The following is a 57,497-nucleotide window of genomic DNA, read 5'->3' on the forward strand; positions in this document are numbered from 1 at the left end:
TTTTGCGATCGGGCCGATCTCGGCGCGGACCCAGGCCTCCAGCTCGCGCTTCAGCTCGGGGGTCGGCGTCACCCCGTTCATCAGCGTGACATAGGCATAGATGCCCTGCCCCTTGAGGTCATGCGGATAGCCGACAACTGCCGCTTCGGCGACCTTCTCATGCGCGACAAGAGCGGATTCCACCTCTGCCGTGCCCATCCGGTGGCCGGAGACGTTAATGACATCATCGACACGGCCGGTAATCCAGTAATAGCCATCCGCATCGCGACGGCAGCCGTCGCCCGTAAAATAATACCCTTTATACTGGCTGAAATAAGCCTCTTCAAATCGCGCGTGATCCCCCCAGAGCGTCCGCATCTGCCCGGGCCAGCTGTCGCTGATGCACAGCACGCCCTCGCATTCGGTTTCGCTCAGCTCTGCCCCGGTCTGCGGGTCGAGCACCACCGGCTTCACCCCGAAAAACGGCACCGTCGCCGAGCCGGGCTTCGTCGCCACAGCCCCCGGCAAGGGCGTCAGCATATGGCCGCCGGTCTCGGTCTGCCAGAAAGTGTCGACGATCGGCAGTTTCCCTTTTCCAACATATTTGTCGTACCAGGCCCAGGCTTCGGGGTTGATAGGTTCACCAACCGAGCCAAGCAGCTTCAGAGACGACAGGTCGTGACGTTCGACAAATTCCGGCCCCATCCCCATCAGCGACCGGATCGCGGTCGGCGCGGTGTAGAACTGGTTGACCCGGTGTTTGGCGCAGACCTCCCAGAAACGGCCGGCATCGGGCCAGGTCGGCACGCCTTCGAACATCAGCGTGGTGCCGCCATTCGCCAGCGGCCCATAGACGATATAGCTGTGGCCGGTGACCCAGCCGACATCGGCCGTGCACCAGTAAATATCGCCGTCATGATAGTCGAACGTATATTGATGCGTCATCGCGGCATAGGTGAGATAGCCGCCCGATGTATGCACCACGCCCTTCGGCTTGCCGGTCGAGCCGGACGTATAGAGGATGAACAAAGGATCCTCGGCACCGACCTCGACATAGGGGCAATAGGGCTTCGCCTCGGCCATTTCCGCCAGCAGGTCGAAATCGCGGCCCGAGACCCAGGAGGTCTGCTCGCCCGTGCGTTTCACCACCAGGCATTTCACCCGGTCCGAACAATGCAAAAGCGCCTTATCGGTATTGTCCTTGAGCCCGGTCTTCTTGCCGGCGCGCGGTGCCCAGTCGGCGGTGATGACGAGCTTCGCCTCGGAATCATTGATCCGGTTCGCCAGGGCATCCGGGGAAAACCCCCCGAAAACAACGGAATGCACCGCGCCAAGCCGGGCGCAGGCCAGCATCGCATAGGCCGCCTCGGGGATCATCGGCAGATAAAGCACGACGCGGTCGCCCTTTTTCACGCCATGCGATTTCAGCACATTGGCCATGCGCGAGACCTGCTCGAGCAGCGCGCGATAGGTGATATGTTGCGCCGGTTCTTTCGGATCATCCGGCTCCCAGATGATCGCGGTCTGCTCCGCCCGGTCGATCAGATGGCGGTCGATGCAATTCGCCGCCACATTCAGCGAGCCGTCGCCAAACCAGCGGATCGAGATATTCCCCGGCGCGAAACTGGTCTCTTTCACCGTGCTATAGGGCTGGATCCAGTCCAGACGAAGCCCCTCACGCCCCCAGAACGCATCAGGAGACGCAACCGATTCGCCATAAAGACGCGCGTAACCCGCAGCATCAACATGCGCACCCGCCGAAAATTCCAATGATGGCGCGCGGCCCCCGCGCGGATCGGGCTGGTCTTTCATGGCATCCTCTCCCCCTGGTCTTCTGGCAAACACGGCCGCAACCATCTGCTTCACCACATCACGGGACCCGCCCGGCTCACGGTGAACCTCTCCCGATCGCAGCTTAACGCGAGGTGAATTTTTACGTAACCCCTGTTAGCACAATCATTTTTCTGTAAATTTTTTCACCATAATCATGTCAATAGTGTAAATCTACACAGGCACCGCCACAAGTTTGACATTTTCTTTCAACACCCTGGCCGTTCACAGCTTTGCGAGCGGGCGTGAAGAACCGGCCTTCTCCGGCTGAAAAACAGCGAAACAACCCGCCGCCCGGAAAGATCCTTTCCGGATTCAACATTGGCCACGCAAGAAAATGATTCGCACACCTGGCCTGCCAATCACCCGCCACGGCGCCCCGCCGCGCATGACAAAAGGGCGGCCCAAAGGCCGCCCTTTCCCGGCAGCAAAGCCCGCGCTCAGGTCGGCAGATCCATCCGCATCGTCACCACGGCACGGCCCTTCACGGCTTCGCCCCAGCGCAGCTGCACCTGATTGCCCCCCGGCCCCTGCCCCGGCACGGCGATGGGCGAAATATAGCGCTGCACATTCGCGGCATTGGACACGGAAGTCTCGGGCTGCGCCGCCTCGACCATACGGATACGGCCGCCAAAGGGGATAAAGGCCGAGGCATCCACCGTCCAGGTATCGGCATTGGTGTTCTGCACATGCTGCACCACCACCGGGTTCGAGATCGACTGCGCCACCTGGTTATAGGTATTGGCCGAGACCCGCACATCGCGTGAGCGGGTGAAATCCAGCGTGGAATGCGTGGTATCAACCCGGTCCACCCGGTCAATCGTGGCGTTGAACACCCGGAACATATTGTTTTCCATACAGAACCCGTTCAGGAAATGCCCGGGCCCATAGGGTTTCACCACCACCCAGCGAAAGGCCGAAGAGACATCCGAGGCAATGAAGATATTGCCGACGATGTTCAGCCCGCCGAATGAGAACTCATTGTTGAATTCGGGAGCCGCATCATGCTCATTGCCCCATTCGATAAAGCAGTTGTCGATGTAATTGCCGGTCACCACTGTCGCCACATTGGTCTGGGTAAAGACGATCCCGGCCAGCCTTACCCCCGCCGCCATGTCATCCCCCTGAAAGAAATGGTTCGACTGGATCATATGCGAGGTGCCGTTCATCACCGCGAAATGGCGGAAACGGACGACGCGGTTGTTCCTCAGCTTGACGTCATTGGCGTTGACGTTCATCGCGATGGTGGTGCGGTTTTGCGCCGGAAGCGATTGCTCGTCTGACAGGAACTGGCAGTAATCGACATGCATACCCTGGCAACCGGTCCCGGACGAGGAAATGCCGCGATCTTTCGGGCGGTTGAAAGTGCAATTCTCGAACCGGTTGACCGAACCTGCCGCTGGCATCATCACGCCCGAGGCAATCCCAAGGCAGTTGAATTCGATATCATGGATCTCGAAGCGATTCAGCAGCGAAAATCCCCCGAAATCAAGCATATACTTGAATCTCCGGAAGGAATAGGTGCGGGTCCCGGCAGCCGCGAATAACGGCTCAGACAGTTCGATCCAGCCCGCGCCCACGTTTTTCGAGCGCACATAGACCTCACGCCCGACGCCCGCCCCCTCGACCAGCGCGCCAATCGGGATATTGGCGACATTGGTCACCGAGGTCAGCCGGGTGTGATGTGTCGAAGGTGTATAGGTGCCAACCGAGGTGAAACTCTCGCTATTCCAGGCGGTGGAGCTTACCGCATTCAGCGATCCGTTCCTGAGCACCCGGCGATTGGCAAAGCTGGTCTGGCCTGACAAAAGCGAGACATCGACCGGCGCGGCGAGATCGACCCGACGCCCGGACAGGTCAAAGGTGACATGGTCATTGAAGTAGAACAGCGCCTGCAACGCGCGCCGGAATCCTTCGGTATCGTCACCAAAGGCGCGTGAATAGCTCTCCAGATCGAAATTCCGGGTCAATACCAGCCGGTTCGCCGCCGGCACCCTCACCGTGCCGACAAAGCGGATCGGAGAGCTGACCGTCAGATTGCCCTGGATCGGATAGACCCCGGTCGGCACCAGAATAGTACGGCCGCCCGCCGCCGCATCGGCGCGCTGAAACGCCGCCATGTCATTGGCAACGCCATCGCCCAGCGCGCCGTGATCCCTCACATCGACCACATCTGTCAGATCCCGCAGCCAGAACGAGGTGACATCCTCGATCACGATATCGTCGATCCGCACCGTGCCGCCATTCGGGCCGGTCAGATCGAGACCGAAATGCGCAAAGACCGGCAGATGCCCCCAGACAAGATCCACCCCGGGCCGGTTCCCCGCGCCGATAATCGCCTGGACCGTGACCACTTCACCATAAGAAGACAGACCCACCGCCGTGGCGGTCTGGGCCACCGATCCCACATTCGCCCCTGCGGCAGTTCCGGCCCAGGCCGCGATCCTGACCGCCGGCAGGTTCCCCGAGACCGCCTTGATCCGCACAGTCACCCGCAAATACATATCCGGGCGCAGGGGCGTCTGCGCGAAAGCCCGGATCCGCTGCGTGGCCGTGGTCTTCATCAATTCGAAACAGCCGCCGAAATCCTGGTCATTGCCAACCAGTGCCGCGCCAGCCACCCCGGTATAAGACGCATCCCCCGGCCGCCCGTTCGCTGATGACCAGTTCGCCAGCCCCGCAGCAAATGGCAATGGCATCAAAGCCAGCCCCTCGGTAATCGCCTTGTTCATTGTCGCACCCCGCCTGGATCATCACCGGCGCCGGACCAGTCCCGCGCCAGACCCCGAGTGAGTTACTAAGGAAGCGTTAACCCCGGCTCATACCGCCGCGCGCCGCGTCACCAGCCGCCGCAACAACAACCTGGCCAAAGCCCCCTCTTCCTCTTGTCTTGGCAGGGTGCTGATTTATCGCCTGCGCGGCGCGCGTCTTTTCTCAGATGCGGGATCTGTTTGTTCATCTGTTCTGGCTGAGGGCCCCGGACGGTTTCCGGAATCTTTTTCTGAATATGCCCGGAATCAGCTTTGGCAGTCTGGTGAGATTTCTGGCGGCCAGCGCCAGAATGACGCGGGCGCGTGCCCGCTCACTGCCGCGACAGGCATGGCTGGCTGGTCATCAGCGTGACATTAGAGGCGGGCGCTCACTCTTTGGCCGAAAGCTTGTCATCCACACCCGGGCTTTCACTTGTGTGGCATCTGCAGGGAAGAGGTCGTCCTACAAAAGCGGCCTCACCCGCGATGGGCCGGAATGGCAGCCATGACCTTGCGCGACATCCCTGTGCTCAGAAGCCGCCAGCGGTTCATGGAGCAAACAGCCCGCCCGGTCAGGGACATCAGCCCCGAGGGCCAGGAACCATCGAAACAGCAGGTTTTACTGCAACGAGCGACGCGCAGACGCCCGTTCCTTCAGAACAGCATCGCTGAACAGCGAACCGGGCGTCTCGTCCATGCCCCGCATCGCCACCCCCGCCATCGACTTGCGAGGGTGACACATGATCCAGATGCCGCGGCGAGACCCGACGAAATCAGCGCCCTGACAAATACTGCCGCCGGTGGCGCAGATCAGCCAACCAGCTCTCCGGCCAGCGCCCGGTCGATCAGCGCAATTGATTCCGACACCCCGTAAAGCGCGACAAAGCCGCCAAAACGCGGGCCCTCGGATGCGCCCAGCAGCACCTCGTAAAGCGCCCTGAACCAGTCACGCAGCGGATCGAAGCCATGATCCTTGCCGACCGCATAGACGATGGTCTGCAGCGCCTCATCCTCGGCCTGACCATCTTCCGGCCCGGCAAAAGCCGCCAGCCGTCCGCGCAGATCAAGGATCGCGGCGCGCTCCGTGTCAGATGGCAGGCGGAACACCCGGTTCGGCGCGATCTTGTCCTGGAAGTAGCGCAGCGCGAACCCCGCCGCCGCATCCAGATCCGGGTTGGTCTCAGGCGAGGCCTCGGGCGCATAGCGGCGGATAAAGCCCCAAAGCCCGGCCGCATCCTTGGCCCCTGCGACGGAGGCAAGGTTCAGAAGCATGGCAAACGGCACCACCATCGTCGATTTCGGCGGCTTGCCGTTATGGATATGCCAGACCGGATTATTGACCTGCTGCTCAACCGTCTGATCCGGGAAAGCTTTCAGCTGCTGGTGATATTCGTCAACAGCCTTGGGGATCACATCCCACCACAGCCGCTTGGCCGTTTTGGGCTTTTGATACATGAAGTAAGACAGGCTCTCGGCCGAGGCATAGGTCAGCCATTCGTCAATCGTCAGCCCGTTGCCCTTGGACTTCGAGATCTTCTGACCTTCGAAATCAAGGAACAGCTCATAGGTGAAATGGTTGGGCTTTTTGCCCCCCAGCACCTCACAGATGCCGTCATAGATCGGCGTATTGGTCGAATGGTCTTTGCCATACATCTCGAAATCGACGTCAAGCTCGGCCCAACGTGCACCGAAATCGGGCTTCCATTGCAGCTTCACATTGCCACCGGTCACCGGCAGCGTCCATTCGCGCCCATCCTCATCGTCAAAGGTGATCGTGTGGTTCACCTTGTCGATGGATTTCATCGGCACATACAGCACCCGACCCGTTTCCGGATGGATCGGCAGGAAGCAGCTATAGGTCTGCTGCCGCTCTTCGCGCAAAGAGGCCAGCATGATCGCCATGATCTCGTCATAGCGCTCGACACAAAGCTTCAGCGTCGCGTCGAACAGCCCCGCCCCGTAGAATTCCGTCGAGGAGATGAATTCATATTCGAACCCGAACGTGTCGAGAAACCGGCGCAGCATGGCGTTGTTATGAGCGCCAAAGCTCTCATACTCGCCAAACGGGTCCGGAACGCTCGTCAGCGGCTTCTGGATATTGGCCTTCAGCAGATCCTGCTGCGGCACATTTTCCGGCACTTTGCGCATCCCGTCGAGATCGTCGGAAAAACAGATCAGCCGCGTCGGGATGTCCGAGATCGCTTCAAAGGCGCGGCGGATCATCGTGGTGCGCGCAACCTCGCCGAAGGTGCCGATATGGGGCAGGCCCGACGGACCGTAGCCGGTCTCGAACAGCACATAGCCCTTTTCCGGCGCCTTCTTCTCATAACGTTTGAGCAGCGCGCGGGCCTCTTCGAAAGGCCAGGCTTTCGACTTCATCGCCGCATCGCGGAGCTCAGACATGAGAATTTCCTTATCTGTGACCATCGGCGCCAGTGCCGACGGGAAGCCCCGCTCTATTGCCGCAGGCAGTTTTCGTCAATGTGCCGGGCGGCACTGCGCGCATCTTTGCCCCGATATAAGGTGGCATCTCGACGCCTTTCCCCTGCAATCCCTGTCAGCTCAATCCCCGTCACCCGCGCGCGGCGCTTTGACCGGCAGCATGATCGCAGACCTGGATCTCCCAATCCTCTCGCGTGACGCGCCCCCTGAAGCCTTCAGGCTTGTCATTATCCAGGGCGATTTCAGATATGGTCCAGGCGGCGACCAGGTCAAAGTAGGAATAGCCAGGCTTGTGGCGCAGATCCTCAGACATCGGGCTGACGCCCCTGATCAGCTGCCTTCAGCGAATCTGAGTTTACCGGCCTGAACCGGGGTCGAAGTCCGGACAGTGCAGGCCGCCAGATCGGCACGGGCATCGGCCAGCGCATCGAGGACCCAATCAGGGCCGCATGTAACAGCAGCACCCGGATCTTTCCAGAAAGCCCCCAATCCCGACACATCATGACTGTCCTTCCAGACCACTGAATGAGTCTGATTTGCGGAACTGTTTTCTTTAAACAGGGTTCGATGTGGCCAGGTATGCGAGGAAGCATGTAGATGGCAGCACGGCGTTTGGCCTGGCAATCCGCCGGGGTCAGCTCCGCTTGGGCCTGAACCTCGGGGATCGCGCTCACCGCCGCCCCGGTCCCGACAAATGTGCCGACCCGCCAGCTTGTCCAGCGCGACCAAAACGCCAGCGCGCCAATGCCCGGCACAAGAGCCGGACTACCAGGCGGCTTGCGCAGATCAGCCGCGCGAGGCGTGTCATGTCGGCGAGATTCCGTAGCGATCCCAGGCGAATGAGGGGAGAGGCCCAGGCCGGCGTCTCCCCCGGCGGCGCTGAGCCTGACTGAGACGTTGGACTTGCCGCGAAAGGCGGCAACGATTAGCTTCGCCGTTGAAAAAACTGACCTTGCGCAAATACCTGCGCAGACTTCGGAGTGAGTGACTTGCCGCAGACCGCCCCCCCTTCGTTGTCGGCCCAGGACGCCCTCGTCGCCGTGATGATCGCCTGTTCGGCCTCGGACCAGAACATGCGCACGGCCGAGCTGGTGGCAATTCAGAGCATGGTCAACCTGATGCCGGTTTTCTCGGGCTATGATACCGACCGGATGCGGCGCGTGTCGCAGACGGTCTTTGACCTTTTCGAAGAAGAAGACGGGCTTGATGCGTTTTTCGGCCTGATCCGCGATGCCCTGCCCGAACGGCTGCATGAGACCGCCTATGCGCTGGCCTGTGATGTGGTCACCGCAGACGGGCGCCACAGCCAGGAAGAACTCCGGATGCTTGAAGAGCTGCGCGAGGAACTCCGGATCGACCGCCTCCATGCCGCCGCGATCGAATGGGCGGCGCGGGTGCGGCATTTGCGGGCCTGAACAGGCGAAATCGCCCGGGTGTCCTCCGGGCGATCTCAGCCCCCGAACGGATCCGTCGGATAGCCAACTCCGGTCAGATAGAGACCCTCGGGCGGGCAGACCGGGCCACAGGCGGCGCGGTCTCTGGCCTCCAGGGCCTCTTTCACACGGGCGGGCGGCCAGCCTCCTGCCCCCACCCGCTCCAGCGTGCCAACCACCGAGCGGACCTGATTGTGCAGGAAGCTGCGGGCGCGCAGGTAAAAGCGGAATTCCTGCCCCCCCGCGCAGGGGAATTCCTCGATCGAGATCTCATCGATCGTCTTCACCGGGCTTTGCGCCTGGCACATGGTCGACCGGAAGGTGGTGAAGTCATGGAGCCCGATCAGATGCGCAGCCCCGGCCCGCATCGCTTCGAGATCCAGCGCTCCCCGCACCTGCCACACAAGCCCCGCCTCCAGCACCACCGGCGCGCGCCGGGCCATCAGGCGAAACATATAGCGCCGTTCCAGCGCCGAAAACCGCGCATGGAAATCGGGTTCCACCCGCGCGCAGGCGGTGATCGCCACCGGCTGTGGTCTCAGATGCCAGTTGAGTGCCTCGCACAGGCGAAAGGGCTCCCAGTCTTTCGCAAGATCGGCATGGGCCACCTGCCCCGTCGCGTGAACGCCCGCATCGGTGCGGCCGGCGGCGGCGATGCGATGCTCGCCCGGTTCCAGCTTTGCCAGGGCCTCTTCAATCGCCTGCTGTACCGAAGGCTGCCCCCCCGCCTGGCGCTGCCAGCCGTTGAACGGAGCCCCGTTATACTCGATCCTGAATGCAAAGCGCGCCATTCCCGCCGCTTAGCCCAGATGCACCCCTTCGTCCACCTTCCCAAGCAGCAAGGCGCGCCCTATCTTCCGTCCGACAGAACAGGGGGCGGGTTTGGCACTTTTCGGCATCACCGACGGCATCGCACGCGGGATCGATCAGACCCAGGCGGGGATCTCCGGCCTCTTGTTCGAACCCGTGCTGCGGCTGGGCGTCACCGGCCTGTCACGCGCCGGGAAGACCGTCTTCATCACCTCGCTGATCGCCAATCTTCTGCACCGGGGCCGGATGCTGCAACTGAGCGCCGCGCGCGACGGGCGGATCGAGACCGTCCATCTGCAACCGCAACCCGACCTGACGCTGCCGCGCTTCGATTATGAGACACATCTTGCGGCGCTGACCGGCGATGACCCACGCTGGCCGGCCTCGACCCGCTCGATCTCCGAGCTGCGCCTGTCGTTTCGCACCCGTCCCTCGGGATGGTTCGCGGGGTTTCGGGGGCCTCAGATCCTGCATCTGGATATTGTGGATTATCCCGGCGAATGGCTGCTGGATCTGGCTCTGATGGAAAAAACCTTCGCCACCTGGTCCGAGGATACCCTTGCACTGGTGGCGAAACGGGCGCCCCGCCTGCCCGAGGCGCGCGATTTTCTGGCGCTGGCCCGGGCCGAAGATGGCGCGCTGGCGCTGGACGAGGCCCGGTTGCAACTGCTGGCGACGGGCTTCACACGCTATCTGACCGCCGCCCGTGCCGCCGGCTGGTCGGATTGCACTCCGGGCCGGTTTTTGCTGCCCGGGGATCTCGCCGGCTCGCCCGTCCTGACCTTCGCCCCGATCCCCGAGCCGTCAGAAGCCGGGCGCGGATCGCTCTGGCGCGAGATGGTGCGACGGTTCGAGGGCTATAAGGCGAAGGTGGTGACGCCGTTCTTCCGCGACCATTTTTCCCGTGTTGATCGTCAGATCGTGCTGATGGATGTGCTGGGCGCGCTCCATCAGGGGCCGCAGGCGGTGGAGGATCTGCGGAAGGTCATGGCCGAGGTGCTGACCGCCTTTCGCGTCGGGCGCGCCTCCTGGCTGTCGTCGCTGATCGGGGCCAGGCGGGTGGCCAAAATCCTTTTCGCAGCGACCCGCGCCGACCATCTGCATCATGAACAGCACCCTGCCCTGACCGCCATCACCGAGGCGCTGGTCGCCGATGCGAAAGGGCGCGCCGAATTTGCCGGGGCCGAGGTAGCGGCTTTGTCGCTCGCAAGCCTGCGCGCCACGGTTGAAGAGACCGTGGAACGTGGCGGCGTCCCGCTGCCCGCCGTGCGCGGGCGGCTTCTGACCAGCGGAAAACAGGCGGTTATGTATCCCGGCGCGCTGCCCGCAGATCCGGCGCGGATCCTGTCTCCTGCGCGCGAGGGTGCGGCGGACTGGCTCGATGCGGAATTCGGCATGATGGAATTCGCGCCCGCGCGGCTTTCGCTGAAACCGGGCGACGGACCACCACATATCCGCCTCGACCGCGCTGTCGAATTTCTGATCGGAGACCGGCTGTGACCCAATCCCCCCACCGCCCCTTTGTCGAGGAAATCCATGCGGATGACATCCCCGAGGCCGATCCTGGTGCAGCGCCTCCGATCAGTGATCTGCCCGGGGCGGATCTCATGCTGGAGCAGCTGGCGCGCGCTGCCGGGGCGCGTCGTTCGCGCCTGACGCGTGCCGCGATCTGGGTGTTTTCAACGCTTTTCACCTTTGTTCTCGGCGTGGCGGCCTGGGACTTCACCGCCTCGCTTTTCACGCGCAATGCGGTTCTGGGCTGGATCGCCTTTGTGCTGATCGCGCTGGCGGTTCTGATCGCGCTGATCATGGCCGCGCGCGAGGCAATGGGTTTTGCCCGGATCGCGCGGCTTGACCATCTGCGCGCCCGCGCCGTTTCCGCGCATGTGAATGCCGATCTGAAGGCCGCACGCAGCGTAACCGGCAGCATCACCGACCTTTATGGCGCGCGCGCCGAGGCCGCCTGGGGGCTGAAACGGTTTGAGGAACATCAGGCCGAGGTGCTGGATGCCGATGCGGTGCTGGCCCTGGCCGAGACCGAGATCCTCGCGCCGCTCGACGCTGCCGCGCGGGCCGAAATCGAGGCCGCTGCGCGGCGCGTCGCGCTGGTGACCGCGCTTGTGCCGCTGGCTTTGGCGGATGTCGCGGCGGTTCTTTATTCCAATCTCGCGATGATCCGGCGGATCGCGATGATCTATGGTGGCCGGTCGGGCACTCTGGGCAGCTGGAGCCTTTTGCGCCGGGTGTTTTCCTCGCTGCTGGCGGCGGGGGCGGTCTCGCTTGCGGATGATCTGATGGGATCGGTGGCAGGCGGCGGGGTGCTGTCAAAACTGTCGCGCCGCTTTGGCGAGGGGGTGGTCAATGGCGCGCTGACGGCCCGGATCGGGGTGGCCGCAATGGAGCAATGCCGGCCATTGCCGTTTCGTGGCCTGCCCCGGCCCGGGGTTTCGGGGCTGGTGTCGCGGGCGCTTGCAGGGCTGATCCCGCGCGGGGGGTGACTGTTGCGCGCATTGGGGCGCTGCCCCCGTCTGCCTTTGGCAGACTCCCCCGGGATATTTAAGGACAGATGAAAGACGCAGAAAAAGGCCCCGGAAGACGTTTCCGGGGCCTTTTGTTTCGTATCAGGCTTTCAGGTCGAAACGGTCGCCGTTCATCACCCTGACCCAGGCTTTGACGAAGTCCTGGACCAGCTTTTCCTTGTTGTCGTCCTGGGCATAAACTTCGGCAATCGCGCGCAGGATCGAGTTCGAGCCGAAGACGAGGTCAACGCGGGTGGCCGAGTAAACCTTCGCACCGGTCTTGCGGTCCTGGATCTCATAGGTCGATTTCGACACCGGCACCCATTTGAACGCCATATCGGTCAGCGTGGCGAAGAAGTCGTTCGTGAGCGCGCCCGGGGTCTGCGTGAAGACACCATGCGCAGAACCAGCATGGTTCGCGCCGATCACCCGCAGCCCGCCCAGAAGGACGGTCATTTCCGGCGCGCTCAGACCCATCAGCTGGGCCCGGTCAAGCAGGAGCTCCTCGGGAGAGACGGTGTAATCGGCTTTGACCCAGTTGCGGAAGCCGTCATGGATCGGCTCCAGCGGCTCGAAGCTTTCCGCATCGGTCTGGGCGTCGGTTGCATCACCACGGCCCGGCGCGAAAGGGACCTCGACAGTAAAACCAGCCGCTTTCGCGGCCTGTTCCACGCCGACACCGCCCGCCAGCACGATCACATCGGCGAGGCTCGCGCCTGCGGCCTGCGCAATCGGGTCAAGCACCGAGAGGACGCGCGCAAGACGGGCGGGCTCGTTGCCTTCCCAGTCTTTTTGCGGCGCGAGCCGGATGCGGGCCCCGTTCGCACCGCCGCGATTGTCGGAATGGCGGAAGGTACGCGCGGAATCCCAGGCGGTGGCCACCAGATCCTGGACCGAAAGGCCGGAGGCAGCGATTTTGGCCTTCAGCCCGGCCACGTCATAGCCGGTCGCCCCTGCCGGGACCGGGTCCTGCCAGATCAGGTCTTCCGCCGGCACATCCGGGCCGACATAGCGCGATTTAGGGCCGAGATCGCGATGGGTCAGCTTGAACCAGGCGCGGGCGAAGACTTCGGAGAAATAGGCCTGGTCTTCTTTGAACCGGAGCGAGATCTCGCGGTAGCCCGGATCGACCCGCAGCGCCATATCGGCATCCGTCATCATCGGCATGACACGGATCGACGGGTCTTCCACATCGACCGGCTTGTCTTCTTCAAGGATCGAGACCGGCTCCCACTGATGCGCACCGGCGGGCGTCGTCACGATATGCCATTCATGTTTGAAGAGCATCTCGAAGAAACCGTTGTCCCACTGCGTCGGATGGGTGGTCCAGGCGCCTTCCAGCCCCGACACGACCGTGTCGCGCCCCACGCCGCGCCCATTGGTATTGATCCAGCCAAGGCCCTGGAATTCCGGGCCGGCCGCTTCCGGATCGGGTGAAAGATTTGCCGCCGAGCCATTCCCATGGCATTTGCCGATCGTATGGCCGCCCGCGGTCAGCGCAACGGTTTCCTCGTCATTCATCGCCATGCGCGAGAAGGTCTCGCGCATCTGCGCCGCCGTCTTCAGCGGGTCCGAAACGCCGTTGACCCCTTCCGGGTTCACATAGATCAGGCCCATCTGCACCGCCGCCAGCGGGTTTTCCAGCGTGGCCGGGGTGGCGACATCGCCATAGCGGCCATCCGAGGGCGCAAGCCACTCTTTTTCAGACCCCCAATAGGTGTCTTTCTCGGGATGCCAGATGTCTTCCCGGCCAAAGGCGAAGCCGAAGGTCTTCAGACCGGCAACCTCATAGGCAATCGTGCCGGCCAGCAGGATCAGGTCAGCCCAGGAAACAGCATTGCCGTATTTCTTTTTAATCGGCCACAGCAGACGCCGGCCCTTGTCGGTATTGACGTTGTCGGGCCAGGAGTTCAGCGGCGCAAACCGCTGGTTGCCGGTATTGCCGCCGCCGCGCCCGTCGGTCACACGGTAAGACCCCGCCATATGCCAGGCGGTGCGGGCGAACATGCCGACATAGGAGCCGTAATCTGCCGGCCACCAGTCCTGGCTGTCATTCATCAGGGCGCGCAGATCGGCCTTCAGGGCTTCGACATCAAGGGTTTTCAGGGCCTCGCGATAGCTGAAACTCTGCCCCAGCGGATTGGTTTTGGTATCCTGCTGGCTGAGAATGTCGAGGTTCAGCGCATTCGGCCACCAGGCCATCACGCTTTGGCCCAGCTCGGTATTCGCCCCATGGATCACCGGGCATTTGCCACCCGACTTCACATCATTTCCGTCCATTTTTTTCTCCGACTGGCTGCGGTTTCTCGCGTAGCGCGCATGTCCTGGAAGGGCGCGGACCGGCCTGATGCCGAATCCCCCCACCTGCCTGGCTGCCCTCAGGTCTAGCCCGGCTCTGGAATAATTCAAAATTGCAAAAACTTACCCATGCGATAAGATGTTCTTATGAATGCTCTGTCGATGAAACATCTGCGCTATTTCGAAGCGCTCTCGCGGATCGGCCATTTCGGGCGTGCCGCCGAGGCCTGTGCGATCTCACAGCCGGCGCTGTCGATGCAGATCCGCGAGCTGGAGGCGCTGATCGGCGCGCCGCTCGTGGAACGCGCCGCGCGCCGGGTCCGTCTGACCGCTCTGGGCGAGGAATTTGCCAGCCGTGCCCGTGATATACTGCGCCGCGTCGACCAGCTTGGCGATCTGGTGCGGGCTGCGGGCGACGAGCCGGGCGGCATTCTGCGGATCGGAGTCATTCCGACAGTCGCGCCCTATCTCCTTCCCGGTCTGATCCAGCATCTGACCCGGCGCTGGCCCGCGCTTGATCTGCGCCCGCGCGAGGCGGTGACGCGCACGCTTTTGACCGATCTGACCGCCGGGCGGCTTGATCTTGCCATCCTCGCCTTGCCGGTCTCGGAACCCGCGCTTGAAGAAGTCCCACTGATCGAGGAGGAATTTCTGCTGGTCCGCCCCCGCTCGGATGCCGGACGCCCGGTGCCGGATGCGGCGCGGCTGGCCGAGATGAAGCTTCTCCTGCTGGAAGAGGGCCATTGCTTCCGCGATCAGGCCCTGTCCTTTTGCAAGATCCCTGCCTCGCGCGCGCCGCGCGATCTGATGGAGGGCAGTTCGCTTTCAACGCTGGTGCAGATGGTCGGTGCGGGAATCGGGGTGACGCTGATTCCCGAAATGGCGCTGCCGATCGAGACGAAATCAGCCCGGGTTGCGGTCGACCGGCTTGCCGCACCGCATCCGAAACGGGTGATCGGCATGGTCTGGCGGCGGTCAAACCCGCTTGGCCCCCAGCTCATGCGGATTGCTGCGCTGCTGAACCAGAGCCTGCCCGCCATGCTGCCAGAGCAAAACCTGCCGCATGGCAGCCCGCATCAGCCCTGATTTTACGCGCCTTTCCTGCGCTTGCCGCCGGCGCCTGCCGTGCTGCTTTGCAGCGGCTGCACGGAAATCCGGCAGCCGCCGGAAAATGCGCCAACAGCTTTCCTTCCATTCAACTTTATTTCTTGTGTGTTTGTTTGTCTGGTTGTTAGGATTGTTTTGCGCCAGAGCTAATAGGGAGCCGCTTCGATGTGCGGGATTGTTGGACTTTTTCTGAAGGACCGTTCGCTGGAGCCCGATCTGGGCCGTTTGCTGACGGATATGCTGATCACGATGACGGATCGCGGTCCTGATTCTGCTGGGATCGCGATTTACGGTGATGATGCGGGGGGCAAGCTGACGGTTCAGTCTGCCTTTGCGGATCGCGATTTTGCGACGCTGGAGGCGGATCTCGGGGCGGCGATCGGGGCGAAGGTTTCGCTTTCGCGCAAGGACAGCCATGCGATCCTGACGCTTGCGGCGGATAAGATCGCGCTCGCACGGTCGACGCTTGCGGCTCTGCGGCCGGATGTGCGGGTGATGAGCGCCGGCGATTCGATCGAGATCTATAAAGAGACCGGTCTGCCGAAGGATGTGGCGGCGCGCTTTGGCGTCTCAAAAATGTCGGGCCGGCACGGGATCGGCCATACGCGGATGGCAACCGAATCGGCGGTCACCACCATGGGGGCACACCCGTTCTCGACCGGGCTTGATCAGTGCCTTGTGCATAACGGCTCGCTGTCGAACCACAATTCGCTGCGCCGTGAGCTGATCCGCGACGGTGTGAAGTTCGAGACCCAGAACGATACCGAAGTCGCTGCGGCCTGGCTGTCGCATCAGCTGGCCCAGGGTGTCGAGCTTGGCGATGCGCTGCGCGCCGGTCTTGATGTGCTCGACGGCTTCTACACCTTCGTCGTCGGCACCAAAGACGGCTTCGGCGTGGTGCGCGACCCGATCGCCTGCAAGCCGGCGGTCATGGCCGAGACCGACCAATATGTCGCTTTCGGATCGGAATACCGCGCGCTGGTCAACCTGCCGGGCATCGAGGACGCCCGCGTCTGGGAACCGGAACCCGCAACCGTCTATTTCTGGAAGCACTGATATGCAGACGATTGACCTTGCAACCACCACTCTGCGCGACCTGAACGCGACGCTGCAGGCCACCAAAGGCCAGACCAATGCCACCGCCTGGGAGATCGTGAACCCGAAGGGCAGCCATGCGCTGGCCGTCGGCCTCGATGCCCCGATCGAAGTCACCGTCAAGGGCTCGACCGGCTATTACACCGCCGGGATGAACAAGCAGGCGACCGTCACCGTGAAGGGCTCGGCAGGCCCGGGTGTTGCCGAGAATATGATGTCGGGCACCGTCGTGATCGAGGGCGATGCCAGCCAATATGCCGGGGCGACCGGCAATGGCGGGCTTCTGGTCATCAAAGGCAATGCATCATCGCGTTGCGGCATTTCGATGAAGGGCATCAATATCGTCGTGCATGGCAATATCGGCCATATGTCGGCTTTCATGGCACAATCGGGCAATCTGGTTGTGCTGGGCGATGCCGGTGACGCGCTTGGCGACAGCCTTTACGAGGCGCGGCTCTTTGTCCGGGGCAGCGTCAAATCCCTCGGCGCCGACTGTATCGAGAAAGAGATGCGCCCCGAGCATATCGCGATCCTCCAGGACCTGCTGGCCCAGGCGGGCGCGGATGCAAAGCCCGAAGAATTCAAACGCTACGGCTCGGCCCGCAAGCTCTATAATTTCAACATCGACAATGCGTCGGCTTACTGAGGGATCGGCCATGAAAGACGAACAGAAGACGATCCCGCAGACCGTGCCGCGCCAGTCCTGGACCTATAGCCAGGAGATCAATTCCGAGATCCGCCGCGCCGCCGCCACCGGCATCTATGACATCCGCGGCGGTGGGGCAAAGCGCAAGCTGCCGCATTTCGACGACCTCCTGTTCCTTGGCGCCTCGATCTCGCGCTATCCGCTGGAAGGTTACCGCGAGCGCTGCGAGACCAAAGTGGTCCTCGGCACCCGTTTCGCCAAAAAGCCGATCACGCTCGATATCCCGATCACCATCGCGGGGATGAGCTTTGGCGCGCTTTCGGGCGCGGCGAAAGAGGCCCTTGGTCGCGGCGCCACGCTTTCGGGCACTTCGACCACCACCGGCGACGGCGGCATGACCCCCGAAGAGCGCGGCCATTCCAAGACCCTGGTCTATCAGTATCTGCCCTCGCGTTACGGCATGAACCCAGATGACCTGCGCCGCGCCGATGCGATCGAACTGGTGGTCGGCCAGGGCGCCAAACCGGGCGGCGGCGGCATGCTTCTGGGGCAGAAGATCTCGGACCGGGTTGCCAAAATGCGCAACCTTCCCAAAGGCATCGACCAGCGCTCGGCCTGCCGTCACCCCGACTGGACCGGCCCCGATGACCTCGAGATCAAGATCCTCGAGATCCGCGAGATCACCGGCTGGGAGAAGCCGATCTATATCAAGATCGGTGGTGCACGGCCCTATTACGACACGACGCTGGCGGTCAAAGCGGGCGCCGATGTCGTGGTGATCGACGGTATGCAGGGCGGCACCGCCGCAACCCAGGACGTGTTCATCGAACATGTCGGCCAGCCGACGCTCGCCGCACTGCCCCAGGCGGTCAAGGCGCTGCAGGATCTGGGCATGCATCGCAAAGTGCAGCTGATCGTCTCAGGCGGCATCCGCACCGGCGCCGATGTGGCCAAGGCACTGGCGCTTGGCGCCGATGCGGTCGCAGTCGGCACCGCCGCGCTGATCGCGCTTGGCGATAATGACCCGCATTGGGAAGCCGAATACCAGAAGCTCGGCACCACCGCCGGGGCCTATGACGACTGGCATGAGGGCAAGGATCCCGCCGGCATCACCACCCAGGACCCCGAGCTGCAAAAGCGCCTCGACCCGGTCCAGGCGGGGCGGCGGCTCGCGAATTACCTCAAGGTGATGACGCTGGAGGCCCAGACCATCGCGCGGGCCTGCGGCAAGAACCATGTCCATAATCTCGAACCGGAGGATCTCTGCGCGCTGACGGTGGAATCGGCCGCCATGGCGGGCGTGCCGCTCGCGGGAACCAGCTGGATCCCGGGGCGCGGCGGCTACTGAACTGCTTTGGAAAGCCGGTCCGGATCTGGGCCGGCTTTCCTTTTCACAACATCAGGCCAGCCCCTCGACGGGCCAGCTGTATCAAAACAACAGGGAATCGAACAAAATGGCCTTGGACAAAGGGCAAAGCGCAAAGCCGCAGACCGGTGCCGAACTGAAGGCTTATGCCGAAGAGCGCGGCATCCGCTATTTCATGATCTCCTTCACCGATCTCCTGGGGTATCAGCGCGCCAAGCTGGTGCCGACCTGCGCGATCGAGGGCATGTGCCAGGATGGCGCCGGTTTCGCAGGCTTTGCGACCTGGCTCGACGTCACCCCGGCGCATCCCGATATGCTGGCCGTGCCCGACCCCTCGACCGTGATCCAGCTGCCCTGGAACCCCGAGATCGCCTGGGTCGCCTCGAACCCGGTCATGTCGGAAAAGCCCCTCGACCAGGCGCCGCGCAATGTGCTGCGCAAGCTGGTCGATGAAGCCGCCGAGCTGGGCCTGCGCGTCAAAACCGGCGTCGAGCCGGAATTCTTCCTGCTCAACCCCGATGGCTCCGCCGTCGCCGATGAATTCGACGATGCGGTCAAGCCCTGCTATGACCAGAACGCCATCCTGCGCCGCTATGACCTGATCAAAGAGATCGCCGATGCGATGCTCGATCTCGGCTGGGAACCCTATCAGAACGACCACGAAGACGCGAATGGCCAGTTCGAGATGAACTGGAAATACGATGATGTGCTGGCCACCGCCGACAAGCACGCCTTCTTCAAATTCATGACCCGCGTTCTGGCCGAGAAATACGGGCTGCGCGCCACCTTCATGCCCAAACCCCTGATGGGCAAGACCGGCAATGGCTGCCATGCCCATATCTCGGTCTGGACCATGGACGGCAAGTCGAACGCGTTTTCGGATGACAGCAAAGAGCTCGGTCTGTCCGATAAGGGCCGCGCCTTCCTCGGCGGCATCATGAAACACGCCTCGGCACTCGCGCTGATCTGCAACCCGACGGTCAATTCCTACAAGCGCATCAACGCGCCCCGCACCTCGTCAGGCGCAACCTGGGCCCCGAATTCGGTGACCTGGACCGGCAATAACCGCACCCATATGGTCCGCGTTCCCGGACCCGGCCGGTTTGAACTCCGCCTGCCCGACGGCGCCGCAAACCCCTATCTCATGCAGGCCGTCATCCTTGCCGCCGGTCTCGACGGCATCCGCACCAATGCAGACCCGGGGCCCCGCTCCGACATCAACTTCTACACCGAGGGCCATCTGATCAAAGACGCGCCGAAACTGCCCCTCAACCTCCTCGACGCCATCCGCGCTTTCGATGCAGATACCGAGCTCAAAGCCGCCCTCGGCGAGGAATTCTCAAGCGCCTTCATCAAGATGAAAACCCAGGAATGGAACGAATATTGCGGCCATTTCACACAATGGGAAAAACAAAATACACTCGATATCTGAAGTCGGATAAGTGAAAGAAACGCCGCCCGGAATGATCTCCGGGCGGCGTTTTCTGTTGCAAATCGGTCAGTTCAGCGCGGCCTGCTTTGTTTCGGCATCAATCGTCCAGGCCAGCAGCGCCGCCAGCGCCAGCAGGCCCGAAAACAGCCCGATCGCCATCGCCGTGTCCTGGATGAAGAGATGCACCAGAACCGAAGGCGCCAGCAACCCGCCCAGCCGTGCCATCGCCCCGGCCGCCCCCATGCCGGTTGCACGGCTCTCGGTCGGATAAAGCTCTGGCGTGAAGGCATAAAGTGCGCCCCAGGTGCCCAAAAGCGCAAAACTCATCACCATCAGCGCGGTCGCGATCAGCACAGGCCCGGTCGAGAGGGTGAACAAAAGGCAGGCAGCCGCGCTCAGGATCAGGAATCCGATCAGCGTTTTCCGCCGCCCCCAGGCCTCAACCCCCCAGGCCGCCAGCGCATAGCCAGGGATCTGCGCCAGGGCCAGCACGACCAGGAAACCATAGCCGCGTACAAAGCCGAAGCCCTCATTCGCAAGCCGCGCCGGCATCCAGGTGAAGACCCCGTAATAGCTCATCGAGACGAGGAACCAGACCGCCAGCATCGGGATGGTGCGCCGGATCAGCACCGGCGAGAAGATCCCGGTTGCGCCTGTGGCCCGGGGCAGTTCAACCCGTGCGGCGCCGGTCGTTTCCTTTCCGTTCATGACAAGCATCTGGTCGAGAACGGCTTTTGCCTCGGCCTCGCGGCCTTCGCGCAGAAGGTGCAACGGGCTTTCCGGGATCCAGAAGCGCAGGAAGATGCCGATCACCGCTGGCACGCCGGTCACGAAAAAGATCACGCGCCAGGTCTCGATCCCGCCAAAGCTGCTCGCGGCCCAGGCGGTCAGTGCGACGATCACCGTCCCCACCGCCCAGAAACCTTCCAGCATCACCAGCCAGCGGCCGCGGCGCGACGGCGGCAGGAATTCGGCCATCATCGCGTAATCCACCGGCAACGTGCCACCGACCGCAAGACCGGTCAGGAACCGCAGGACCAGCAGCGTGGTGAAATCCGGGGCAAAGGCCGAGGCGATGCCGAAAACCGCATCCATCGCGACTGTGATCAGGAGGATTTTGCGGCGCCCGAAACGATCCGCAAGCCGCCCGAAAACCGAGGCGCCTATCAGCATGCCAAGGAAAAACAGCGTGCCGGTCTGCAGGGCCTGCGGCACCTCCATTCCGAAGCTGGCCGCGATGGAGGCGACGGTAAAACCTACCGCCAGCACCTGCATCGCATCCGCCGTCCAGACGAGGCCAAAGACCCCCAGAAGCCGACGCTGGAACCTGCCGGTCCCCGCCCTCTCCAGCACCGTATCGACTGCAATAGCGGTCATCGTCATCCCTTCCCTGCCCCCCATTTTCCGGGGTGTCTGATAAAATATACTCACCATGAGCATATGTAGGCGGGAGCGAAATATACTCGATGTGAGTTTATGTCAATTCCGTCTGTGGCGGATTTCGCGAAAGGCTCAGCCCCGGCTGACCGGCAGCCTGGTGCCGGCGAGCGCGCGTGCCTCAAGCACTGCCGGGCGATAGCGGAACAACATGGCGGGCCGGCCACGGGATTCGGTCGTGGTCTCGCCGGTTTCCTCGATCAGTTCCTGCTGGTCGATCTGCCGGCGAAAATTCGATTTATGCAGCCTGAGGCCGATCAGTGCCTCGACCAGGCGCTGCAATTGCAGAAACGTGAAACTCTCCGGCATAAGTTCAAAGGCCACGGGGCGGTATTTGATCTTGGCCCTGAGCCGCGCGATCCCTGTCGCCAGAATGCGGCGATGATCTCCCTGCATGGCCCGCCCCGCGCCTGCCAGCCCTGTTCCGATCTGGTCAATGGCTTCGCCAACCAGCCCGGCCTCATAGAGCAGCTCATAGCGTGACAGAACCAGATCCTCGTTCCAGGCCTGACCATCAAGGCCGAAAGCATGGGAGATCCGCTGCACGCGCCCGGGATCGCTGGCCGCCCAGAGGTTCAGGGCCGCAATCATGCGCTGCCAGCCCTCGGGCAGGCCGCTGCGGTGATCCTCCCAGGGGAGATACTCATACCAGCCATGCCATTCTGGCCGCCCCGTCCCCGGCGCCGCCTGTTCGCGCACAAGACCGAGATAGGAGATCGATATCCGCCGCAGATCCGCGTCTTCCCCCCGGTCACGGTCAGCGAAGGTGTAAAGCTGTTCCAGAAAGCCCACCGGATGCCCCGTCTGGCTTTCGATCCAGTCCCTGAGCCCCGCCTGCAGGCTGCGATGCGACGAAGTGAACGGGCCCGAGGGCAGTGCCTCGCCGGCGGCAACCGTCATCACCCGGGGCGCGTCCCCGGTCACTGCGGCAAGCACCGCAATCAGGTCTGCCTGAGCCAGCCCCGTGGTCACCCTTGCCTCCGCTTTGACCTCTGCCTGACCCCGGACTAGCACGCGGGCGCAGCCTGGCCAACCATTGCCCCGGTCGTGAAGCCGCAAACCTGTAACAGCCCTTTAATCCGCGCCCCGCTTACGTTAATTCAGTGGGGAAACCCCAAACCCGGCTTCCTGCCAGACCGTCGCCCGGAGGAGGTGCGGCGGGAAACTCCCAGGCGAAAGACGACAGCCAGATGCCAGCCTATCGTTCCAGAACCACCACGCATGGCCGCAATATGGCCGGGGCCCGCGGGCTCTGGCGCGCCACGGGGATGAAGGACAGCGATTTCGGCAAGCCGATTATCGCAATTGTAAATTCCTTTACCCAATTCGTGCCCGGTCACGTCCATCTCAAAGACCTCGGCCAGATGGTCGCGCGTGAGGTCGAGGCGGCGGGCGGTGTCGCGAAAGAGTTCAACACCATCGCCGTCGATGACGGGATCGCGATGGGCCATGACGGGATGCTTTACTCGCTCCCCTCGCGCGAGATCATCGCGGATTCGGTTGAATATATGGTGAACGCGCATTGCGCCGATGCCATGGTCTGCATCTCGAACTGCGACAAGATCACCCCCGGCATGCTGATGGCTGCGATGCGGCTGAACATCCCGGCGATCTTCGTCTCGGGTGGGCCGATGGAGGCCGGCAAGGTCACGCTCGGCGACGGGCGCGAGGTCAAGCTTGATCTCGTTGACGCGATGGTGGCCGCGGCGGATGACAAAATGTCAGACGCAGATGTGGATGCGATCGAGAAAGCGGCCTGCCCGACCTGTGGCTCGTGTTCGGGGATGTTCACCGCCAATTCGATGAACTGCCTGGCCGAGGCACTTGGTCTTGCGCTGCCGGGGAATGGCTCGACGCTGGCGACACATGCCTTCCGCAAGGGGCTCTTCCTGAAATCGGGGCGGATGATCGTCGAACTGGCAAAGCGCTGGTACGAGCAGGATGACGCGAATGTGCTGCCCCGCACCATCGCCAGCCGCGCAGCCTTTGACAATGCGATGGCGCTCGATATCGCGATGGGCGGCTCGACCAATACCGTGCTGCACCTTCTGGCCATTGCCCGGGAAGGCGGCGTCGATTTCGGGATGGATGAGATCGACGCGCTGTCGCGCAAAGTCCCCTGCCTGAGCAAGGTCGCGCCGAACGTGGCGGGCGTGCATATGGAAGATGTCCACCGCGCCGGCGGCATCATGTCGCTTCTGGGCGAACTCGACCGCGCCGGGCTGATCAATCGCGACTGCCCGACCGTCCATTCCGAAACCATGGGCGAGGCGCTTGCCGCCTGGGATATCGCGGTGACGAACAACCCCGAGGCGCGGGAATTGTATCTCGCAGCCCCCGGCGGGGTGCCGACGCAGGTTGCGTTCTCGCAAAGCTCGCTCTGGCCCAGCCTGGATACCGACCGCGAAAAGGGCGTGATCCGCTCGGTCGAACATGCTTTCTCGAAAGAGGGCGGCCTTGCGGTCCTGAAGGGCAATATCGCGCTGGACGGCTGTATCGTGAAGACCGCAGGCGTCGACGAGTCGATCCTGAAGTTCTCGGGCCCCGCCGTGGTGTTCGAAAGCCAGGACGCGGCGGTCAAAGGCATCCTGAACAAGGGCGTCAAGGCCGGGGATGTCGTGGTGATCCGCTATGAGGGGCCGAAAGGCGGGCCGGGGATGCAGGAAATGCTCTACCCGACCTCCTATCTGAAATCGCGCGGCCTGGGTAAGGCCTGTGCGCTGATCACCGACGGGCGGTTCTCGGGCGGCACTTCGGGCCTTTCCATCGGCCATGCCAGCCCCGAAGCGGCAGCAGGCGGCACCATCGGCCTGGTGAAGGACGGCGATCTGATCGAGATCGACATCCCGAACCGCACGATCACGCTCGCGGTCCCCGAGGCCGAACTGGCGGCACGGCGCGTGGAACAGGACCGTCTGGGCTGGAAACCGGCACAGCCGAGAAAGCGCAACGTGACCACCGCGCTCAAGGCCTATGCCGCCTTTGCGTCTTCGGCCGATAAGGGCGCGGTGCGGATCCTGCCGGAGTAATCTGCGGCCAGGCCATGAACCAAAAAAGGCGGGTGATCCTCTCACCCGCCTTTTTCATTTTGCGTTCTATTTCGCCTGTGGCGCCTCATGGGTCTTTGCGTAATGGGCAAGGATGCCCAGCATCGCGATCCCGGCCACCGAAAAACCGATCGCCACGATCCCTGAAGACCGATAGCCCCAATGCAGCGCGAAGCCGGCGGCCAGCGGCCCAAGCGCGTTTGCCGCGTTAAAGGCCGCGTGGTTCATTGCCGCCGCCATGCTCTGCGCCTTGCCCGCAACATCCATCAGCCTGGTCTGCAGCGGCACAAAAACGCCCGAGCTCAGCCCGATCAGGAAGGCCGACAGGGTCATCTGCACCCAGTCGCCCACCGCGTAAGACGCATAGCCCTGCGCCAGGATCATGAAGATCAGCAGGAGCAGCGCCGCTTTCATTGTGCCGAGCCGGATTGTCAGCCGGGCCGCCAGGATCGAGCCCAGCGTGATCCCCACACCAAACGTGGCCAGCATCAGCGTCACGCCCCAATCCGGCGGGTTCGCGGTCGCCAGCATCGCCGCCGAGAGGAAGGAATAGACCGCGAAAAGCCCGCCGCAGCCGATCAGCCCCACCGCAAGTGTCAGAAGGACCGAGGGGTTGAACAAAGCCCGCAGCTCATCCATCGGGCGCGCATTGGGGTCAACGCCGACCCGTGGCGCCAGTTTCAGGATCAGCACCGCTGAAATCAGCGCGAGCACGCCCGGCAGCGCAAAGCCGAACCGCCAGCCAAGACCCTGGCCCAAAAGCGCCGCGAAAGGCACGCCGACGATATTTGCGACCGTCAGACCCAGCATGACCTGGGTGACGCCTTTCGCCCGCTGCTCGCGCGGCAGCGCATCGGCGGCAAAAAGCATCGCCACGCCAAGGAAACCACCATGCGGCATCCCGGCAAGGAAGCGCGTCACCAGCAGCGTCGAAAAGCCAGGCAGCACCGCCGCCAGCAGGTTCAGGACACCGTAAGCCGCAATCAGCCCGGCCAGGTAGCGCCGCCGGGGCAGTCTCGCGCCCAGAAACGAGGTCAGAGGAGCGCCTATGACCACGCCGAACGCATAGGCCGCGACGACTTTGCTGGCCTCGGCCTCCGGCACACCAAGGTCTTTGGCATACCAGGGCAAAAGCCCCATCGAGGCGAATTCAGACGTGCCTATGGCGAAAGCGCCAAGGGCGAGCGCAAGGATCGCCCAGCTATAATCGGAAGAGCGGCCGGGCGCGGAAGAGCCACTGAGCGGCGGGGACATGGGGCACCTGATATGAAATGAGAAACCGGAATCTGCCGGTCGGCCTTTTAGCGTTGTTTGCGATAACGGCGGGCGGCTGTCCATGGGCCAGTCTATGCGCGAATGCAGGGCAGGTTTGCAAAGGGCACAACGATGGACAAAACGCCCGTTCTCCAGGCAGGATTGTGCCACTCAGCCCCCCCGGTGCCCGCGCCTCAGCTCAGCCCCGGGCCCCCACCGGTGATGCGCAGAAAGCCAAAGCCATTGCCGTCCAGCCGCACAATACCGGGCGTCAGGCCAAGCCCCTGGGACGGGCCGGTCTGATGCCCCTCTCCGTCAAGACGCAGCCGGACCGCCTCCCTGCCAAGATTAAAGAGGCACAGAAGATCGCCGCGCAGGAAGGCCAGCACCGGATCGGGCGCAGTCAGGAAAGTGGTCTTGCCCGCGCGCAGCCCGGCTTCGGCGCGACGGAAGGCCAGCATGGCGCGGTAGCTTTCCAGGACGGAGCCGTGGGCGCCCTCCTGTGCGGCGACATTCCTCGCCAGCTGCGGCGCTTTCACCGGCAGCCATGGCGTGCCGGTGGTAAACCCGCCATTGGCGCTCGCATCCCAGACCATCGGTGTGCGGGTATTGTCGCGCCCGACCGGCGCCGGCCAGAAGGCAATGCCCTGCGGATCGGTCAGCTCCTCAAAGCTGAGTTCAGTATCGGTCTGGCCAAGCTCCTCGCCCTCCCACAGGCAGATCGAACCCTCGAATGACAGCAACAACGCGCCCGCCAGTTTCGCAAGGCTGTCCTGGTCGACCGCATAAGGCAGCCAGCGCGTCACCTGGCGCGGCACATCATGATTGGCAAAGGCCCACATCGGCCAGCCCTGGGGCGCGCCAGTGAAGAAAGCCTCGATCCGGTCGCGGAAATAGCCCGGGGTGAAGTTCCGCCCGAACATCTCGAAACTATAGCACTGATGCAGACGCCCCGGCGCGGTATAGTCACCCATCATCTGTATCGCGCGATGGGTATCGCCGACCTCGCCCACGCTCGCCGCGCCATATTCATCCAGCAGCGCCCGGATCCGCCCAAGCCAGGCCAGGTTCTCGGGCCGGTTCTTGTCGAACAGGTGATCCTGCATGTCATAGGGATTGTCGGGCGGATCAGCGAGGTCACGCCAGTCGGCCGGATTGTCGCGCAGCTTCCGGTCGTGGAAATAGTAGTTCACGGTATCAAAGCGGAAGCCATCCACGCCGCGCTCCAGCCAGAAGCGCAGGACCGAGAGCGCCCAGTCCTGCACCTCCGGGTTGTGGTAGTTGAAATCGGGCTGCGATGTCAGGAAGTTATGCATATAGAACTGGCGGCGGCGGCCATCCCAGGTCCAGCCCGGGCCGCCAAAGACCGAAAGCCAGTTCGTCGGCGGCGTGCCGTCGTGGTCGGGGTCCACCCAGACATACCAGTCGGCGCGCGGATTATCACGCGAGGCGCGGCTTTCCGTGAAAAACGGGTGCTGATCTGACGAATGGCTGATCACCTGGTCAATGATGACCTTCAGCCCGAGGTCATGCGCCGTGGCGATCAGGGTGTCGAAATCGGCGAGTGTCCCGAAAACCGGGTCGATATCGATATAGTCTGACACGTCATAGCCCATATCCTTCATCGGGCTTCGAAACACCGGCGAGAGCCAGACCACATCCACCCCGAGCCCCGCCAGATATGGCAGCCGCGCGGTGATACCGGGCAGGTCTCCGACCCCGTCGCCATTCGAATCCTGAAAGCTGCGCGGATAGACCTGATAGGTCACCGCGCCCTTCCACCAGTCACCCGCCGCTTTGCTCACGCCCGCCTCCTCACTGAACCCACTATATCCTGAAACGTTTCAAACCCGGCGAAGATGAAGCCCCCGCCATGGCGCGGGCCGCCGCATGGACATGCCGGCTGCAAAAGCACCTAAGGCGGCAGCTGCGTTCCGAAAGCGGGCCTCTGCGCGCTGTATGATAGGAACAGCCAGCATCCGCGCACATTCCGGCATTCCCGCGCCTCCGTCGCAGCTCCCCGTTTGCGCTCACATTCGCGCCGCCCGGTCGCGGGGGCAAGAGGGCAGGTCCGGTGAGGCTGACACGCGCCGGAACACGGGCGCTTGTATGCATCACAATTCAGCATTTGACGCCACCCGGGGCCCGGCGCAGGGTGCCGCGACGCGAGAAGGAATACCCGATGTCACAGATGACCGCCGCCACCAAAGCCCCGCTGATGACCCCCGTTCTGATCGCGGGTTCGGTCATCCTGATGATCGGCTTCGCGATCCGCGCCTCGTTCGGCGTCTTCCAGATCCCGGTCGCGACCGAATTCCACTGGGCGCGCAGCGAATTCAGCCTGGCCATCGCGATCCAGAACCTCGCCTGGGGGATCGGTCAGCCGATCTTCGGCGCGCTGGCCGAGAAATTCGGGGATCGCAGGGCGATCATCGGCGGTGCCCTGCTTTATGCGCTTGGTCTTGTGCTGACGGCGATGGCCACCCAGCCCTGGCAACATCAGATGCTGGCAGTGATCATCGGCTTCGGGATCGCAGGCACCGGCTTTGGCGTGATCCTCGCAATCGTCGGCCGCGCCGCCGCGCCCGAGAACCGCTCGATGGCGCTCGGGATCGGCACGGCGGCGGGGTCGGCGGGCCAGGTCTTCGGAGCCCCCATGGCCGAGTTCCTGATGCAATATTATTCCTGGCAATGGGTTTTCGTGATCTTTGCCGGCGTGGTGCTGCTGTCGCTGTTCGCGCTGCCCTTCATCCGGTCTGAACATGTCGCCTCAAAGGCCGAGCTGGAAGAGAGCCTCGGCGAGGTCCTGCGCCGCGCCTTCAAAGACCCATCCTACACGCTGATTTTCCTTGGCTTCTTTTCCTGCGGCTATCAGCTGGCCTTTATCACCGCGCATTTTCCGGCCTTTGTCACCGATTTCTGCGGCGCGATTGATCCCGGTGGATTTCTTGCGATGATCGGGATCACGACAACCTCTGCGCTCGGAGCGGTCTCGATTGCGGTGATCGGGTTCTTCAATATCGCCGGCACCATTTTTGCGGGCTGGCTGGGCAAGCGCTATACGAAGAAATACCTTCTGTGCGGCATCTATGTGCTGCGCACCATAGCAGCCGCGGTGTTTTTCCTGCTGCCGATCACCCCGGCCTCGGTCCTGATCTTCTCGGCGGTGATGGGCTCGCTCTGGCTGGCCACCGTGCCGCTGACCTCGGGACTGGTCGCGCATCTGTGGGGGCTGCGCTATATGGGAACGCTTTACGGTTTTGTGTTCCTGTCGCATCAGATCGGCGGCTTCCTCGGCGTCTGGCTCGGGGGCAAGATGTATGACCTTCATGGCGACTATACCCTGGTCTGGTGGATCGGTGTGGGCGTGGGTGCGTTTTCCGCCCTGGTGCATCTGCCAATCCGTGAACGGCAACCGCTGACGCAACCGGCCTGAGCGGTAGCTGTTGAACCCGGGCAGAGGGGGCTCTGCCCCCTCGCGGCTGCGCCACCCTCCCCCGGGATATTTAGAGACAGATGAAATCAGCAAAGGCTTTTCATCTGTCTCTAAATATCCCCGCCGGAGGCTTCCCCGGCCGGAACACAGGCGCTGACAATGCCATGAGATATGCCCCCGTCGCCAAACGCGCTTTACCACCTTGCCGCGATCAGATAAGGGGCCTCGTTCCCGGATGATCCGGGACGGGCTTACCCTGCGCGACTTGCAGGGTCAGGGTAACAGGAGAACCCCGATGGGCTATAAGGTCGTCGTCGTGGGAGCCACGGGCAACGTGGGCCGCGAAATGCTGAACATCCTCGCTGAACGCGAGTTCCCGGTGGACGAGATTGCCGTTCTGGCATCGAGAAAGTCGCTGGGCACTGAAGTCAGCTTTGGCGACAAGACCCTGAAGACCAAGGATCTCGACACTTTCGATTTCACCGGCTGGGACATGGCGCTGTTTGCCGTTGGCTCGGATGCGACGAAAATCTACGCGCCGAAAGCGGCTGCCGCCGGCTGCGTGGTGATCGATAACTCATCGCTCTACCGCTATGACCCCGACGTGCCACTGATCGTGCCGGAAGTGAATGCCGATGCGATCATGGGCTATACGAAGAAGAACATCATCGCGAACCCGAACTGCTCGACCGCGCAGATGGTTGTGGCCCTGAAACCGCTGCATGACCGCGCGAAGATCAAACGGGTGATCGTCTCGACCTATCAGTCCGTGTCGGGCGCCGGCAAAGAAGGCATGGACGAGCTCTGGGAGCAGACCAAAGCGGTCTATAACCCGGTCCATGAAGTGCCGCCGAAGAAATTCACCAAGCAGATCGCCTTCAACGTGATCCCGCATATCGACGTCTTCCTCGACGATGGTTCCACCAAAGAAGAGTGGAAGATGGTCGCCGAAACCAAGAAGATCCTCGATCCGAAGATCAAACTCAACGCAACCTGCGTGCGGGTGCCGGTGTTTGTCGGCCATTCGGAAGCGATCAATATCGAGTTTGAAGAGCCGCTCGACTGGCAGGAAGCTCAGGACATCCTGCGCGAGGCGCCGGGCATCATGCTGATCGATAAGCGTGAGCCGGGTGGCTATATCACGCCGATCGAATCGGTGGGCGAATATGCCACCTATATCAGCCGCGTCCGTCAGGACCCGACCGTCGATAACGGCCTTACGCTGTGGTGTGTCTCGGACAACCTGCGCAAAGGTGCGGCACTGAACGCGGTGCAGATCGCAGAGACCCTGGGCAACCGGGTTCTGAAAAAGGGCTGATCCCTTTTCAGCTAAATGCGTGAAACGGCGCGGCAGAAAACTCTGCCGCGCCGTTTTCATTGTGCCCCAATCCGGATCGCAGACCTGGGGGCCATGTCATGCGCCTCTCACATGCGGATACCGCGCGAAACTTCCGCGAGCGGCTGCCCCGCCGGGGCTGCCTCCGGCATGTCGCAGACCCGCTCGGCGTCTCCCCTTTCGCGCAGGGATCTGGTCAGCCCGAGGGTGGAGCCGAGCAGCGTCGTCGTGGCGGCCACCATAAAGCTGGCCTGGCCGAACATGGTGAGGGACTGCGAACGGCGGATCGGCTGTTCCGTCATCGGGAGTGCTCACTGTTGGATCTCCCGGGAAATGCGATCAGTTCTGGCGGGATCTGAGACGGGCGAGCACGGCCGCCGCATCGGTTTCCAGCGCCGGGCCGCAGCCGGCGGCGGCCATGCGGGCACATATGGCCTCGGCGCTCTGGCAGCTGGTCAGCGCGGCAAGAGAGGTCTCGCTGACCTCGATGATCTGCTGGCGCTCCTGCAGCCGGGCCAGCCTCGCCTCGGCCTCGGTGATGGCTGCGGTCACGTCGGTCGCCATCTCCCCCCGCGGGCCCTGGTCTTCAGCCCCTGTCGCGATTTTCCTGCCGCAGTCCAGCTCACGCAGCCGCTGTTCGACCTCGGCGAGGTGGCGACGCAGGCCGGCAATCTCGCTCTGATCTGAGTCTAGCCCCGCCCGTGTCGCCTTGCGGTCACTCTCCAGCCTGGCAATGGCGGCGGCGCCCTCGCCCGCGAGGTCATCGCGGTCGATCGCCAGCGCACCGAGGCAGCGGGTCTCCAGATCGTCGATCCGTGCGTCGATCCGCATCAGCATCTGCTTATCACGAGCCGATCGGGCCGTCACCAGTGCCAGCGCGCGCTGCGCCGATTGCACCGCCACCGCGCAGTCGCTGATTTGCTGGCGCAGGTCCGCAAGCGCCCTCGCATCGCTGATATCCCGGGTCAGATCAAAGCTGCGGCAGCGGCTCAGGCGTCTCAGGGTCTTGAACATCTCCGCCTCCGTGATATGAACATCGTTCACGGCTCGCATGAACCACAAACATGAACGACGTTCAAGAATAAAATGAACGATGTTCACAACAATTCGGAGCGCGACATGGCAAGCAATCGCGAGGCACGCAAAGAAGACCTGCGCGAGCGGCTGATCACAGTGACCTCCGCCCAGATCGCGACGCGCGGCCTTGCACATCTGAAGGCGCGCGAGATCACTGCCGAGGCCGGCTGTGCCCTCGGGGCGCTGTACACGGCCTTTGGCGATCTTGATGAGCTGGTGATGCGGGCCAATACCCGGACGCTGGCGGATTTGCGTGCCGCGCTGGAACCTGTCGGGGCCGATGCGCCACCGGTGGAACGGCTCCAGGCGCAGACGCGGGCCTATATCGCCTTTGCCTCGGACCGGCCGAAAGAATGGGCCGCGCTGTTTGAATTCCAGCTTGCGCCCGAAAAGCCCCTGCCCGACTGGATGCGCACAGAGCAGGAGGCGCTGATGGCACTGATCGCGCTGCCGCTGTCGCAGGTCTTCCCCGCGCTTGGCCAGGAGGCACTGATGATCCGGGTGCGGACCTTTTTCGGTGCGGTCCAGGGGGCGGTGCAACTTGCCTTGCAGGACAGGTTCATCGCCGTGCCGCGCGCACAGCTTGATGCCGAAATGTCGGATCTTGTTCTGGCGCTGTGTCGTGGCTTTCCGGCCTGAGCCCGGTCGGGTCCGGGCGCCCCGGGGATCACGCCCCTGCCCCGGGACATCTTGTAACGCAGCCCGCCCCCCGATCCCTGGGCCGGGTTTTCCATTCTTGCCGATGCCGGCCCGGCAGAGCTAGCCTGGTGCAGTCATCCCTTACCGGAGCCGTTCCATGCGTGCCCTTCTTGCGGCCCTTCTGGCCACCACAGCCTTTCCCGCTTTTGCCGATACGATCACTGCCGGCAGCCAGATCATCTCGGTCACTGTCTATCCCCAGGGCGCGAAAATCACCCGCGAGGTGACCTTCGAGAGCCCCTCTGCCGGGGCGCATGAGCTGCTGATCACCGATCTGCCGGCCGGTACCGAACCGGGTCTGATGCAACTGGCGGCGGCGGAGGGGATCTCGACCGGGGCCTTCTCACTGCGGAGCGACCGGCTTCCGCCCCGGGACGAGGCGCTGACCCCGGATCAGGAGGCTGCGAAAGCCACCGTTGAGGCGGCAGAGGCCGCGCTGCGCGCCGCCACTTCGGTCGTCGATGCCGGCAATGCCCGGATCCAGGCCGCAACTGCGCGTGCGGGCTACCTCGCCTCGATCAGCGGTCAGCCGCCCGAGGGCGCCACCGCCGAAACGCTGCGCGAATTCGCGAAAGTGATCGGCGAGGAAACTCTCGCCGCCGCCGAGGAGGCCAGTGCCGCCCGTGCCGATCTCTGGCCCGCGCAAAAGGCCCTGGAAGAGGCGCAGAAGGCGCTGGCTGACGCCGAGGCCAGCTTTGCCGCCCTGCCATCGCGCGCACAGGATTACACGGTGCTTTCGGTCGGCTTTGAAAGCGCCGGGGCCGGAACCAGAACCATCACCCTCTCGCATTATGTCGACGCGGCCAGCTGGCGGCCTTTCTACGATCTGCGCCTGACGCGCAAGGATGGCGGGGGCCTCACCATCGACCGCTCGGTGCTCGTGAGCCAGGAGACCGGCGAGGACTGGAGCGGGGTCGATCTGACGCTCTCCTCCTCGCGCCCCTCCGAGCAATCTGCCCCCTCGACGCTCTGGCCCTGGCAGCGCTGGATCGAAAAAGAACAGCCCCCCGCCCTCGAGCGCGCGCGCAATATGGGCGCGGCCGAGATGGATATGGTCATAGCCCCCGCGCTCGCCGCCGAGCCGGCGCCGATCAGCGCCAGTGCCGCCATGGAAGGCGATACCGTGGTCTATCATTACCCGCGCAAGGTCGATATCGCCGATGGGGTCGAAGATCTGCGCCTCTCGCTTGATCCGTTGCAGGCCGAACCCGGGATCTTCGCCCTTGCCGTTCCCTCCCGCGACCAAAGCGCCTTTGTCATGGCGAAATTCACCAACAGCTCCGGCGAGCCGCTGCTGCCCGGGGAGGCGCTTCTTTACCGCGAAGGGGTGCTGGTCGGCAGCACCAGCCTTGGCCTGATCCCCGCCGGCAAAGAAACCGAAATTGCTTTCGGCGCGCTCGACAGCATCACGCTGAGCCGCGACATGCCGCAGCGCGACAGCGGCCAGACCGGCGTGTTCTCGACTTCGAACCAGCTGAGCGAGACCGCGATCCTCCGGATCGAAAACCTCGGATCCGAGAGCTGGCCGGTGAAGGTGATCGACCAGGTGCCCTATTCGGAACAGCAGGATCTGAGCGTGAAGACCACGATCTCGCCGCAACCGACGGTAACGGATGTCGAGGGGCAGCGCGGCATCATGGCCTGGGAGTTCGATCTTGAGGCCGGCGCAAAACAAGAGATCTCGCTGGGCTATACGATGAGCTGGCCCGACGGGATGGTTCTGCGCTGATCAGCGCAAAACTCCCGCAGACATATGCCGCTTGCCCGCGAAACCGGGCAGGCGGCTGACCTCGAACCCGGCACCCGCAAGCGCGCGGCGCACATGGCCGGCCGCGGTATAAGTGGCGAAAGTGCCGCCCTTTGACGTGTGATGCGCGACCTCGGCCATCAGCGTCTCGCCCCACATTTCCGGGTTTTTCGCCGGCGAGAACCCATCAAGGAACCAGGCATCGGCCCGCCCGGTCCAGGCCGGCAGCGTATCGCGCACATCGCCATGCACGATCTCGACCGCGATCCCCGGCAGCCGAAAGCGGGTTTCGCCCGCGCTCATCGCGGCAAGGAGCGGCGCTGAAATGGCGGCAGCTTCGGGGAAATGCCGCAGCGCGCGGGCCATATCCCCGACCGCCATCGGGAAGGCCTCGAATGTGGTATAATGCAAAAGGCCCGCGCCCTCGGGATCCTGCTGCCTCCAGGCCAGCGCGAGGGTCAGAAGGTTCAGCCCGGTGCCGAAACCCAGTTCGGCGATGCGGAACCCGTCTTGCAGCCGCGCCGGCAGATCATTGCCGCCAAGAAAGACATGGCGCGTCTCCTCCAGCCCGCCCTTCAGACTGAAATAGGGATCGTCAAATCTGGTGGCGACAGGTATCGCATCCTCGAGCCAGCTGAGGCTGGCGGTCTCGGACCTGACGGCTTTGGGCAGTCCGGCTTCGGAAAATTCGGGTTCGGGAATCTCGGGCATGGCTCACCTGACGGGTTGATGCCCCATGCGACAGCGGAGGCGGGATGGCAAGCGTCGATGTGACGGTCTGCGGCGCAGGGATCTTCGGGCTGAGCACAGCCTGGGCGCTGGCAAAGCGTGGCGCAAGAGTGCGGGTGATCGAGACGCGCGCCATCGGTGCCGGCGCCTCGGGCGGCCTGGTCGGCGCCCTGGCACCACATGCGCCAGAGGCCTGGAATGAGATGAAGGCGTTGCAGTTTCGCAGCCTGACCATGGCTGCGGCCTGGTGGGACGAGGTGCATCACGCTGGCGGGGCCGACCCGCTTTACCTGCGCGCGGGCCGGTTGCAACCCCTGGCCGACAGTGCCGCGCTTGAACTTGCACGGGCGCGGGAGACAGCCGCGCGCGACCTCTGGCAAGGTGCTGCCGAATGGCGGGTGATCCCGGCCACGGGCGCGCCCTGGGAGCCCGCCTCCCCCAGCGGCTGGCTGATCTCGGATACGCTGACAGCCCGGATTTCTCCCCGCCAGGCGCTCGCCTCGCTCGCGCAGGCGCTGCGCGCCAGGGGGGGGACGATCGGGCAGGAAGGGACAGACGGCCCCGGCCTGGTGGTTCACGCGACAGGATATGAGGGGCTCGCAGAGCTTTCTGCCCATTTCGGCCGCAAGCTGGGCGCCGGCGTGAAAGGACAGGCGGTGCTCTTGCGCCATGACGCGCGGGAAGCGCCGCAGATCTATGCGCCCGGGCTCCATATCGTTGCACATGGTGACGGGACAGTGGCCGTCGGATCAACCAGCGAGAGCACCTGGGAGACGCCCGGGCCCGATGCCCAGGCAGAAACACTGATCACGCGCGCGCGCGAAGTGCTGCCGGTGCTGCACGGGGCCGAGGTTCTGGAACGCTGGGCTGGCATCCGCCCGCGCGCGAAAAGCCGTTCGCCTGTGATCGGGGCCTGGCCCGGCCGGCCGGGGCATTTCATCGCGAATGGCGGGTTCAAAACCGGCTTTGGCATGGCGCCGGTCTGTGCAGAGCTGCTCGCGGACCTTATAGTCGAAGGACGCGACATGATTCCGGCGGCATTTCTTCCGGCGACCTTGCTCCAGGGGGCACTGCCCCCTCGCCGCTTTGCGGCTCACCCCCGGGATATTTAAGGACAGATGAAAACCCTTAGCTGACTTCATCTGTCCTTAAATATCCCCGCCGGAGGCAAAGACCGGCCCTGGGGCCGGTCTTCAGTTTCGATCAGCCAGCCGAGAAATCGTAGCCAGAAATCGCCTTCGGCTCGAGGAATTCCTCAAGGCCCCAGATGCCGCCTTCACGGGCCCGGCCCGATTGCTTCACGCCGCCAAAGAAGACGCCCGCGCCGCGTGACTTTCCATTCATCTCGACCATGCCGGAGACCAGCGCGCGGCCAAGCCGGTTCGCGCGGCTCTGATCTTCGGTCTGGACGTAATTGGTCAGCCCGTAAGGCGTGTCATTGGCGATGGCGACTGCCTCTTCCTCGCTGTCAAACGGGATGATCGCCATAACCGGCCCAAAGATCTCTTCGCGCTCGATGGTCATGCCCGGCTTCACATCGGCAAAGACCGTCGGTTTCACATAGAAACCACGGTTGAACCCTTCCGGCAGATCCGGCCCGCCTGCGACGAGCCGGGCGCCCTCTTCGATGCCTTTGCGGATATAGGCCTGGATCTGATCCCATTGCCGTTTGTTCACCACCGGGCCGATATGCGGCCCCGGCTGATCCGCCGGGCCGACCGAAATTGCATTGGCCAGTTCCGCCGCCTCCGCCACAACCCTGTCATAAACCGGGCGCTCGACCAGAAGGCGCGAGGGTGCGTTGCAGCTTTGCCCGGTATTTTCCATCATCCGCGCCACCGACCAGCGCACCGCATCCGGGCGCGCGTCGGCAAACAGCAGATTGGCGCCTTTGCCCCCCAGTTCCAGCGTGACACGTTTCAGCGTCTCGGCCGCCGTTTTCGAGATCGCCCGACCGGCGCGGGTCGAGCCGGTAAACGAGATCATCTCGACATCCGGATGCGAGGAAAGCTGCGATCCGACCCCGGCGCCGTCCCCGTTCACAAGGTTGAACACGCCGGCCGGGATCCCCGCTGCATGGCAGAATTCTGCAAACATCATCGCATCGAGCGGTGCCTCTTCCGAGGGTTTGAGCACACAGGTGCAGCCCGCCAGCATCGCCGGAATGGCCTTCAGTGCGATCTGGTTCACCGGCCAGTTCCAGGGGGTGATCAGCCCCACGACACCGATCGGCTCCAGCGCGATGGCCGCGCCCGGCGCGCGATCGCCCAACGGGCGGATCCATTCGATATGCTCAAAGGCGCGCAGGAAATTCGTGGTATGCCAGGGCAGGCAGGGCGCCTGTTCTTCCAGCGCGAAATCAATCGGCGCCCCCATTTCCATCGCGATCACTTCGGCGAATTCCTGCTTTCTCGCCTCATACTGGTCGAGAATGGCCGCCACCAGCCGCGCCCGTTCTGCCGGGGGCGTTGCGCGCCAGGCCGGCAAGGCCGCCTTGGCCGCGGCAACCGCACGGTCGGTATCGCTCTGATCCCCCAGCGAGATCACCGCGCAGGGCTCTTCATTCGACGGGTTGATGACCTGGTAATCGCGGGGTTTCGCAGGGGCAATCCAGGCGCCATTGATGTAGAAGTCGCGTTTCGTGAGCATATCCGGCCTCGGTTCTGGGTGTGGCAGGTTTCGGGCGCGCCATGATGGCAGGCCCGAAAGCATTTGATCAAAAATAGCGCTTTCCCGGGCCTGGACGCAAGCCTGCTCTCCCCCCTGAACCACCATTCCCGGGGAAGAGTGCCGCTGGTGAAACCGGCGAGACACCAAAATCTTTCCGCATTCTGCGGCCCGGTCAGGAAAGCTGTTCTAATTTACCGCGATCCCCACCTGGGGGGATGAAATATTCTCCCACAAAGCGTAAATCTGGCGCAGGAAATTCCCGAGGAGTGCTTCCATGTCCGTCCGCATCAACGATATCGCCCCAGATTTCACCGCCGACACCACCGCCGGCACCATCAGCTTCCACGACTGGCTCGGGGACAGCTACGGCATCATCTTCAGCCATCCGCGCGATTTCACCCCGGTTTGCACCACCGAATTCGCCGCCGTTGCCCGCCTGATCCCGGAATGGAAAAAACGCGGCATCAAGGTGATCGGCCTTTCGGTCGATGGCAAAGCCGATCATGAGAAATGGAAGCGCGATATCGAGGCATTCGGCGGCGCGCCGGCCGATTTCCCGATCATCGACGATACCAGCCTTGCCGTGTCCAAAGCCTATGACCTGCTGCCGGCCGATTACTACATCCCGACCGACGGCCGCACTCCGGCCCATACCGCAACCGTGCGCGCGGTCTATTTCATCGGGCCGGACAAGAAGGTCCGCTTCACGATCTATTACCCGATGTCGGTCGGCCGCAACTTCGCCGAGATCCTGCGCGCGGTCGACGCGGTTCTGCTCACCGATGGCAAGCCGCTCGCGACCCCGGCCGACTGGGTTCCCGGCCAGGACGTGATCGTAGCCCTCAGCCTGAACAACGACCAGGCTGCCGAGAAATATGGCGAGCTCGATATCAAACTGCCTTATCTGCGTTTCGCGAAACAGCCGGGCTGAGGCGCCCCGGCTGCCAAAAGCGACAGGCATAAACAACAAAGGGGAGGCACGCTGCCTCCCCTTTTCAATTTGATTTACCGGTTGAACGATGCAGGATCGACGATCCCGGAACGGTCTCAGTTCGGATAGATAAAGCCGTTGACCGGATAGGAAGACAATCCCATCTCGCCCGCAACGCGCTCGACCTTGACATCGCTCCAGTCGTTTTTCCGAGAAATATCAACAACTTTCATATCCATCTGGACTTTGTTTTTGACCCAGTTGGCATGATTGATGCGGATCTCGCGTTCGGAAATCACTTCCGAGACCACAGCGATATGGCCGCGCGACATTTTCCGCGTTGCCGAAAAAGCCATCACAGCGCCCGGGCGGGGCTGGTTGCCACGGGCATATTGGCCGGCGGCAGCATTCCACCAGGTTTTCGCATCGCCGCGCAGGTCGACACCGCTCGCGGTGCGGGCAAAGGGCACACACCAGACGCGCTGCCCCTTCGACTGCTTCTGCTTTGCCTCCAGCAGCGCCATCGCCTGACGCCCCGAATCAACGCTGCCAAAAATCGAGCTGTCCGGTCCTTCCGGCGCAATATCGCGGCCCATACAGGCGCTCAGCGTCAGAGCGGCACAAAGCACGGCCATGCTCCGGAGAAGCGGTTTTGCAGCGGTGAAAATCATGTGGTCCCGTTCCGGCGTCGTCTTGTTGATCTGCTCATGGCCCGGTCTGTGCCGGGCTGTTGCAGAACAAAGCCGGGGAACCAGATTTGAATCAAGTTTTTGTTTCGACATATTTCGGCGATTGGCGGATCTTTGCCAGGCGCCGCAATGCGGCAAGCAGAAAGTAGCGCCAATTCAGCCAGTTCCGGCCCGAAAAACCCTAAAATGTGTCCGCAAGCGTCTTTCCGACCATGCATTTCACCGATCAGGCCCCTTTTCTGCCGATCACGAAAAGCCTGCAATGTGCCTGTTTCTGCATTGCAGCATCGCCCATTCTGGCCGTCACATATGAAAAAGGGGGGCATCAGCCCCCCCGATTCCTCCGCCCTGTCAGCCGCTGTCAGCGGAATCGCAGGTTGTCGCGGTTCAGATCAGAGATGGTCTTCGCCCCCATCAGGCGCATATCGCGGGTCAGCTCGGCCTTCATCTGGCCAAGGGCGCGTTCGATCCCCGCCTGCCCCGCCGCCGCCAGCGCGAAGAGGTAGAATCGCCCGAGCCCCACCGCCTTCGCCCCAAGGCTCAGCGCCTTCAGCACATGCGTTCCGCGCTGGATGCCGCCGTCGATCATCACATCGAGCCGGTCGCCCACCGCCTGCACCACCTCATCCAGCTGATCGAAACCGGTGCGCGAGCCGTCAAGCTGCCGCCCGCCATGGTTCGACAAAACGATCCCGGAACAGCCGATATCTGCAGCGCGGCGGGCGTCATCAGAACTCATCACGCCCTTCAGACAGAACTCTCCGCCCCATTCCTCACGCAGCTCTTCGACATCATCCCAGGTCATCGACGGGTCGAGCATCTCGGTGAAATAGCGCCCGATGGTCAGGCTGTCGCCCTTCATATCGATATGGGCATCCAGCTGCGGCAGGCTGAATTTCTCATGGGTGACATAGTTGATCCCCCAGGCCGGTTTGATCGCGAACTGGAACATGCCGCCCAGTGTCAGCCGGAAGGGAATCGAAAATCCGGTGCGCAGATCGCGCTCGCGATTGCCGCCGGTGATGCTGTCCACCGTCAGCATCATGACATTGATGCCGGCCTCTTTCGCCGATTGCATCATGGCGCGGTTCAGGCCCCGGTCTTTGTGGAAATAGAACTGGTAGACCTGCGGGCTTCGATGCTTCTGGCGCAGTTCCTGCAGGGAAACGGTGCCCAGAGACGAGCATCCGAACATGGTGCCATAGGCCTCGGCCGCGGCACCGGTCGCGCGTTCGCCCCTGTGGTGAAACAGCCGCTGCAGTGCGGTCGGCGACAGATAGACCGGCAGGTCCAGCTTTTGCCCCATCACGGTGGTAGAAAGGTCAATCTCCTCGACCCCGCGCAGGACATTCGGCACCAGATCGACGCTTTCAAAGGCTGCCGTATTGCGGCGCAGCGTCACCTCATCATCGGCCGCGCCGTCAATGTAATTGAAGATCGGCCCCGGCAGGCGACGTTTCGCCAGGCGGCGGAAGTCGTGAAAATTGTGGCAATCGCTCAGACGCATAAGACGGGTTCCGGTTCAGACGGTTGTGCGGAAATGGCGCTCTCGCCCGTAAAGCGAGACGAGCAGCAGGATGATCGCGCCGAACGCAGCCTGTACCGAGGCGGGCGAAAAGTTCAAGCCGATCAGCAAGGTGTTGATTTCGGTCAGAACCAGCACGCCGGCCAGGGTGCCGATGTAACTGCCGCGCCCGCCCACCAGGGCCGCACCTCCGACAACGACCGCCGCGATGGTCTGGAACAGATAGGGCTGGCCGACATCACCGTAAGCAGACCCGGTAAAGCCCAGAAGAAGGATCCCCGCCAGCGCCGCGAAAAACGCCGATGCAGCAAAGGTCGAGGTCCAGACCCAGAGCGGGCTGATCAGCGCATAGGGCGCCGCGCCGGGGTTCGAGCCAAGCGCATAGAGGCGACGACCCCAGGGCGTCCGCTCCAGCACCAGCACGATCACGATGGTCATCACCAGCAATGCCGGGATCAGCGCAGGCACCGGCAACGGGCCAAAGGATCCCCCGATCGACACGAAAGACGATACCGCTTTTGGCGCCGATCCCGTCGGGAAGCCTTTCGTCCAGATCAGCACAAGACCCTGGACAATCATGCCGATCCCCATTGTCACGATCAGCGGATGGATATTCAGCCCGCGCGACAAGGCGCCGTTCAGCGCGCCGATCAGGATGGCGAGACCAAAGACCACGATGCAAACCAGCCCGAAATGCCAGCCCTGTCCGTAAAGCTGCGCCGCCGTCACATTGGCAAAGCCGATGATGAAGGGGATCGAGAGGTCGATGCCACCAAGGATCACCACCAGCGTCTGCCCGACCGACGCCACTGCGAGCAGCGCGGCGATGACCAGCAGTGCCCGGATTGCGAAAGGTGCGGAATAGCCCGGGATCAGGATGGTCCCGATCAGATGCAGCAGCGCCGCAACCAGAAAGGCCCCGATGATCCGCGCCTTCATTCCGGTCAGATACTGAGCTGTGAGATACCGGCTCATGCATGGCTCCTTTTCGTGCCGCGATCCTGGAGCGCGATCAGCACGACCGCCGTGACAAGGATCGCGCCATAAGCGACCTGCAACACATAGGTCGAGACGTTGAACGCGGTCAGCAGGCTTTGCAGCAGGAAGATGTCAAAGGCGCCGATGGCCGCCCCCAGCAGACCGCCCTTGCCGCCCGCAAGGCTGACGCCGCCAAGCGCCACAGCGGCAATCGCGATCAGTGTATAATTCGCGCCCACTTTCGGATCGGCCGATCCGATCAGCGCGGTCAGCATCATCCCCGCTGCCGCCGCAAGCATGCCGGTGATCACATAGGCCAGAAAGCGTACCAGCGAGACCGGCACCCCGGCGGTATAGGCCGCGCGGTCATCCGAGCCTACAGCCATCAGCTGGTCATGGAATGGCATACGGCTCAGCCCCCACCACAAAAGCCCGATCACGCCCAGGGGCAGGAAACTCCAGCCCCCTGCCATAGCCTTCAGCCAGTCCGGCGCAGGGCCGACGGGCGCGGGCAGAATGGTCAGCGTCAGCCCGCCAAGGATCAGATAGGTTCCGAGCGTCGCCACAATGGGCTGTACCCGCACGATCACCGCCATGAACCCGTTGAATGCGCCGATCAGTGCCCCGATCAGAAGCGCCGCCGGCCAGAGGATCAGGGGTGAGCTCAGCCCGTGATCAAGATAGAGCACCTTGATCACCACCGCCGAGACCAGCGCCATCACCGGGCCGACAGAGATGTCGATGCCGCCCCGCCCGGCCAGGATCACCGGGGTCGAGGCCAGAGCCGCGCCGATCAGTGGCGCCGCCATCCCCAGAAGCGTGCCCCAGGCCGCCGGATGAAACCGCGCCGGGTTCATCACGAGGTTGGCGACCAGCAGCACCACGAGAATGGCAATGGCGAATGTATAGCGTCCCAGCACCCGCATCAGCCTGCCCTCCCGAACATGGCGGCAATCACCTGATCGGTCTGCATCGCCTCTCCTGACAATTCCGCAGCCAGACTATGGTCGCGAAAGACCAGGACGCGGTGAGACATAGCAAGGATCTCTTCGATCTCGGAGGAGAGGATCACCAGCACCATCCCCTCGCCTGCCAGATCGCGGAACAGATCATACAGCAGGTGCCGCGTCGCCACATCGACACCGCGCGTCGGGTCGTTCAGCAAGAGAACCTCCGGCTCGCGCGCCAGAGCCCGCGCCAGCAGCACCTTTTGCTGATTGCCGCCTGACAGCGCGGTGATCGGCGCTTCGGGCGATGGCGCCCTGATCTGCAACCGTTCGCGCCAGATCTCATACCGGGCGCGGCGCGCTGCGGGTGAGATCAGCGGGCCGCGCCGGTCACGCCCGGCGGTGGCAATCGCGAAATTGTCGAGGATCGAGAGGCCGGGGAAAATCCCCGTCGCGCGGCGGTCACGCGGTACATAGACGATGCGGGCCCGTTCAGCGTCACGGAAGCTGCCGATCCGTGCGCCATTCAGCGCGACTTCGCCGCCGGTCTTCCCCAGCCCCGTCAGGCTGCGCAAAAAGGTGTCCTGACCGTGGCCATCGAGACCCGCGAGGCCAAGGATCTCGCCAGCGCCGATGGTCGCCGAAAAGGCGCGCGCGCCCGGGCGCAGGGTCAGGCCGGTTGCCCTCAGATCAGCCATGACGGCCTCCTTCCGGCGCCATCAGGCTCAAAAGCTCTGAGGGCGTCGCGTCAGCGCGCGGGCCGGAACGCACGACCTGCCCCGAACGCAGCACGGAAATATCATCAGACAGTGCCATGACCTCATCCATCCGATGGGTGATGAACAGAAGCGTCGCGCCCGAAGCCGCGCTGCGCTTCATGAAGGCGAAGACGGAATCGCGGTCGGCAAAATCAAGCGCGGCGGTGATCTCATCAAGGATCAGCACCTTTGGCGCGCGCGCAACGGCACGGGCGAGCACCACCAGCTGCTGCGCCGCCAGTGGCAGCGCGCCCGCCAGCGCCTCGGGGTCGATCTTTGTGCAGGCAAAGCGCGACAACACCTCTGCCGACCGGGCGGCACGGCCCGACCGTGGGATATGGCGACGGAAAAACCCGTCAAGACCCAGCAGGATATTGTCTTTGACCGACCGGTCCGGCGCGATCAGGACCTCCTGGAAAGCGGTGGCAAAACCGGCCTCGCGAAAACCGGCGGGGCTGCGGGCCGTGATCTCGCGCCCCTCCATCCGGATCGTGCCACTGTCGGGGGCCACGATGCCAGAAAGCAGTTTCACAAGCGTCGATTTCCCCGAGCCGTTCTCGCCGAGAATCGTGTGGATGGTGCCGGGGCGGAAGGTGATTGTGGCCCCGCTCAGCGCCAGCGTCTCGCCATAGCGCTTTGTCAGGCCGGAAATCTCCAGCATGGTCCTGTCTTTCTTTTGACCGCGCGCCCGTCATCGGACGCGCGGCTTGATGGCGGGATCAGTTGGCGCAGGCGCCGGGGGTCTTCGCGTAATCCCAGGCCGGGCTCGGGGCGGGATTCGTGAAATAGGCATCAAGCCAGTCTTCCGGCATCGGATCGGTCGGCGGCACCGGGAAAACCGACACCGCGTCGGGCGTCATGCAATCCTGGTACCAGGTCGCCAGATCCGCCTCATGCACCGGCGGCAGCGGGATCATCAGCGTGTTCAGGACCGGCTTTTGCCCATCCATGATCCGCGCGGCGGTGCGGTAAAGCGTCTGCGCCGTCCAGCCCGGCAGAACGGCATGGCCCTCGAAGCGAAAACCCTCGGGGCTGGCCTTCCAGTAGCCAAGCGCATCCCCGGTGATGGATGCCGTGATCACCGGCACCGGGCGACCCGCTTCGGCAAAGGCCTCGGCGATCACGCGGCTTTCAGACCCCGCCGACCAGACGGCGTCAATCGGTGCCGGATTGGTGGCAAGCGTTTGCAGCACAACGGTTTTGGTGACATTCGCCGTCCAGTCGCCATTGACGACGCGGGCGATTTTCAGGTTCGGATGCAATGCCATGGCGGCATCGGCGCCGGCACGTTCCTGCGCCACAATCGGGTGGCCGGCAATGCCTTCAACGATCAGCACATTGCCGCCCTCGGGCAGCGCGCGGCCGATCGCATCCATCATCTCATAGCCCCAGCGGGAATAGTTGCTGTCGACATTCACCGCGGACGGCGCCGTGACCGACCCCGCCGCCGTCACAAAGGGGATGCCCGCCGCTGCTGCCGCCGCAATCGCCTCATCAAGCCCCGTGGCCGAGCCCGGGATCGAGGTGATTACGCCGCAGTCCTTATCAATGAAAGCGCGGATCTGGCTGATCTGCTGGCCGACATCGCCATTGGAATCCGAGATCTCGAAATCCGAGACCACGCCTTCGGCAATCAGCCCGTCCACGAGGCGCTTCAGCTCATTGGTGACCGAAACGCGCCAGGGATTACCCTGGTAGCTTTCGGAATGGCACCATTTGTAAGGCTTTGCTTTCGGTGTGAAATCCGCGAGCGGCGCGGTGGCGATGGCCTGGGGCGCGCCCTCATATTGCGACTTCAGCCCCTCGGGCAAAGCCGCGATTGCCTCTTCCACCGATTGCGCGAATACCGGCATCGCAAATGCCGTCAGTGCTGTCGCAGCGCAGAGCCGCGCCATTCTCTTCGTCATCGGGTTCCTCCTCCCTGAATTACGCCGGCCGGATTGTGTTTTCCGGCGCAGCGGTGATCTCTCCCCGTCAGAAACTCTCCCGGAACAACCGGTTGATATCTGCGATCACCGGGCCGGCGCTCTCTCGTGCGGCCAACCCTTCGGTGATGCGGGTCGATGCGGCGTGCTGGAATGCCATATAGCCGTCATGTCGCGGTCGGACCCAGGCGCCTTCCAGCGTGGCCCGGGTCGCACGGTAGAAATCCGAACTGGCGGCATTGACCGTTTCGTCCTGCCAGGCCCCGGCATGACCGGGCTGGCCGCCAGAGGCCGCGAAAGCCCCCCTTTGAACAGCATCCGAGGCGATCCAGAACGCGAAATCCACTGCCGCATCCCGCGCCCCGGAAAAGGCCGAAACCGCGATCCCGGTGCCGCCAAGCGCAGAGCCGACCGGGCCTTTTGCGCCCGCCACCGGCATATCAGCAAAGCGGATCAGCCTCGGGCGGAAACCGGGAATGGCATAATTGACATAGCCATAGATCAGCGGTGCCACCGCTATCCGGCTTTCAGGCCGCGCCATTTCCTCGAAAACCGCAATCGGGTCCTGGCCCGAACAGGCCGGGTCGACCAGATCTGCGATCTCGCGCAGCATCTCCCAGACCCTGGCGCCGGTTGCGGGGGGGATGATCTCTTCCCCTGTCACCTGGCAGGGCGAGCCGATATTGCCTGCCAGCGTGTAAAGCGACATCAGCGAATGCGGCGGGCGAAGCGGCAATGCCACCCTGCCATCTTTCGCCAGCGCCACCACCTCGGCCCAGCTGGCGGGAGGCGCGTCGATCAGATCCGGGCGCCAGGCCAGCACCTGGGTCGCGGCATCTATCGGAAAGGCCCATTGCCGGCCCTGCCAGGTGTAGCTTGGAAAGCTTGCGCCCACAGAACCGGCCGCCAGCGCGGCAAGATCGGCCTCGCGCCCGGGGATATCCAGGGGCGCGAGACAATTCTCGCGGGTGATCTGGCCGACATGCGGATGGTCAATCACGATCAGATCATAGGCGCGGGCAAGGTCTTCGACAGGATAGCTTTCGAAATCCTGGAGCGAGCGCTTTTCCCAGGTGATTTCGACGCCCCGCTCTGCTGCCCAGATCGCCGAGCAGGCGACCATCGGATCATAGCCGCGCGGATGGCTCCAGGTCATGCCTTTCAGCTTAATCACAGGCCGAACTCCTTACGGATGGCGGCGGAATGGGCGCCGATCAGCGGGGCCGCACCGGGTTTCGCGGGCCGATGCCCGTTCAGCCGCATCGGCAGGCGGGTCGTCTCGATGGACACGCCATCTTCGCGGGTCACGGTGTGCAGCATGTCCAGCACCGCCATCCCCTCGGAGGCCAGCAATTCCGGCCAGTCGAGCACTTTGGCGCACCAGATATCGGCCGGCTCCAGCACCGAAAGCCAGTGATCGACGCTTGCGGTCGCCACCTTGTCGGATATCAGCCGCTTGATCGTATCGCGCTGCGAGAAGGCGAGTTTTGGGTCATCACGGTAAGGCGCGAGGCTGTCGATCCCCATCAGGTCAGCCAGCCGCGCGATGGGCGTCATCGCAATCGCCAGCCAGCCATCTTTTGCCTCATAAACCCCGTAAGGCGCCGAGAGATAAGCATGGGCCGAACGGAATTCTGACCGTTTCGGCACCCGGCGACCATCGTTCAGATGAGTCGTCAGCACCTCGAACTGAAAGTCGATCAGCGCCTCCATCAGCGAGGTCTGGACATGCATTCCCTTGCCGGTGATGCCCTTCCTGACAAGCCCGGCAAGAATGCCCTGGCAGCAGGCCGCGCCCGCCAGCATATCCGCCACCGCAAGGCCAAAGGGCACCGGCCCCTGCCCTTCATCGCCATTGAGCCACATCAGCCCCGACCGCGCCTGCGCCAGCAGGTCCTGGCCCGGACGCATTACCCAGGGGCCCTCATCGCCATAGCCCGAGATCGAAGCATAGACGAGCGCCGGATTGATCGCACGCACCGCGTCATAATCAAGGCCGAGACGCTCGATCACGCCGGGGCGGAAATTCTGGATCAGCACATCGGCCTTGCCGATGAGTTTCCGTAGCGCCTCCAGATCGGCGGGATCTTTCATATTGATCGCAAGGCTTTCCTTGCCGCGATTGATCGCGTGGAAAATCGTCGAATCACCGCCGATCTCGGTATCCGACAGATAGAGCCGGCGCGACAGATCGCCACCATCGGGTCGCTCGATCTTGATCACCCGCGCGCCCAGATCCGCCAGCCTGAGCGAGCAATAGGGGCCAGAGAGGAACTGGCTCATATCCAGCACGACAAGCCCCTCAAGAGGCAGCGTCACGGTTTCGGTCGTCATGGATTCTCCCCCCTGCCGCGCCCCTCCCAAAGGCACTTGGCATTTCGTATGTGAAGGATAATTTCATTTATGGAACATTACTGCAAGCCTGAAAACGCCCCACTCGGCAAACGCACCCCGAAAGACCCTGCAAAAAGCGCCTGGAATGGCTGCGGAAAATGCACGCGAATGCCCTTCCTGACTGTCCCCTGAAGCTGTCTCATCAACAGCGACAGGAGAGCCCGGGGGGCTGGGATTACGGTCGGGATGGTGCCGCGTCTGGCGGTGACCCGCGACGATGCCGGGCCTTATATGCTATTGTGCAATCATGACGCCCGCGACGTGACTGGCACCGCGGGTTCGGGATCTGCTGTAATGAAACAGTCAGCCGCATCCTGACCCGGGCTGCGCTCTGGTGGTGAGGCTGCGGGCTCTGACTGCACCGCTCCGGCATCACTTTGCCGCAGGAGGGCGAGGCGGGGCGTAAGAAATCAACGCCCCCCTTCGCCCCTCCAAAGCGGGCTCCTGCAAAAAAAGCGGCCCCCGGGCCGATGCCGCAGGCCATCAGGGCCTTCCGGCCTTATGCTTTTGGCCGGTATGCTGGGATCAAGGTCAGTCCGCCGCCTCGCCCGGGCTGGAAATCTCGCGACAGGTTTCCACCAGGATCCGCAAAACGCGGTCGCGATCAGGCGCATTCGGGTTTTCCAGCCGCCGCACGAAGGGACAGGTCAGCACCGCCTGCACCGCACCATTAGCGCCGAGGATCGGCACCGAAAGGTTGGCCACGGCCGGGGTCTGCTGGCTTTCCATCGACTCATAGCCCTGACGGCGCACATCTTTGAGCCGCTCTTCCAGCCCGGGCGACGCAACCTCATAGGGCATCGGCTCGTGCTCTTCATACATCAGCGCCTTTTCCTCGGGTGAGGCATAGGCGAGGAACACATGCCCCGATCCGGAATTCACCAGCCCGATCTGCGCACCGACCCGGATGGTGACACCCCAATAGCCCGGCGCCTCGACCTGCGCGATGATCACCAGATCACCCCGGTCATATTTCACCAGATGACAGGCCTGTTCCGCCACATTGGTAAAACGCCGCATCGCCGGCATGGCCTGCGCGATCAGACGGCGGATCTGCGGGCGCTGATGGGCGACAAGGAAAAGCTTCATCGTCAGCTGATAACTGTCGCCATGGCGCGAGACATAGCCCCTGCGCGCCAGCCGGTCGAGCATCCGGTAAAGCTCAGTCGGGGACCGCCCGAGCGCGGTGGCGATGTCTTTCAGCGTCATCCCCTCTTCGCGTGCCGCCAGCAGCTCGATCATGTCGAGCCCCTTGTCCAGCGCCGGCGCCCGGTAACGGCCCTCGTCTTCAATGTCACTCATGGTTTTACCTGTGAAATCCTGCACCGCGATGCTACGAATTGACGCGAAGAGGTCAACGGGGTTTACTGACAGCATAAAATTTTAAATATGGAATACGCCTTCGCAGGATCCGGCGCGGGGCAGTATTTCCAGGGAAGGAAAGACATGGCCGCGGAACTGCTTCTGATCATCGGCACGCTGAACCGCGAGACCCCCTATTTTCAGGGCGCACGCGGCGACGGGCTCCATGTATTTGCCTTTGACGAATCACTGCTGACCTTCACGCCGCGCGCGCATTTCCCCGGGATCGACAACCCGACCTTCCTTTCGGTCACGCCGGACGGGCGCCATATCTATGCAGGTTCCGAAGTGGCCGAATGGCGCGAGGGGCTGGTCACTGCGTTCCGCTACGACCACAGGGATCAGCGCCTGACTTATCTGAACACCCAGCCAAGCCTTGGCAGCATCACCGCCCATAGCCTGATCTCGCGCGATGGCAGGCGGCTTTACGTGGTGAATTATACTGTGGGCGAAGGCGGACCCGGCCAGTCGCTGGTGGTATTCGACATCCGCGAGGATGGCAGCCTCTCGCCAGCGGTGGGTGCCGCAGCGCATAAGGGTCAGGGCCCGGACCCTGACCGCCAGGAACGCGCGCATGCCCATAGCGTAGCCGAAACCGCCGACGGACAGCTGATCGTCGCCGATCTTGGAATGGACGCGCTCGTGAGCTACCGGATCGACGCGACCGGCAGACCGGAGCGACTGGTGCTCACCCCCACACGCCCTGGCTCCGGCCCAAGACATATGGCGCTGAGCCCCTGTGGTCATTTCCTCTTTGTGATCAATGAACTCGACTCCTCGATCACCTCATATCGCCGGGATGACGCCACGGGCGCGCTCTCTGAAACAGACCACCGCCATACGGTGCCGGATGACGCCCTGTCAGGCAATCACTGCTCGGATATCCGGATTTCCTCAGATGGCCGCTTTCTCTATGGCGCCAATCGCGGGCATGACAGCATCGTACAGATCGGGGTAGATCCGGCAACGGGCAGGTTCGGGTCACGACATCTGGTAAGCTGCGGTGGAGTGACACCACGCAATATCGCGCTGACGCCGTCGGGGCAGCATCTCCTCGTCGCCAATCAGAATTCCGACCGGGTGAGCGTGCTGACCCGCGATGGCGACAGCGGCAAGCTGACAGACAGCGGCAAATATCTTGAGATCGGCACACCCATGTGCCTGAAATTCGCCGCTCCTGGCTAAGGCGGAGCGGCAGAATGCGCCTGAAAGGCTCAGAGGGGGCGCGAGCGCCCCCTTCCCTTATGCGTCGTTCTCGCAGATCTGACGCTGGGTGCCGAGGCCTTCGATCCCCAGTTCCACCACATCCCCCGCCTTCAGATAGCGCGGCGGTTTCATACCAAGGCCAACGCCCGGGGGGGTGCCGGTCGAGATCACATCGCCAGGATGCAGCGTGAAGAACTGCGACAGATAAGAGATCAGGAACGGGATTTTATAGACCATGGTGGCCGATGTCCCATCCTGCATGATCTCGCCATTCACCTTGAGCCACATATGCAGGTTGTCATGGTCTTTGACCTCATCCCGCGTCACCAGCCAGGGGCCGATCGGGCCGAAATTATCCGAGCTCTTGCCCTTGGACCACTGGCCCGAGCGTTCGATCTGATAGGCGCGCTCCGAGACGTCATTGCAGACGCAGTAGCCTGCGACATGCTCCATCGCATCGGCTTCCGAGACGTATTTCGCCTTCTTGCCGATCACCACGGCCAGCTCGACCTCCCAGTCGGTCTTGTCCGAGCCGCGCGGGATCAGGATCGGGTCATCCGGTCCGCAGATCGCCGAAGTATATTTGGCAAAGATCACCGGTTCGGGCGGCACCGCCATGCCGCTTTCGGCGGCATGGTCGGAATAGTTCAGACCGATACAGATGAATTTTCCGGTCTGGCCGACACAGGCGCCGAGGCGCGGATTGCCGGTCACCAGCGGCAGCGTGGCCGGGTCGATCTTTGCCAGCACCGACAGGTCTGCCAGCACATCGCCCGCAATATCAGTCACATGGGCGGAGAGGTCGCGCAGCGCGCCATCCGCATCAATCAGGCCGGGTTTCTCGGCGCCACGCGCGCCATAACGTACAAGTTTCATAGCAGCTCCTTCGCTCAGGTGGTCCAGCCACCGTCGATGACATGTTCGGTTCCGGTGGTGAAGCCCGCCTCATCCGAGGCCAGATAGCAGACCAGCGCCGCGATTTCATCGGCACGGCCCAGCCGCCCCATCGCCTGACGGCCGATAAAGGCTTTCAGCGCGCCCTCGTAATCGCCGGTGGCCTTCAACCGCTCATGCAGGCTGGGGCTGTCGACGGTACCCGGGCAGATCGAATTGCAGCGAATGCCCTGGGCCACGTAATCGGCGGCCACGGCGCGGGTCAGGCCGACCACGGCGGCCTTGGACGCGGAATAAACCGCCCGGTTGATCGGGCCTTTTTTCGGCCCCGCGACCGAAGACATATTGATGATCGACCCATTTCCCTTCGCGATCATCCCCGGCAGCACGGCGCGGATCATGCGAAACTGCGCTTTCGCGTTCAGGTCAAAGGCAAAATCCCATTCAGCCTCGGTCGCCTCAAGCACAGTGCCGTTATGGACGACGCCCGCGCAGTTGAAGAGGATATCGACCGGCCCGATTTCAGCGACCAGCGCGGTGATCGCGCCCGGGTCAAGCACGTTCAGCACTTTCGCGGTGATCCCCGGCAGACCCGCCAGGTCCGCCACCAGGGCCTCGTTCACATCGGTCGCGATAACTTCGGCGCCCTCGGCGGCCATGCGTTCGGCGCTGGCACGGCCGATCCCCTGCCCTGCCGCGGTGATCAGCGCGCGTTTCCCCGCAAGTCTTTGCATCATGTCTCTCCTCAGGCCGCGCCCGGCAGGCAGGCCGGGCCGATGGGCTCAAATGTCTTATAGGTCAGGATGAATTCGCGATGGCCGAGTTCTTCGGATTTCGTCTGTTGCCCGGCGGCGACCGCCACCACAAGGTCACGGATCTCCTGGCCGACTTCGGGGATCGAGCGGACCCCTTCGATAATATCGCCCGCATTGACATCCATGTCTTCCGCGAGATTGCGATAGGTATCGGGATTGGCGCAGATCTTGATCACCGGCGAAATCGCCGAGCCCACGACCGAGCCGCGCCCGGTCACGAACAGCGTCATATGTGCGCCCGATGCGATCATCTCAACGATTTCGGCATTGTCCGAGATATTCGGAAAGCCGAAGCGCACATCGCCATCGGGGACCACATCCATCAGGTAAAGCCCGCCACGGGGCGGCACATCACCGGGCTTGATCAGCCCCGAAATCGGGCTGTCACCGGATTTGACATAGGCGCCGAGCGACTTTTCTTCGATGGTCGAAAGCCCGCCCGCCGCATTGCCGGCAGCGAATGACCCATAGCCCAGCGTGGCATAATAGCGCTCGGCCTTATGCACGCTTTCGCGCAGCGCATTCCCCAGCTCGGGCGTCACCGCGCGTTCGGCCATGATTTCTTCGCAGCCGATCAGCTCGCCGGTCTCCTCGAAAATACAGGCGGCACCCTCGGCCACCAGCAGGTCAAAGGCCTTGCCCGCCGCCGGATTGCCGGAAATGCCGGATGTCCCGTCCGAACCACCGCAGACCGTACCGATGATCAGCTCATCCACCCCCATCGCCACGCGCGGCACTTCGGAAATCTGCGCCAGCGTCTGGCGGATCCAGTCGGCGCCCGCCTGGATGGTCGAACGCGTCCCCCCCGCCCGCTGGATCACCAGCGTCTTCACCGGGCGCCCCGAGGCATCTACCGCATTGGCCGCGCGCACCTTGTCAAAGCTCTCGCATCCCAGCGACACGAACAGCACTGCGCCGACATTCGGATGGGTGCAAAGCTTTTCCATCATCTGCGCGGCATATTCATTCGGGTAGCAGCCGGGGAAGCCGATCAGCTGGACCTCACCTTCATGGGCCGTATTGCGGAACTGATGCACAATCTCCGAGGCCACGAAATGCGCGCATTCCACCAGATAGGCCACGACCAGCGTGTTGCGGATGCCCTTGCGGCCATCCTTGCGCAAAAAGGCCTGAATCTCACTCATAATGACACCCCCGCGCTGCGGCCATCGGCGTCCTGCAACATATGCGTGGGCGTATAGGCCGAGCGGATATTATGGACATGGACATGCTCGCCCGCACGGATCGCCCCGGTCGCGATGCCGATGGGCATGCCGTATTTCAGGATCACATCACCTGCCGCGATGTCGTGGCGCGCGATCTTATGGGCCATCGGAATCGGGCGGTTGAGGCGGACCTCGCCCCCCTCCAGCGCAACCACCAGCCCCTCGGGCGAATTCGCGCGGGCGACCAGTACATTGTCTTTGCCGGACAAGAGCAGGAACGGCCCGAATGACGATTTTTCAGTCACTTCCGGCACTCCACCATATAGATATGGTCGGCAACCAGCGCGGTCTCGCCGGTCTGTTTGGTGACGGTGAGGCGTTCGGTCACGCGGCCATAGCCGGGGCGTTTCTCCATCAGCTCTTTGCCGATGATCCCGACGCGCGAGCGGATCGTGTCGCCGATGAAGACGGGTTTCACAAAGCGCATCCGGTCGTAACCATAGGAAAATGCGACCGGATTGATGATCGTCGCGGTCAGGCCGACGCCGATGGTGAAGACCATCGTGCCATGAGCGATGCGCTGGCCAAAGGGCAGTGTCTTGCAGAATTCCGCGTCCAGATGATGCGGGAAGAAATCGCCCGAATGGCCGGCATGAACGACGAAATCGGTCTCGGTGATGGTGCGGCCAACCGTGTCGCGCGCCTCGCCGATCTCGTAATCCTCGTAATATTTCACCTGTTCAAGCATCGGGAGAAGTCCTGATCGGATGCGCCGGAAGGGCGCTGGATTGGTAGGCGGCCTCGACAAGGGCCATTGTGTGCCAGGCATCTTCGGCGCTGCCTTGCAGCTCAGCGTCCTCGCCTGTGGCAAAGCGCATCACCTGCGTGATCCGGCCAATGAAAGCCTCGATGAACCAGTTGCCGGTCAGCGGGATCTGCCGCCATTCGCCATCTGTGTTGAGCCAGAATTCATCCGGCTCGCCCTTCGGGTAATCGAGGTTGACGCCGAGCTTCAGATAAGCCGCGCCCTTCGTGCCACAGATGCGGAATTCACAGGCCTGGAACTGGCGACCGAAGGCATGGTTATGATTGATTGAGAGGCTGGCGCGGGCGCGTTGCCCGTAATCGAGGATCATCGAGGACCGCGTATTCGATACTGAAGAGGTCGGATGCCCCATGGTTTTCGCGTGAACCCCATCCGGGTTGCCCAGAATATCACGAACGAAATCAAGATAATGGATCGAATGCAGCAGGATCTCGACCCGGGGCAGATCTTTCAGGAAGGCCCAGAGATGCCAGGGCGTATCCAGCGCGAGCCAGGCGTCGAAATCGACCACCTCGCCCAGCAGGCCCTTCGCGATCGCATCTTTCAGCGCAAGGCTCATCGGCGCGAACCGCAGCTGGAAATTCACCGCCGCCCGGATCTTGCGGGCGCGCAGGATCCGGATGATCTCATCGGCTGCCGCAAGGTCAGACCCCATCGGCTTCTGGATCAGCGCAACGGCACCTTCGGGCAGAGCATTTAACACAGCCGGAATAGCGGCGGGCGGCACCGCAAGGTCATAGACCGCGCCGGTACCGGCCGCGGTCGCCTCGGCCAGCGAACCATAGGCCACAGCCCCTGGCGGCAGGATCGCGCGGGCCTTGTCCATGTCGGGATCACAGATCCCCGCCACGGTGAAACCGGCCTTTGCATAGGCGGGCAGATGCGCATCAGACACGATAGACCCGGCACCGAAAATCACAATCGGCAGCGCGGTTTTCGGCGGAGTGATGCTCTGGATCAGCTCAGTCATGATGGAAGATTTCCGACATACCGGCCCACCATTCACCATCTGCGCGCGTGTCCAGCGGGCGCTGCAATGGTTTGTTCACCGCCCACCATTTCTGTGTCTCGGGATCAGCGGCCATCTTCGCCATATCGGCCTCATAATCCGTGCCCGAATATTCGAAGTAAGAGAACAGCAGGTTCTCGGGCTCTTTCAGGAAGATCGAGTAGTTCGTGATATGACATTCCGAAATCTTCGCCAGCACCGCGGGCCAGACGGCGGCATGGAGGCGCTTATACTCGGCCTTGCCCTCTTCCGAGAGGCCGATGACAGAGGCGCAGCGCGTCATGACTGCGCCTCCGTGATGGTCAGATGCGAGCCTTCCGTGACCCGGGCCGCAATCGCTTCATGATCCCAGTCGATCCCCAGTCCCGGCGCGACCGGGGCCAGCGCGAACCCGCCCTCGCGCGCCATAGGGGCCGCGATATCGTCGAGCTGCGGGATATATTCCAGCCAGGGCGCATTCGGCACTGCGCAGACGAGGCTGACATGCAGTTCCATCAGGAAATGCGGGCAGATCGCCAGGTTATGCGCCTCGGCCATATGCGCGACCTTGAGCCAGGGCGTGATGCCCCCGATCCGCGCCACATCGGCCTGGACGATGCCACAGGCCCCTGCCTGGATGTAATCGGCGAACTGGCCCGGGGAATACATCGACTCGCCCACCGCAATCGGCACACGGGACTGGCGCGTCAGGCGGGCATGACCCGCGATGTCATCGGCGGGCAGCGGTTCTTCGAACCAGGCGATGTTCAGGCGTTCCAGAAGGTCGAGGCGGCGCGAGGCTTCGGGCTGGGTCATCGACTGATTGGCATCGGTCATGATCTCGTAATCATCACCAAGCGCGGCGCGCACCGCCTCCAGCCGGGCGGCGTCACCGGCGACCGTGGGCTTGCCGATCTTGATTTTCGATCCGCGGAACCCTGCCTCACGCATGGCCAGCGCGTCATCGACCAGGGCCTGAGGCTCCAGATGCAGCCAGCCACCTTCGGTCGAATACATCGGCACCGAGGATTTCGCGCCCCCCGCCAGCACATGCAGCGGAAGGCCGGTTTTCACGCCGCGCAGATCCCAGAGCGCGGTGTCAATCGCCGCCTGGGCCAGTGCCATGATCGGGCCGACGGCCGTCGCATGGCTGAGGAACAGCAGATCCCGCCAGATCGCCTCGATCATGCCCGCCTCGCGCCCGATCAGCGCAGGCAGGAAGCTGCGCCGCACCAGTTCCAGCACGGAATGGCCGCCATCGCCGATCGTATAGCTGTAACCAAGGCCCGACGCGCCATCGGCATCGGTCAGGCGGACGAAAATCGTCTCCTGGCTCTTGAAGGACTGGATCGCATCGGTGCGTTTCACCTTTGGGATCAGGTCAACGATAAAGGCCTCAGCCCGGATGAGTTTCGCCATGGCTCACGCTTTCAGATTAAGGCCGGTGTCAGCATCAAAGAGGTGGCATTTGTCGAGCGCGATGCCAAAGCGCAGCACTTCGCCGGGGACAAGCGGGCGCGGGTTCAGCATCTTGGCCTGGATCTCGCTGCCGGCGAGCTGGGCATAGACCACCGTTTCGGTCCCGAGCGGCTCGGACAGGGTCACTTTCATATCGACATGCGCCATATGGGCGGTGGGGGGCAGCGCGTGCCCCTCGGGCATGATATTGTCGGCGCGGATGCCAAGCTGCACGCGGCGCCCATCCGCCAGTTTCACCCCCGGCGGCAGCGGGATCACTGTGCCATCCGAAAGGCCCAGTTGATCGCCCTTCACCACACCTGACAGCAGGTTCATCGGCGGCGAGCCGATAAAGGTCGCGACGAAGGTGTTGACCGGGTTTTCGAACACATCAAGCGGGGTTCCGACCTGGACGATATGACCATCGCGCATGATCACGATGCGGTCGGCAAGGGTCATCGCCTCGATCTGGTCATGGGTGACATAGATCACCGTCGAGCCGACTTTCTGATGCAGTTTCTTGATTTCGACCCGCATCTGGGTGCGCAGTTTGGCGTCCAGATTGGAGAGCGGCTCGTCAAAGAGGAACACATCCGGGTGGCGCACGATGGCGCGACCCATGGCGACACGCTGGCGCTGGCCACCGGAAAGCGCGCCGGGTTTGCGATCCAGCAAAGGCGTCAGCGCGAGAATTTCAGCCGCCTCATCCACCGCCTTATTGATTTCCGCCTGCGATTTCTTCGCGATTTTCAGCGAAAAGCCGAGATTTTCGCGCACCGTCATATGCGGGTAGAGCGCATAGTTCTGGAACACCATCGCGAGGTTCCGCTCGCGCGGGGGCAGGTCGTTGACGACGCGGTCGCCGATCAGGATCTCACCGCCGGAAATATCTTCGAGCCCCGCAACCATGCGCAAGGTCGTCGATTTGCCGCAGCCCGAGGGGCCGACGAGGACGACAAACTCGCCCTCGGCAATCGAGAGGTTGATCGAATGCACGACATCCAGCGCGCCATAGCTTTTCTTGACGTTTTTCAGATGGACCTGGGCCATGGCTTATCCTTTCACGCCGCCGAAGGTCAGGCCGGCGATCAGATGTTTCTGAACGAGGAAGGTCAGGATCAGCGCAGGGATGATCATCAGGACCGCAAGGGCGCACATGCCGCCCCAGTTCAGGGTGAATTGCGAGGTGAAGTCGAGAAGTCCGACCGGCATCGTCTTGGACGACACCGACCGCGTCAGCTGCGAGGCCAGGGCATATTCGTTCCACGACGTCAGGAAGGCGAAGATGCCGGCGCTTGCGATACCGGCGCGGGCGACCGGGAATTCCACCTTCCAGAAGGCCTGCCAGCGGGTGCAGCCGTCTATCTCAGCAGCCTCGGCCAGTTCTTTCGGCACCTGGCGGAAAAATCCGTCGATCAGCCAGATGGTGAAGGGCACATTCATCGCGACATAGACGAGGATCATGCCCAGATGGGTGTCGATCAGCCCGGTGCGGC

50 protein-coding genes (2 of these 50 cut by a window edge) are annotated in these 57,497 nt (G+C 63.1%); 16 read left to right on the forward strand and 34 right to left on the reverse strand.

Annotated elements, in window-relative coordinates; genetic code table 11:
• From acs to BLW25_RS10160, 4 genes are all read right to left on the reverse strand, one after another.
• Positions 1-1,791, reverse strand: the 5' portion of a protein-coding gene (gene acs, locus BLW25_RS10145; protein ID WP_092898717.1) for an acetate--CoA ligase. The gene continues 174 nt to the left of window position 1, outside the view; 1,791 of the gene's 1,965 nt are visible here — the first part of the coding sequence; its start codon is at positions 1,789-1,791; its stop codon lies off the left edge, out of view.
• A 458-nt stretch (positions 1,792-2,249) separates the two neighbouring features.
• A complete protein-coding gene (locus tag BLW25_RS10150) occupies positions 2,250-4,541 on the reverse strand; it encodes a glycosyl hydrolase family 28-related protein (protein ID WP_092898719.1) in 2,292 nt (763 codons plus the stop codon).
• Between the two features lie 828 nt (positions 4,542-5,369).
• On the reverse strand, positions 5,370-6,962 hold the full coding sequence (locus BLW25_RS10155; RefSeq protein ID WP_092898721.1) for a lysine--tRNA ligase: 1,593 nt from the start codon (positions 6,960-6,962) through the stop codon (positions 5,370-5,372).
• A gap of 169 nt (positions 6,963-7,131) precedes the next feature.
• Positions 7,132-7,314: a hypothetical protein gene (locus tag BLW25_RS10160; RefSeq protein ID WP_092898723.1), complete on the reverse strand. Its 183-nt coding sequence runs from the start codon at positions 7,312-7,314 to the stop codon at positions 7,132-7,134.
• Between the two features lie 676 nt (positions 7,315-7,990).
• Between BLW25_RS10160 and BLW25_RS10170 the strand changes: the two genes are divergently transcribed.
• Complete coding sequence (locus tag BLW25_RS10170; protein ID WP_092898727.1) at positions 7,991-8,416, forward strand: tellurite resistance TerB family protein; 426 nt, start codon at positions 7,991-7,993, stop codon at positions 8,414-8,416.
• A 35-nt stretch (positions 8,417-8,451) separates the two neighbouring features.
• Here the strand turns inward: BLW25_RS10170 and truA are convergent, their stop codons facing one another.
• Positions 8,452-9,225 (reverse strand): tRNA pseudouridine(38-40) synthase TruA, encoded by a 774-nt coding sequence (gene truA / locus BLW25_RS10175; protein ID WP_092898729.1) that lies wholly within the window; start codon positions 9,223-9,225, stop codon positions 8,452-8,454.
• Positions 9,226-9,316: 91 nt separating this feature from the next.
• On the opposite strand from truA, the gene BLW25_RS10180 reads away from it, so the two are divergent.
• Both BLW25_RS10180 and BLW25_RS10185 read left to right on the forward strand, forming a co-directional pair.
• The gene (locus BLW25_RS10180) at positions 9,317-10,744 is read left to right on the forward strand and encodes a YcjX family GTP-binding protein (protein WP_092898731.1); all 1,428 of its coding nucleotides are present in this window, start codon (positions 9,317-9,319) and stop codon (positions 10,742-10,744) included.
• Positions 10,741-11,742, forward strand: coding sequence for a YcjF family protein (locus BLW25_RS10185; RefSeq protein WP_092898733.1), 1,002 nt, complete (start codon positions 10,741-10,743; stop codon positions 11,740-11,742). The genes BLW25_RS10180 and BLW25_RS10185 overlap by 4 nt, the downstream gene beginning before the upstream one ends.
• Before the next feature lie 123 nt (positions 11,743-11,865).
• Here the strand turns inward: BLW25_RS10185 and katG are convergent, their stop codons facing one another.
• On the reverse strand, positions 11,866-14,043 hold the full coding sequence (gene katG / locus BLW25_RS10190; protein WP_092898735.1) for a catalase/peroxidase HPI: 2,178 nt from the start codon (positions 14,041-14,043) through the stop codon (positions 11,866-11,868).
• A gap of 165 nt (positions 14,044-14,208) precedes the next feature.
• Between katG and BLW25_RS10195 the strand changes: the two genes are divergently transcribed.
• From BLW25_RS10195 to glnT, 5 genes are all read left to right on the forward strand, one after another.
• Positions 14,209-15,147, forward strand: a complete 939-nt coding sequence (locus BLW25_RS10195; protein WP_092898737.1) for a hydrogen peroxide-inducible genes activator — start codon at positions 14,209-14,211, stop codon at positions 15,145-15,147.
• Positions 15,148-15,333: 186 nt separating this feature from the next.
• Positions 15,334-16,224, forward strand: a complete 891-nt coding sequence (locus BLW25_RS10200; RefSeq protein WP_092895980.1) for a class II glutamine amidotransferase — start codon at positions 15,334-15,336, stop codon at positions 16,222-16,224.
• A 1-nt stretch (position 16,225) separates the two neighbouring features.
• A complete protein-coding gene (locus tag BLW25_RS10205; protein ID WP_092895982.1) occupies positions 16,226-16,909 on the forward strand; it encodes a GltB/FmdC/FwdC-like GXGXG domain-containing protein in 684 nt (227 codons plus the stop codon).
• A gap of 10 nt (positions 16,910-16,919) precedes the next feature.
• On the forward strand, positions 16,920-18,257 hold the full coding sequence (locus BLW25_RS10210) for an FMN-binding glutamate synthase family protein (protein ID WP_092895984.1): 1,338 nt from the start codon (positions 16,920-16,922) through the stop codon (positions 18,255-18,257).
• A 106-nt stretch (positions 18,258-18,363) separates the two neighbouring features.
• Complete coding sequence (gene glnT, locus BLW25_RS10215) at positions 18,364-19,707, forward strand: type III glutamate--ammonia ligase (RefSeq protein WP_092895986.1); 1,344 nt, start codon at positions 18,364-18,366, stop codon at positions 19,705-19,707.
• 66 nt (positions 19,708-19,773) lie between these two features.
• On the opposite strand, the gene BLW25_RS10220 is transcribed toward glnT, so the two are convergent.
• Both BLW25_RS10220 and BLW25_RS10225 read right to left on the reverse strand, forming a co-directional pair.
• Entirely contained in the window at positions 19,774-21,084 is a 1,311-nt protein-coding gene (locus BLW25_RS10220; protein ID WP_092901851.1) for an MFS transporter, read from the reverse strand.
• Between the two features lie 135 nt (positions 21,085-21,219).
• The gene (locus BLW25_RS10225; protein WP_092898738.1) at positions 21,220-22,116 is read right to left on the reverse strand and encodes an NUDIX hydrolase; all 897 of its coding nucleotides are present in this window, start codon (positions 22,114-22,116) and stop codon (positions 21,220-21,222) included.
• Between the two features lie 218 nt (positions 22,117-22,334).
• Between BLW25_RS10225 and ilvD the strand changes: the two genes are divergently transcribed.
• On the forward strand, positions 22,335-24,173 hold the full coding sequence (ilvD, locus tag BLW25_RS10230) for a dihydroxy-acid dehydratase (protein ID WP_092898740.1): 1,839 nt from the start codon (positions 22,335-22,337) through the stop codon (positions 24,171-24,173).
• Between the two features lie 66 nt (positions 24,174-24,239).
• Here ilvD and BLW25_RS10235 read toward each other — a convergent pair whose 3' ends face one another.
• Positions 24,240-25,445 (reverse strand): MFS transporter, encoded by a 1,206-nt coding sequence (locus BLW25_RS10235; RefSeq protein WP_092898742.1) that lies wholly within the window; start codon positions 25,443-25,445, stop codon positions 24,240-24,242.
• Positions 25,446-25,639: 194 nt separating this feature from the next.
• Complete coding sequence (locus BLW25_RS10240) at positions 25,640-27,250, reverse strand: alpha-amylase family glycosyl hydrolase (RefSeq protein WP_092898744.1); 1,611 nt, start codon at positions 27,248-27,250, stop codon at positions 25,640-25,642.
• A gap of 386 nt (positions 27,251-27,636) precedes the next feature.
• Here BLW25_RS10240 and BLW25_RS10245 point away from each other — a divergent pair, with 386 nt between their 5' ends.
• Positions 27,637-28,881 (forward strand): MFS transporter, encoded by a 1,245-nt coding sequence (locus BLW25_RS10245; protein WP_092901854.1) that lies wholly within the window; start codon positions 27,637-27,639, stop codon positions 28,879-28,881.
• 295 nt (positions 28,882-29,176) lie between these two features.
• Positions 29,177-30,199, forward strand: coding sequence for an aspartate-semialdehyde dehydrogenase (locus BLW25_RS10250; RefSeq protein ID WP_092898746.1), 1,023 nt, complete (start codon positions 29,177-29,179; stop codon positions 30,197-30,199).
• 107 nt (positions 30,200-30,306) lie between these two features.
• Here BLW25_RS10250 and BLW25_RS10255 read toward each other — a convergent pair whose 3' ends face one another.
• Both BLW25_RS10255 and BLW25_RS10260 read right to left on the reverse strand, forming a co-directional pair.
• Complete coding sequence (locus BLW25_RS10255; protein ID WP_092898748.1) at positions 30,307-30,519, reverse strand: hypothetical protein; 213 nt, start codon at positions 30,517-30,519, stop codon at positions 30,307-30,309.
• Between the two features lie 37 nt (positions 30,520-30,556).
• Positions 30,557-31,231 (reverse strand): PspA/IM30 family protein, encoded by a 675-nt coding sequence (locus BLW25_RS10260; protein ID WP_171909521.1) that lies wholly within the window; start codon positions 31,229-31,231, stop codon positions 30,557-30,559.
• Between the two features lie 105 nt (positions 31,232-31,336).
• Here BLW25_RS10260 and BLW25_RS10265 point away from each other — a divergent pair, with 105 nt between their 5' ends.
• Entirely contained in the window at positions 31,337-31,933 is a 597-nt protein-coding gene (locus tag BLW25_RS10265) for a TetR/AcrR family transcriptional regulator (protein ID WP_092898752.1), read from the forward strand.
• Between the two features lie 157 nt (positions 31,934-32,090).
• Positions 32,091-33,722, forward strand: a complete 1,632-nt coding sequence (locus BLW25_RS10270) for a DUF4139 domain-containing protein (RefSeq protein WP_092898754.1) — start codon at positions 32,091-32,093, stop codon at positions 33,720-33,722.
• On the opposite strand, the gene mnmD is transcribed toward BLW25_RS10270, so the two are convergent.
• A complete protein-coding gene (gene mnmD / locus BLW25_RS10275; protein WP_092898756.1) occupies positions 33,723-34,451 on the reverse strand; it encodes a tRNA (5-methylaminomethyl-2-thiouridine)(34)-methyltransferase MnmC2 in 729 nt (242 codons plus the stop codon).
• A 44-nt stretch (positions 34,452-34,495) separates the two neighbouring features.
• Here mnmD and BLW25_RS10280 point away from each other — a divergent pair, with 44 nt between their 5' ends.
• Complete coding sequence (locus BLW25_RS10280; protein ID WP_092898758.1) at positions 34,496-35,581, forward strand: NAD(P)/FAD-dependent oxidoreductase; 1,086 nt, start codon at positions 34,496-34,498, stop codon at positions 35,579-35,581.
• A gap of 91 nt (positions 35,582-35,672) precedes the next feature.
• Here BLW25_RS10280 and BLW25_RS10285 read toward each other — a convergent pair whose 3' ends face one another.
• A complete protein-coding gene (locus tag BLW25_RS10285) occupies positions 35,673-37,118 on the reverse strand; it encodes an aldehyde dehydrogenase family protein (protein ID WP_092898760.1) in 1,446 nt (481 codons plus the stop codon).
• A gap of 295 nt (positions 37,119-37,413) precedes the next feature.
• Between BLW25_RS10285 and BLW25_RS10290 the strand changes: the two genes are divergently transcribed.
• On the forward strand, positions 37,414-38,070 hold the full coding sequence (locus tag BLW25_RS10290; protein ID WP_092898762.1) for a peroxiredoxin: 657 nt from the start codon (positions 37,414-37,416) through the stop codon (positions 38,068-38,070).
• 116 nt (positions 38,071-38,186) lie between these two features.
• On the opposite strand, the gene BLW25_RS10295 is transcribed toward BLW25_RS10290, so the two are convergent.
• The 10 genes from BLW25_RS10295 to BLW25_RS10340 form a co-directional block, all read right to left on the reverse strand.
• Positions 38,187-38,741, reverse strand: coding sequence for a CHAP domain-containing protein (locus tag BLW25_RS10295; RefSeq protein WP_171909522.1), 555 nt, complete (start codon positions 38,739-38,741; stop codon positions 38,187-38,189).
• A 379-nt stretch (positions 38,742-39,120) separates the two neighbouring features.
• Positions 39,121-40,266, reverse strand: coding sequence for an alpha-hydroxy acid oxidase (locus BLW25_RS10300; protein ID WP_092898764.1), 1,146 nt, complete (start codon positions 40,264-40,266; stop codon positions 39,121-39,123).
• A 15-nt stretch (positions 40,267-40,281) separates the two neighbouring features.
• The gene (locus BLW25_RS10305) at positions 40,282-41,259 is read right to left on the reverse strand and encodes an ABC transporter permease (protein WP_216279348.1); all 978 of its coding nucleotides are present in this window, start codon (positions 41,257-41,259) and stop codon (positions 40,282-40,284) included.
• Complete coding sequence (locus tag BLW25_RS10310; protein WP_092898766.1) at positions 41,256-42,188, reverse strand: ABC transporter permease; 933 nt, start codon at positions 42,186-42,188, stop codon at positions 41,256-41,258. Before BLW25_RS10310 ends, BLW25_RS10305 begins: the two co-directional genes overlap by 4 nt.
• A complete protein-coding gene (locus BLW25_RS10315) occupies positions 42,188-42,907 on the reverse strand; it encodes an ATP-binding cassette domain-containing protein (RefSeq protein WP_092898768.1) in 720 nt (239 codons plus the stop codon). The genes BLW25_RS10310 and BLW25_RS10315 overlap by 1 nt, the downstream gene beginning before the upstream one ends.
• Positions 42,900-43,628 (reverse strand): ATP-binding cassette domain-containing protein, encoded by a 729-nt coding sequence (locus tag BLW25_RS10320; protein WP_092898770.1) that lies wholly within the window; start codon positions 43,626-43,628, stop codon positions 42,900-42,902. Before BLW25_RS10320 ends, BLW25_RS10315 begins: the two co-directional genes overlap by 8 nt.
• A 58-nt stretch (positions 43,629-43,686) precedes the next feature.
• Positions 43,687-44,874, reverse strand: a complete 1,188-nt coding sequence (locus BLW25_RS10325) for a substrate-binding domain-containing protein (protein WP_092898772.1) — start codon at positions 44,872-44,874, stop codon at positions 43,687-43,689.
• A gap of 67 nt (positions 44,875-44,941) precedes the next feature.
• The gene (locus BLW25_RS10330) at positions 44,942-46,066 is read right to left on the reverse strand and encodes an ABC transporter substrate-binding protein (RefSeq protein ID WP_216279349.1); all 1,125 of its coding nucleotides are present in this window, start codon (positions 46,064-46,066) and stop codon (positions 44,942-44,944) included.
• Positions 46,063-47,226, reverse strand: coding sequence for a CaiB/BaiF CoA transferase family protein (locus BLW25_RS10335; protein WP_092898774.1), 1,164 nt, complete (start codon positions 47,224-47,226; stop codon positions 46,063-46,065). Before BLW25_RS10335 ends, BLW25_RS10330 begins: the two co-directional genes overlap by 4 nt.
• Positions 47,227-47,817: 591 nt before the next feature.
• Positions 47,818-48,588, reverse strand: a complete 771-nt coding sequence (locus BLW25_RS10340; protein ID WP_092898776.1) for an IclR family transcriptional regulator — start codon at positions 48,586-48,588, stop codon at positions 47,818-47,820.
• Between the two features lie 144 nt (positions 48,589-48,732).
• Here BLW25_RS10340 and BLW25_RS10345 point away from each other — a divergent pair, with 144 nt between their 5' ends.
• Positions 48,733-49,833 (forward strand): lactonase family protein, encoded by a 1,101-nt coding sequence (locus BLW25_RS10345; RefSeq protein WP_092898778.1) that lies wholly within the window; start codon positions 48,733-48,735, stop codon positions 49,831-49,833.
• A gap of 57 nt (positions 49,834-49,890) precedes the next feature.
• Here BLW25_RS10345 and BLW25_RS10350 read toward each other — a convergent pair whose 3' ends face one another.
• The 10 genes in view from BLW25_RS10350 to BLW25_RS10395 are tightly spaced (at most 14 nt apart) and all read right to left on the reverse strand, a layout consistent with a single transcriptional unit that may run on beyond the window.
• Complete coding sequence (locus BLW25_RS10350; protein ID WP_092898780.1) at positions 49,891-50,730, reverse strand: fumarylacetoacetate hydrolase family protein; 840 nt, start codon at positions 50,728-50,730, stop codon at positions 49,891-49,893.
• Between the two features lie 14 nt (positions 50,731-50,744).
• Positions 50,745-51,485: an SDR family oxidoreductase gene (locus BLW25_RS10355; RefSeq protein ID WP_092898782.1), complete on the reverse strand. Its 741-nt coding sequence runs from the start codon at positions 51,483-51,485 to the stop codon at positions 50,745-50,747.
• 8 nt (positions 51,486-51,493) lie between these two features.
• Positions 51,494-52,708, reverse strand: coding sequence for a UxaA family hydrolase (locus tag BLW25_RS10360; protein WP_092898784.1), 1,215 nt, complete (start codon positions 52,706-52,708; stop codon positions 51,494-51,496).
• Positions 52,705-53,034 carry a UxaA family hydrolase gene (locus BLW25_RS10365; RefSeq protein ID WP_171909523.1) on the reverse strand — a complete coding sequence of 110 codons (330 nt, stop codon included), beginning with the start codon at positions 53,032-53,034 and terminating at the stop codon, positions 52,705-52,707. Before BLW25_RS10365 ends, BLW25_RS10360 begins: the two co-directional genes overlap by 4 nt.
• Positions 53,031-53,477 carry a MaoC family dehydratase gene (locus BLW25_RS10370; protein ID WP_092898788.1) on the reverse strand — a complete coding sequence of 149 codons (447 nt, stop codon included), beginning with the start codon at positions 53,475-53,477 and terminating at the stop codon, positions 53,031-53,033. Before BLW25_RS10370 ends, BLW25_RS10365 begins: the two co-directional genes overlap by 4 nt.
• Positions 53,470-54,525, reverse strand: coding sequence for a Gfo/Idh/MocA family protein (locus BLW25_RS10375; protein WP_092898790.1), 1,056 nt, complete (start codon positions 54,523-54,525; stop codon positions 53,470-53,472). Before BLW25_RS10375 ends, BLW25_RS10370 begins: the two co-directional genes overlap by 8 nt.
• Entirely contained in the window at positions 54,518-54,847 is a 330-nt protein-coding gene (locus BLW25_RS10380) for an L-rhamnose mutarotase (RefSeq protein ID WP_092898792.1), read from the reverse strand. Before BLW25_RS10380 ends, BLW25_RS10375 begins: the two co-directional genes overlap by 8 nt.
• On the reverse strand, positions 54,844-55,962 hold the full coding sequence (locus tag BLW25_RS10385; RefSeq protein WP_092898794.1) for a mandelate racemase/muconate lactonizing enzyme family protein: 1,119 nt from the start codon (positions 55,960-55,962) through the stop codon (positions 54,844-54,846). Before BLW25_RS10385 ends, BLW25_RS10380 begins: the two co-directional genes overlap by 4 nt.
• A gap of 3 nt (positions 55,963-55,965) precedes the next feature.
• A complete protein-coding gene (locus BLW25_RS10390; RefSeq protein WP_092898796.1) occupies positions 55,966-57,051 on the reverse strand; it encodes an ABC transporter ATP-binding protein in 1,086 nt (361 codons plus the stop codon).
• A gap of 3 nt (positions 57,052-57,054) precedes the next feature.
• Positions 57,055-57,497 carry the 3' portion of a carbohydrate ABC transporter permease gene (locus BLW25_RS10395; RefSeq protein ID WP_092898798.1) on the reverse strand. 424 nt of this gene lie beyond the right edge of the window, so only the last 443 of its 867 coding nucleotides appear in the window; the start codon falls outside the window, past its right edge; its stop codon occupies positions 57,055-57,057.

It is taken from the genome of Rhodobacter sp. 24-YEA-8, assembly GCF_900105075.1.
GTDB lineage: Bacteria > Pseudomonadota > Alphaproteobacteria > Rhodobacterales > Rhodobacteraceae > Pseudogemmobacter.

What these genes read in the sequence shown, in the direction of transcription:
- BLW25_RS10150 (WP_092898719.1), bottom strand. Translation starts at nt 4,541, where the DNA reads ATGAACAAGGCGATTACCGAGGGGCTGGCTTTGATGCCATTGCCATTT.
- BLW25_RS10155 (WP_092898721.1), bottom strand. Translation starts at nt 6,962, where the DNA reads ATGTCTGAGCTCCGCGATGCGGCGATGAAGTCGAAAGCCTGGCCTTTC.
- BLW25_RS10160 (WP_092898723.1), bottom strand. Translation starts at nt 7,314, where the DNA reads ATGTCTGAGGATCTGCGCCACAAGCCTGGCTATTCCTACTTTGACCTG.
- truA (WP_092898729.1), bottom strand. Translation starts at nt 9,225, where the DNA reads ATGGCGCGCTTTGCATTCAGGATCGAGTATAACGGGGCTCCGTTCAAC.
- katG (WP_092898735.1), bottom strand. Translation starts at nt 14,043, where the DNA reads ATGGACGGAAATGATGTGAAGTCGGGTGGCAAATGCCCGGTGATCCAT.
- BLW25_RS10195 (WP_092898737.1), top strand. Translation starts at nt 14,209, where the DNA reads ATGAATGCTCTGTCGATGAAACATCTGCGCTATTTCGAAGCGCTCTCG.
- BLW25_RS10200 (WP_092895980.1), top strand. Translation starts at nt 15,334, where the DNA reads ATGTGCGGGATTGTTGGACTTTTTCTGAAGGACCGTTCGCTGGAGCCC.
- BLW25_RS10205 (WP_092895982.1), top strand. Translation starts at nt 16,226, where the DNA reads ATGCAGACGATTGACCTTGCAACCACCACTCTGCGCGACCTGAACGCG.
- BLW25_RS10210 (WP_092895984.1), top strand. Translation starts at nt 16,920, where the DNA reads ATGAAAGACGAACAGAAGACGATCCCGCAGACCGTGCCGCGCCAGTCC.
- glnT (WP_092895986.1), top strand. Translation starts at nt 18,364, where the DNA reads ATGGCCTTGGACAAAGGGCAAAGCGCAAAGCCGCAGACCGGTGCCGAA.
- BLW25_RS10220 (WP_092901851.1), bottom strand. Translation starts at nt 21,084, where the DNA reads ATGACCGCTATTGCAGTCGATACGGTGCTGGAGAGGGCGGGGACCGGC.
- ilvD (WP_092898740.1), top strand. Translation starts at nt 22,335, where the DNA reads ATGCCAGCCTATCGTTCCAGAACCACCACGCATGGCCGCAATATGGCC.
- BLW25_RS10235 (WP_092898742.1), bottom strand. Translation starts at nt 25,445, where the DNA reads ATGTCCCCGCCGCTCAGTGGCTCTTCCGCGCCCGGCCGCTCTTCCGAT.
- BLW25_RS10245 (WP_092901854.1), top strand. Translation starts at nt 27,637, where the DNA reads ATGACCGCCGCCACCAAAGCCCCGCTGATGACCCCCGTTCTGATCGCG.
- BLW25_RS10250 (WP_092898746.1), top strand. Translation starts at nt 29,177, where the DNA reads ATGGGCTATAAGGTCGTCGTCGTGGGAGCCACGGGCAACGTGGGCCGC.
- BLW25_RS10255 (WP_092898748.1), bottom strand. Translation starts at nt 30,519, where the DNA reads ATGACGGAACAGCCGATCCGCCGTTCGCAGTCCCTCACCATGTTCGGC.
- BLW25_RS10260 (WP_171909521.1), bottom strand. Translation starts at nt 31,231, where the DNA reads ATGTTCAAGACCCTGAGACGCCTGAGCCGCTGCCGCAGCTTTGATCTG.
- BLW25_RS10265 (WP_092898752.1), top strand. Translation starts at nt 31,337, where the DNA reads ATGGCAAGCAATCGCGAGGCACGCAAAGAAGACCTGCGCGAGCGGCTG.
- BLW25_RS10270 (WP_092898754.1), top strand. Translation starts at nt 32,091, where the DNA reads ATGCGTGCCCTTCTTGCGGCCCTTCTGGCCACCACAGCCTTTCCCGCT.
- mnmD (WP_092898756.1), bottom strand. Translation starts at nt 34,451, where the DNA reads ATGCCCGAGATTCCCGAACCCGAATTTTCCGAAGCCGGACTGCCCAAA.
- BLW25_RS10280 (WP_092898758.1), top strand. Translation starts at nt 34,496, where the DNA reads ATGGCAAGCGTCGATGTGACGGTCTGCGGCGCAGGGATCTTCGGGCTG.
- BLW25_RS10285 (WP_092898760.1), bottom strand. Translation starts at nt 37,118, where the DNA reads ATGCTCACGAAACGCGACTTCTACATCAATGGCGCCTGGATTGCCCCT.
- BLW25_RS10290 (WP_092898762.1), top strand. Translation starts at nt 37,414, where the DNA reads ATGTCCGTCCGCATCAACGATATCGCCCCAGATTTCACCGCCGACACC.
- BLW25_RS10295 (WP_171909522.1), bottom strand. Translation starts at nt 38,741, where the DNA reads ATGATTTTCACCGCTGCAAAACCGCTTCTCCGGAGCATGGCCGTGCTT.
- BLW25_RS10300 (WP_092898764.1), bottom strand. Translation starts at nt 40,266, where the DNA reads ATGCGTCTGAGCGATTGCCACAATTTTCACGACTTCCGCCGCCTGGCG.
- BLW25_RS10305 (WP_216279348.1), bottom strand. Translation starts at nt 41,259, where the DNA reads ATGAGCCGGTATCTCACAGCTCAGTATCTGACCGGAATGAAGGCGCGG.
- BLW25_RS10310 (WP_092898766.1), bottom strand. Translation starts at nt 42,188, where the DNA reads ATGCGGGTGCTGGGACGCTATACATTCGCCATTGCCATTCTCGTGGTG.
- BLW25_RS10315 (WP_092898768.1), bottom strand. Translation starts at nt 42,907, where the DNA reads ATGGCTGATCTGAGGGCAACCGGCCTGACCCTGCGCCCGGGCGCGCGC.
- BLW25_RS10320 (WP_092898770.1), bottom strand. Translation starts at nt 43,628, where the DNA reads ATGCTGGAGATTTCCGGCCTGACAAAGCGCTATGGCGAGACGCTGGCG.
- BLW25_RS10325 (WP_092898772.1), bottom strand. Translation starts at nt 44,874, where the DNA reads ATGACGAAGAGAATGGCGCGGCTCTGCGCTGCGACAGCACTGACGGCA.
- BLW25_RS10335 (WP_092898774.1), bottom strand. Translation starts at nt 47,226, where the DNA reads ATGACGACCGAAACCGTGACGCTGCCTCTTGAGGGGCTTGTCGTGCTG.
- BLW25_RS10340 (WP_092898776.1), bottom strand. Translation starts at nt 48,588, where the DNA reads ATGAGTGACATTGAAGACGAGGGCCGTTACCGGGCGCCGGCGCTGGAC.
- BLW25_RS10345 (WP_092898778.1), top strand. Translation starts at nt 48,733, where the DNA reads ATGGCCGCGGAACTGCTTCTGATCATCGGCACGCTGAACCGCGAGACC.
- BLW25_RS10350 (WP_092898780.1), bottom strand. Translation starts at nt 50,730, where the DNA reads ATGAAACTTGTACGTTATGGCGCGCGTGGCGCCGAGAAACCCGGCCTG.
- BLW25_RS10355 (WP_092898782.1), bottom strand. Translation starts at nt 51,485, where the DNA reads ATGATGCAAAGACTTGCGGGGAAACGCGCGCTGATCACCGCGGCAGGG.
- BLW25_RS10360 (WP_092898784.1), bottom strand. Translation starts at nt 52,708, where the DNA reads ATGAGTGAGATTCAGGCCTTTTTGCGCAAGGATGGCCGCAAGGGCATC.
- BLW25_RS10370 (WP_092898788.1), bottom strand. Translation starts at nt 53,477, where the DNA reads ATGCTTGAACAGGTGAAATATTACGAGGATTACGAGATCGGCGAGGCG.
- BLW25_RS10375 (WP_092898790.1), bottom strand. Translation starts at nt 54,525, where the DNA reads ATGACTGAGCTGATCCAGAGCATCACTCCGCCGAAAACCGCGCTGCCG.
- BLW25_RS10380 (WP_092898792.1), bottom strand. Translation starts at nt 54,847, where the DNA reads ATGACGCGCTGCGCCTCTGTCATCGGCCTCTCGGAAGAGGGCAAGGCC.
- BLW25_RS10385 (WP_092898794.1), bottom strand. Translation starts at nt 55,962, where the DNA reads ATGGCGAAACTCATCCGGGCTGAGGCCTTTATCGTTGACCTGATCCCA.
- BLW25_RS10390 (WP_092898796.1), bottom strand. Translation starts at nt 57,051, where the DNA reads ATGGCCCAGGTCCATCTGAAAAACGTCAAGAAAAGCTATGGCGCGCTG.